The 57,671-nt window shown below is 47.4% G+C and carries 43 protein-coding genes and 2 riboswitches (2 of these 45 cut by a window edge); of the genes, 33 read left to right on the top strand and 10 right to left on the bottom strand.

The window, feature by feature from the left end:
- Positions 1 to 1,216 carry the 5' portion of a CPBP family intramembrane glutamic endopeptidase gene (locus NST25_RS25795; RefSeq protein WP_340392771.1) on the bottom strand. It extends 461 nt beyond the left edge of the window, so 1,216 of the gene's 1,677 nt are visible here — the first part of the coding sequence; it begins with the start codon at positions 1,214 to 1,216; its stop codon lies beyond the left edge, outside the window.
- Between the two features lie 320 nt (positions 1,217 to 1,536).
- Positions 1,537 to 1,712, top strand: a riboswitch (cyclic di-AMP (ydaO/yuaA leader).
- A gap of 64 nt (positions 1,713 to 1,776) precedes the next feature.
- Here NST25_RS25795 and NST25_RS25790 point away from each other — a divergent pair.
- Entirely contained in the window at positions 1,777 to 3,135 is a 1,359-nt protein-coding gene (locus NST25_RS25790; protein ID WP_249267754.1) for a TrkH family potassium uptake protein, read from the top strand.
- A 13-nt stretch (positions 3,136 to 3,148) separates the two neighbouring features.
- On the top strand, positions 3,149 to 3,820 hold the full coding sequence (locus tag NST25_RS25785; RefSeq protein ID WP_036679808.1) for a TrkA family potassium uptake protein: 672 nt from the start codon (positions 3,149 to 3,151) through the stop codon (positions 3,818 to 3,820).
- Positions 3,821 to 4,357: 537 nt separating this feature from the next.
- On the opposite strand, the gene NST25_RS25780 is transcribed toward NST25_RS25785, so the two are convergent.
- Positions 4,358 to 5,260 carry a LysR family transcriptional regulator gene (locus NST25_RS25780; RefSeq protein ID WP_036679806.1) on the bottom strand — a complete coding sequence of 301 codons (903 nt, stop codon included), beginning with the start codon at positions 5,258 to 5,260 and terminating at the stop codon, positions 4,358 to 4,360.
- 402 nt (positions 5,261 to 5,662) lie between these two features.
- On the opposite strand from NST25_RS25780, the gene NST25_RS25775 reads away from it, so the two are divergent.
- From NST25_RS25775 to NST25_RS25745, 7 genes are all read left to right on the top strand, one after another.
- Positions 5,663 to 6,328: a succinate dehydrogenase cytochrome b558 subunit gene (locus NST25_RS25775; RefSeq protein ID WP_036679804.1), complete on the top strand. Its 666-nt coding sequence runs from the start codon at positions 5,663 to 5,665 to the stop codon at positions 6,326 to 6,328.
- Positions 6,329 to 6,373: 45 nt separating this feature from the next.
- Entirely contained in the window at positions 6,374 to 8,116 is a 1,743-nt protein-coding gene (gene sdhA, locus NST25_RS25770; RefSeq protein ID WP_076127961.1) for a succinate dehydrogenase flavoprotein subunit, read from the top strand.
- A 75-nt stretch (positions 8,117 to 8,191) separates the two neighbouring features.
- Positions 8,192 to 8,956 (top strand): succinate dehydrogenase iron-sulfur subunit, encoded by a 765-nt coding sequence (sdhB, locus tag NST25_RS25765; RefSeq protein ID WP_036679800.1) that lies wholly within the window; start codon positions 8,192 to 8,194, stop codon positions 8,954 to 8,956.
- Positions 8,957 to 9,167: 211 nt separating this feature from the next.
- The gene (locus NST25_RS25760) at positions 9,168 to 9,959 is read left to right on the top strand and encodes a DUF3891 family protein (RefSeq protein ID WP_076218137.1); all 792 of its coding nucleotides are present in this window, start codon (positions 9,168 to 9,170) and stop codon (positions 9,957 to 9,959) included.
- A gap of 57 nt (positions 9,960 to 10,016) precedes the next feature.
- Positions 10,017 to 10,946, top strand: a complete 930-nt coding sequence (locus NST25_RS25755) for a metallophosphoesterase (protein ID WP_081386412.1) — start codon at positions 10,017 to 10,019, stop codon at positions 10,944 to 10,946.
- A gap of 38 nt (positions 10,947 to 10,984) precedes the next feature.
- Entirely contained in the window at positions 10,985 to 11,527 is a 543-nt protein-coding gene (locus NST25_RS25750; protein WP_076184756.1) for a GNAT family N-acetyltransferase, read from the top strand.
- A 210-nt stretch (positions 11,528 to 11,737) separates the two neighbouring features.
- The gene (locus NST25_RS25745) at positions 11,738 to 12,469 is read left to right on the top strand and encodes an NADPH-dependent oxidoreductase (protein ID WP_254847707.1); all 732 of its coding nucleotides are present in this window, start codon (positions 11,738 to 11,740) and stop codon (positions 12,467 to 12,469) included.
- A gap of 143 nt (positions 12,470 to 12,612) precedes the next feature.
- On the opposite strand, the gene NST25_RS25740 is transcribed toward NST25_RS25745, so the two are convergent.
- Complete coding sequence (locus NST25_RS25740; protein WP_076193295.1) at positions 12,613 to 13,422, bottom strand: histidinol-phosphatase; 810 nt, start codon at positions 13,420 to 13,422, stop codon at positions 12,613 to 12,615.
- A 71-nt stretch (positions 13,423 to 13,493) separates the two neighbouring features.
- Positions 13,494 to 14,396 (bottom strand): LysR family transcriptional regulator, encoded by a 903-nt coding sequence (locus NST25_RS25735; RefSeq protein WP_038573173.1) that lies wholly within the window; start codon positions 14,394 to 14,396, stop codon positions 13,494 to 13,496.
- 254 nt (positions 14,397 to 14,650) lie between these two features.
- On the opposite strand from NST25_RS25735, the gene NST25_RS25730 reads away from it, so the two are divergent.
- The 6 genes from NST25_RS25730 (at position 14,651) to NST25_RS25705 (ending at position 27,594) form a co-directional block, all read left to right on the top strand.
- The gene (locus tag NST25_RS25730; protein ID WP_036679793.1) at positions 14,651 to 15,106 is read left to right on the top strand and encodes a chemotaxis protein CheX; all 456 of its coding nucleotides are present in this window, start codon (positions 14,651 to 14,653) and stop codon (positions 15,104 to 15,106) included.
- A 28-nt stretch (positions 15,107 to 15,134) separates the two neighbouring features.
- On the top strand, positions 15,135 to 15,911 hold the full coding sequence (locus NST25_RS25725; protein ID WP_340392767.1) for an SDR family oxidoreductase: 777 nt from the start codon (positions 15,135 to 15,137) through the stop codon (positions 15,909 to 15,911).
- Between the two features lie 97 nt (positions 15,912 to 16,008).
- Positions 16,009 to 17,517, top strand: coding sequence for a DEAD/DEAH box helicase (locus NST25_RS25720; RefSeq protein ID WP_340392765.1), 1,509 nt, complete (start codon positions 16,009 to 16,011; stop codon positions 17,515 to 17,517).
- On the top strand, positions 17,514 to 18,260 hold the full coding sequence (locus NST25_RS25715) for an ABC transporter ATP-binding protein (RefSeq protein ID WP_036679788.1): 747 nt from the start codon (positions 17,514 to 17,516) through the stop codon (positions 18,258 to 18,260). Before NST25_RS25720 ends, NST25_RS25715 begins: the two co-directional genes overlap by 4 nt.
- Before the next feature lies 1 nt (position 18,261).
- A complete protein-coding gene (locus NST25_RS25710) occupies positions 18,262 to 19,482 on the top strand; it encodes an ABC transporter permease (protein WP_076304899.1) in 1,221 nt (406 codons plus the stop codon).
- Between the two features lie 261 nt (positions 19,483 to 19,743).
- Positions 19,744 to 27,594 carry a glycoside hydrolase family 3 N-terminal domain-containing protein gene (locus NST25_RS25705; protein WP_340392764.1) on the top strand — a complete coding sequence of 2,617 codons (7,851 nt, stop codon included), beginning with the start codon at positions 19,744 to 19,746 and terminating at the stop codon, positions 27,592 to 27,594.
- 528 nt (positions 27,595 to 28,122) lie between these two features.
- Here NST25_RS25705 and NST25_RS25700 read toward each other — a convergent pair.
- From NST25_RS25700 to NST25_RS25690, 3 genes are all read right to left on the bottom strand, one after another.
- On the bottom strand, positions 28,123 to 28,242 hold the full coding sequence (locus NST25_RS25700; protein ID WP_212592220.1) for a YjcZ family sporulation protein: 120 nt from the start codon (positions 28,240 to 28,242) through the stop codon (positions 28,123 to 28,125).
- 150 nt (positions 28,243 to 28,392) lie between these two features.
- Positions 28,393 to 29,694, bottom strand: a complete 1,302-nt coding sequence (locus tag NST25_RS25695) for an aminotransferase class I/II-fold pyridoxal phosphate-dependent enzyme (protein WP_036679816.1) — start codon at positions 29,692 to 29,694, stop codon at positions 28,393 to 28,395.
- Between the two features lie 111 nt (positions 29,695 to 29,805).
- Positions 29,806 to 30,423 carry a pyridoxamine 5'-phosphate oxidase family protein gene (locus tag NST25_RS25690; protein WP_076304898.1) on the bottom strand — a complete coding sequence of 206 codons (618 nt, stop codon included), beginning with the start codon at positions 30,421 to 30,423 and terminating at the stop codon, positions 29,806 to 29,808.
- Between the two features lie 144 nt (positions 30,424 to 30,567).
- On the opposite strand from NST25_RS25690, the gene NST25_RS25685 reads away from it, so the two are divergent.
- The 3 genes from NST25_RS25685 (at position 30,568) to gpmA (ending at position 34,699) form a co-directional block, all read left to right on the top strand.
- On the top strand, positions 30,568 to 32,073 hold the full coding sequence (locus NST25_RS25685) for a PLP-dependent aminotransferase family protein (protein ID WP_076184749.1): 1,506 nt from the start codon (positions 30,568 to 30,570) through the stop codon (positions 32,071 to 32,073).
- A gap of 316 nt (positions 32,074 to 32,389) precedes the next feature.
- Positions 32,390 to 33,175, top strand: coding sequence for an AraC family transcriptional regulator (locus NST25_RS25680; RefSeq protein ID WP_036679782.1), 786 nt, complete (start codon positions 32,390 to 32,392; stop codon positions 33,173 to 33,175).
- A 780-nt stretch (positions 33,176 to 33,955) separates the two neighbouring features.
- Complete coding sequence (gpmA, locus tag NST25_RS25675) at positions 33,956 to 34,699, top strand: 2,3-diphosphoglycerate-dependent phosphoglycerate mutase (protein ID WP_076141983.1); 744 nt, start codon at positions 33,956 to 33,958, stop codon at positions 34,697 to 34,699.
- 2,115 nt (positions 34,700 to 36,814) lie between these two features.
- Here gpmA and asd read toward each other — a convergent pair.
- Entirely contained in the window at positions 36,815 to 37,606 is a 792-nt protein-coding gene (asd, locus tag NST25_RS25670) for an archaetidylserine decarboxylase (protein ID WP_076130450.1), read from the bottom strand.
- 86 nt (positions 37,607 to 37,692) lie between these two features.
- A complete protein-coding gene (locus NST25_RS25665; protein WP_076187139.1) occupies positions 37,693 to 38,787 on the bottom strand; it encodes a YheC/YheD family protein in 1,095 nt (364 codons plus the stop codon).
- 217 nt (positions 38,788 to 39,004) lie between these two features.
- Here NST25_RS25665 and NST25_RS25660 point away from each other — a divergent pair, with 217 nt between their 5' ends.
- The 5 genes from NST25_RS25660 (at position 39,005) to NST25_RS25640 (ending at position 47,727) form a co-directional block, all read left to right on the top strand.
- Positions 39,005 to 43,693, top strand: a complete 4,689-nt coding sequence (locus tag NST25_RS25660; protein ID WP_340392760.1) for a WIAG-tail domain — start codon at positions 39,005 to 39,007, stop codon at positions 43,691 to 43,693.
- Between the two features lie 761 nt (positions 43,694 to 44,454).
- Entirely contained in the window at positions 44,455 to 45,297 is an 843-nt protein-coding gene (locus NST25_RS25655) for a glycosyltransferase (RefSeq protein WP_256717266.1), read from the top strand.
- Positions 45,294 to 46,214 (top strand): glycosyltransferase, encoded by a 921-nt coding sequence (locus NST25_RS25650; RefSeq protein ID WP_111505479.1) that lies wholly within the window; start codon positions 45,294 to 45,296, stop codon positions 46,212 to 46,214. The genes NST25_RS25655 and NST25_RS25650 overlap by 4 nt, the downstream gene beginning before the upstream one ends.
- On the top strand, positions 46,211 to 46,948 hold the full coding sequence (locus tag NST25_RS25645) for a glycosyltransferase family 2 protein (protein WP_076142551.1): 738 nt from the start codon (positions 46,211 to 46,213) through the stop codon (positions 46,946 to 46,948). Before NST25_RS25650 ends, NST25_RS25645 begins: the two co-directional genes overlap by 4 nt.
- Before the next feature lie 47 nt (positions 46,949 to 46,995).
- On the top strand, positions 46,996 to 47,727 hold the full coding sequence (locus NST25_RS25640; RefSeq protein WP_076130445.1) for a sugar phosphate nucleotidyltransferase: 732 nt from the start codon (positions 46,996 to 46,998) through the stop codon (positions 47,725 to 47,727).
- Positions 47,728 to 47,792: 65 nt separating this feature from the next.
- Here the strand turns inward: NST25_RS25640 and NST25_RS25635 are convergent, their stop codons facing one another.
- On the bottom strand, positions 47,793 to 48,308 hold the full coding sequence (locus NST25_RS25635; RefSeq protein ID WP_076278183.1) for a GNAT family N-acetyltransferase: 516 nt from the start codon (positions 48,306 to 48,308) through the stop codon (positions 47,793 to 47,795).
- Between the two features lie 195 nt (positions 48,309 to 48,503).
- On the opposite strand from NST25_RS25635, the gene NST25_RS25630 reads away from it, so the two are divergent.
- From NST25_RS25630 to NST25_RS25585, 10 genes are all read left to right on the top strand, one after another.
- Entirely contained in the window at positions 48,504 to 48,791 is a 288-nt protein-coding gene (locus NST25_RS25630) for a hypothetical protein (protein WP_036679726.1), read from the top strand.
- A gap of 24 nt (positions 48,792 to 48,815) precedes the next feature.
- The gene (locus NST25_RS25625; protein WP_036679724.1) at positions 48,816 to 49,160 is read left to right on the top strand and encodes a hypothetical protein; all 345 of its coding nucleotides are present in this window, start codon (positions 48,816 to 48,818) and stop codon (positions 49,158 to 49,160) included.
- Positions 49,157 to 49,459, top strand: coding sequence for a hypothetical protein (locus tag NST25_RS25620; protein ID WP_051491084.1), 303 nt, complete (start codon positions 49,157 to 49,159; stop codon positions 49,457 to 49,459). Before NST25_RS25625 ends, NST25_RS25620 begins: the two co-directional genes overlap by 4 nt.
- Positions 49,440 to 49,880, top strand: coding sequence for a hypothetical protein (locus NST25_RS25615; protein WP_139330222.1), 441 nt, complete (start codon positions 49,440 to 49,442; stop codon positions 49,878 to 49,880). Before NST25_RS25620 ends, NST25_RS25615 begins: the two co-directional genes overlap by 20 nt.
- Positions 49,881 to 50,022: 142 nt before the next feature.
- Positions 50,023 to 50,553 (top strand): GNAT family N-acetyltransferase, encoded by a 531-nt coding sequence (locus tag NST25_RS25610; RefSeq protein WP_076179672.1) that lies wholly within the window; start codon positions 50,023 to 50,025, stop codon positions 50,551 to 50,553.
- A gap of 1,501 nt (positions 50,554 to 52,054) precedes the next feature.
- A riboswitch (purine riboswitch) is annotated at positions 52,055 to 52,153 on the top strand.
- Between the two features lie 70 nt (positions 52,154 to 52,223).
- A complete protein-coding gene (locus NST25_RS25605) occupies positions 52,224 to 53,561 on the top strand; it encodes a 5'-deoxyadenosine deaminase (protein ID WP_340392754.1) in 1,338 nt (445 codons plus the stop codon).
- Between the two features lie 140 nt (positions 53,562 to 53,701).
- Positions 53,702 to 54,274: an RNA polymerase sigma factor gene (locus NST25_RS25600; RefSeq protein ID WP_076272754.1), complete on the top strand. Its 573-nt coding sequence runs from the start codon at positions 53,702 to 53,704 to the stop codon at positions 54,272 to 54,274.
- Positions 54,271 to 55,437, top strand: a complete 1,167-nt coding sequence (locus NST25_RS25595; RefSeq protein ID WP_340392751.1) for a hypothetical protein — start codon at positions 54,271 to 54,273, stop codon at positions 55,435 to 55,437. The genes NST25_RS25600 and NST25_RS25595 overlap by 4 nt, the downstream gene beginning before the upstream one ends.
- Before the next feature lie 206 nt (positions 55,438 to 55,643).
- Positions 55,644 to 57,542 carry an LTA synthase family protein gene (locus NST25_RS25590; protein ID WP_339188373.1) on the top strand — a complete coding sequence of 633 codons (1,899 nt, stop codon included), beginning with the start codon at positions 55,644 to 55,646 and terminating at the stop codon, positions 57,540 to 57,542.
- Positions 57,543 to 57,550: 8 nt separating this feature from the next.
- Positions 57,551 to 57,671, top strand: the beginning of a protein-coding gene (locus tag NST25_RS25585; RefSeq protein WP_076302431.1) for a hypothetical protein. It continues 1,295 nt past the right edge of the window; the window shows 121 of its 1,416 coding nt (coding positions 1–121); its start codon is at positions 57,551 to 57,553; the stop codon falls past the right edge of the window.

The following is a 57,671-nucleotide window of genomic DNA, read 5'->3' as shown; positions in this document are numbered from 1 at the left end:
CGTCTGTAGTAGACCAATTGTGCAAGGTAAACGATAATATGATGAACATAACCGTCTGCACCCCTAGCAGAACGAAAGCCCAGATGTAACCAGCCCGGATACTGTCCAACACATATTGTCCATAGCCGGGCTCTTTGGCGCGGGGCCAAGGGTTCATGCCTTCCTCTTTTCGCCATAAGCCATTGCCGCCCACTAAAGAGAAGTAGAGCAAGGAGGACATCAGCAGGCTGTACAAAGCATAAATGATAAACATAATGACAGAGGTAATCTGTGCTTCTAGCCCTTCACCCGTAGATTCAGGCAGCATATTATAGGTGCTGATCATCATGATTACAAAATAGGCTGAGCTTAGGAATACTCCACGTTTAAAGGAAGTATGCTCTCTTCTAAGAATACTGTAGACGAGTGCCAGAATTCCTAAAATCAGTGTGGGTATACCGTAACCGAATAATGTTAGCTTTTCCGCTAAAGAGGTCTGTCCTTGTACGTAGGAGGTATGCCAAGCTGGTGCAGTGAATCCGGCATTAAAGCTGGATACCTGCTCTCCACTGAAATCAAAATAATAGTGCAATAAGGATTCGCCGACCTGAACAGTACTATCCGTATATACTAGCCCATGGCTTCCTGTATTCGATTCAATTTGTAGTTTGGCAGGATTTACTTCCCATTCTTGAAGCCAAGGACGAGCAAGATTCTCCTTCTGCGCTAGAGTGAGGTCAGCTCCCTTGTCCTCTTTTGCACCAACGGAAGCAATGCCTGGCCCCTCATCGGAGACAACTTTTGCAGCCTTTGAGAAAGCGACAATCTTACCGGTATACATATTGAGGTCAACGATGATTTGCGGCTCTTGCTCCGCTGAAGGAGTAAGCGTTGCCCGAAAGACATCAAAAGGATAGTTTTGATCCAATTTTTTCTTGGTGTAGTCCTCCACAAGCTTCTCGCGAGACATATAACCATAAAAGGAAGAGTCCGTCTGGTAAAGTACATTCCATTGATCGTTTGGTGCTTCGGTGTAGTTGAGCTTTTGTTCTGCGAATAATATGGCTTGGTCACGGGCTTCTGCCTTGCTAATGACGGTGGTATCTTCACCTGTAGGGCTACTAAGCAGTGAAGGGGAAATCTGAAACATAATAAATAGAATAAGACCGATAATGCCCGAGATGATGAGCCTCTTGGAGAGGGCACGTTGCTGTAAGGGCTGGCCGACGGGATTCATGTAACGCCTCCTTGTTATGTACTGACAATGTTATGTTCCATTATAGTATTAGTGCCTGGTTGGTTACAAAAAACATTATATGTTCTTTTTATGGGTAATAGAGATAGTATAGAATAGTCATGTGAATTTATACCATGAATTTTATCGTGTTCATTTCTGCACGAATGATGAGAATCGGTGTAATTGCAGGGAAAACACGGAAAAGTGATGAGAAAAGGCACTCCTTTTGATGCAGTCTCTTTAAACCGCATTTTTTCATGTGAATGAGCATTAATTGTGTCTTTGTGAATTCACTAAATAACGTATATAATTTGTATGCAATTGTATAGTAGCCGAATTTCTGGTGAAAACGGGGGAACCATAAGAAGTGATGAAAAGTGGAGTGTACACGATAAATGGCACTTTCATCAGGGGTGAATTTCGTTCTGGGAACGAATAGGGCAGCCTGCACAGTCCGAATCCGACAGCTAACCTCGTAGGCTAATTTACTGCAGGAACCAAGTCAGCATTGGTTTTCCAGTGCTTTTTTTGTTGGAATTTTTGATAAGAAGGTGAGCAAAGTGGCTTCACAGTTTCGCAGGATTTCTGAATTTAAGTTTCTGAAGCTCTCGCCGCCGCAGATACTGGTGCTTGGTTTTGCATCGATCATTCTGATAGGGGCCTTGCTGCTTATGCTGCCCATCTCAAGCACAAGCGGGAATTCCGTGGAATTTATTGATGCATTATTTACTTCAACGTCGGCAACCTGTGTTACAGGGCTTGTTGTGCTGGATACCGGAACTTCGTTCACCATTTTTGGAAAAACCGTAATTATGATTCTGATCCAGATCGGCGGCTTAGGTTTTATGACCATGGCCACTCTATTTTCACTGGTGTTAAAGCGTAAAATATCTTTGCGGGACAGGCTAATCCTACAGGAAGCCATGAATCAAGGCTCTATGGAAGGAATTGTGCGACTGATCCGGAGAGTCCTCATATATTCTCTTGTCATAGAAGGCTGTGCCGCTGTGCTGCTGTCTATTCGCTGGGCTTTTGATATGCCGTTGGGAAAAGCGATTTATTATGGCATATTTCATGCGGTGTCTATGTTTAATAATGCGGGGTTCGATATTTTTGGGGATTTTCGCAGTTTAACTGATTATGTATATGATCCGCTTGTGAATATTATTGTGATGTTTCTGATTGTCTCCGGCGGGATTGGTTTTATTGTAATGTCAGATCTGGTGGAGTTTCGGGTAACCCGCAGGCTGTCTCTACATAGTAAAGTTGTCCTGTCCACCAGTACAGGGCTGATTCTGATCGGAGCTTTGGTTATTTTTATATTTGAGTTTACTAACACTCGTACCCTGGGTTCACTGAATTTCGGCGGTAAAATATTATCGGCCTTCTTTCAATCCGTGTCTCCCCGTACGGCTGGCGCGAACACAGTAGATATTGCTGGACTTCGGCAGGCTACACAATTTTTTATAGTGATTCTTATGTTTATTGGTGCTTCTCCGGGCTCAACGGGCGGGGGGATTAAGACAACAACCTTTACGATGATGATTGGTGCTGTAATTGCTATGCTGCGTGGACGGGAAGATGTTGTGTTGTTCCGTTATCGGCTGGCTCAAGAGCGCATCTACAAGGCATTAACGATCACGCTGCTGGCTTTGTTGTTAATCGCCTCTGTGTCGATGATACTCTCCACAACTGAAGACAGTAATTTCTTGGCAATCTTGTTTGAGACGACCTCCGCCTTTGCTACGGTAGGACTGACTATGGGGCTAACTCCGGAACTGTCAGCGATCGGTAAGATTCTACTCTGTCTGACGATGTTTGCAGGTCGGCTAGGTCCACTAACCTTAGCGTATGCACTCGGTCCCAAACAGGGTAAACCACTGTATAAGTATCCGGAAGGTAAAATAATTATTGGATAGGAGTTAATTAGAAATGAAAGCACAGCAATTTGTAGTAATCGGCTTAGGTCGCTTCGGTTCAAGCCTGGCGCTTGAGCTGATGGAAATGGGCTACGAGGTGCTCGGCATTGACCACCATGAAGAACGCGTGGAGGAAATGAGCGATCAGCTGACGCATACGGTAGTAGCAGATGCTACAGATGAGGGAATTATGCGCTCGCTTGGTGTACGGAACTTTGATTGTGGGATTGTTGCGATTGGTGACAATATGGAGAGAAGCATTCTGGCGGCCATTTTGTTGAAGGAGATTGGAGTCAAGCAAGTGGTGGCTAAGGCAATCTCTATCCTTCATGGCCGCGCACTGTCGCGGCTGGGGGTTGATCGGGTTATTTTTCCGGAGCGGGATATGGGGATTCGTGTGGCACATCAGCTGGTGACGCCCAATTTGCTGGATTATATTGAACTGTCCAAGGATTATAAAATTGTCGAGCTGACCGTACCGTCCTGCATGAACGGCAGAAGCTTGTCTGATTTAAATACAAGAGCTAAATATGGCTGCAGTATTGTTGCCCTAAATAGGGAAAGTGGAATAATCGTCGCTCCAACTGCCCATGATTATTTAAGTGAAGGCGATGTTATGGTACTCATTGGTCCTAATGAAAGTATTGACCGTTTTGAGAGTGAAGTTGTGAACCAAGAATCATAGGAAAAGAAGCTGACTCAAAAGTAGTGAATTCTACTTGGGGGCAGCTTCTTTTTTATGGAGTAAAGAGTAGGAAACGTATTGGATTTTAATATGCCATATGACTATGGACCATGCGTAGTGTTCTATAATGTTGGTTTGGTCGGTGCGCGACTTGCTAGGTATGGTTATCGTACGGCTTGCAATTAGATGATTTGTGGTATCTGTGACGGTGAAATATGTGTGGCGAAAAGCGATATGTGTTCTTTGTTTGTGCGATGTACAGAGTGGGTTTTAAACTAGTTGGGGAAAAACTCCCTGAAAATAGCCACTATTCGCTCTAAATGAACGACATTAGGGAATTCCTCCCTAATAAACAGAGGGATTCCTTTATTAGTTACTGAATCGGCCGAAAATTAGGGAAGTTTTCCCTAATTTTAAGTCTGCTGAACAGAAATCTCTGAACTTCAGGGAGAAATTCCCTAATTACGCTATAAGTACTTCACTTATTGCCTCATTTGGAGATCACTAGGTGCGCCCCTTGATTCATTTGGTCCGGCTTTACTGCTCACGTTCTGTCAGAAACATCTCTTCGGTAACTTGCACCAGACTGCGAGCCGCCGTGCTCATGCTTCCATCGTCACGGTAGATCAGGCAGGTGGTCCGTTGAGTTTGCTCCAGCTCCTTGATATGTAAGGACACCAGCCCGCCGCCGTTCAGCAGTTCTGGACGCAGATAAGACTTTGGCAGTAACGCAGCCGCTTTGACGGTCGGAAGCAGCCGTACGATGGCTTCGAAGGAGTCAATCTCCATGCGCACATCGGGATCAATCCCGCAGCGCTGGAATAGATCGTCCGTCAGACGCCGGTACCAGGTCCCCTTTGAGAAGAGAATCATAGGCAGCCGGGATAGATTATCCATGGTTAGCTTGGAAGATAAATTTAAAGGATGCTGCTCTGAGACGACTAGTCGCAGTTGATCCTCAAATAGAGAAATGCAGCGCAACCCGGGTTCTTGAATAGAGGAAGCGATCAGACCTACATCTGATTTTCCCTCACTAACTGAGGATACGATCTCATGCGTTCGGCCTGTGATCAGCTTCAGCTCTGCGGTCGGATATTTGTCCATATAAGCGTTTACCAGCGGCGGAAGCGTGGTCTGCAGGGAGGTAAGACTAGCCCCCAAGGTGACAAGCCTTGGCTCCCCCTCTTTGAATTTGGAAAGAGCCTCCAGAAACTTGGAACGCTGCTGCCGTTGTTCAAGCGCATAGGAATAAGTGAGACGCCCAACCTCGGTTAACTCCAGTCGTTTGCCATAACGATTAAACAGTGCGACCCCCAGACGTTCCTCGAGTTTAGAAATTTTGCGAGACAAGGCGGGCTGGGATAGATTGAGCTGGCGTGAGGCCCGGTTTAAGCTGGAATGTTCCACAACTGCTGCAAAAACATCTAAATCGTCAAACATAATTGAGTTCCTCTCCTAATGCGATGTACGATCAGTAGTGATGAAATTCATAGCCGTAAGAGTAACTGTTCTTATTACATAAGGAAAATCAGGTTATGTCGGAAAATGTTGTTTTGCTAAATGAGAATTATTATCATATAAAATCTATTCTTATGCGTTTATTGTATAACGTTTAATAATTAGATTGCAATTCCCTTATAAGCGAAAAAAGAGTAACATGAAAAGTGACACAAGATATTCACATTTTGTGAAAAATAAAACTAAGTCCGGTAAACTCTAGGATAACGGTAAATTAAGGAATTATGTCATTGGATTGTCAACGTTATCCTGTGTCAAATGTAGTTCCGGCGGTGAATACCCATTAATGAAAACGCTGTTTTAATCGGAAAGGGGTTACTTTGTATGAAAGGATTTTATTCCAGAAAGATTCATTCCTTGCTAGGCGTTATCCCACTTGGAGCCTTCTTCATTGAGCACATGATGACGAATTTTGCGGCTGTAGAGGGTGGCGCTTCCGGTTTCACTGACAGCGTGTTATGGCTGAACAGCCTGCCGCTCGTCTTCTTCCTGGAATTGTTCGGTATATGGCTTCCTCTGCTGTACCATGGGGTATACGGACTTTATATTGCGTATCAATCCAAGCCGAACTTGAACCGTTTCAACATTGAAAGAAACTGGCGTTATACCCTGCAACGGATTACAGGTATTGTTACCTTCATCTTTATCGTCTGGCACTTGTTCCAAACACGGGTTCAGGTGGCGGTGGGTAATGTGGAGCACGAAGAATTAGGCGGTCTGATGCATGATATCGTGACTCAGCCACTTCTGCTGACACTGTATATTATCGGTATCGTTGCTGCATGCTTCCACTTCTCGAACGGTCTCTGGTCTTTCTTGATCAGCTGGGGAATTACCGTAGGTCCACGTGCACAGCGGGTATCTTCTTACCTCTGTCTTGGCATATTTGTATTAGTAACTTTCATGTTCCTGATTTCGCTGGTTACTTTCCGTGACAGTGAATTTCAAACTGCAGCAACCATTGCCCAGTCCATAAAGACCTTCATTTAATTTAAGAATCCTTTCTGATATTTTCGATAAAAGGAGTGAACTATCATGGCAACATCCGATATCATTATCGTGGGCGGCGGCCTGGCCGGCCTGATGGCTACCATCAAGGCAGCGGAAGCCGGTGCGCATGTCCATTTATTCTCATTAGTTCCTGTAAAAAGATCACACTCCGTATGTGCGCAAGGCGGCATCAATGGCGCTGTAAATACCAAAGGTGAGGGCGACTCCCCTTGGGAGCATTTTGACGACACCGTCTATGGCGGTGACTTTTTGGCGAATCAGCCGCCGGTTAAGGCGATGTGTGAAGCTGCGCCAGGTATCATTCACCTTATGGACCGGATGGGCGTTATGTTCAACCGCACACCGGAAGGTCTGCTCGACTTCCGTCGTTTCGGCGGAACGAAGCGGCACCGTACAGCTTTTGCCGGCGCGACTACAGGCCAACAGCTGCTGTACGCGTTGGATGAGCAGGTGCGCCGCTGGGAAGCTGAAGGTCTCGTAACTAAACGCGAGAACTGGGAGTTCCTTTCAGCTATCATCGACGACGAAGGTGTATGCCGCGGCATCAGTGCCCAGAATCTTAAGACGATGGAGATTGAGACTTTTCCTGCGGATGCTGTTATTTTGGCAAGCGGCGGGCCGGGTATTATTTTTGGCAAAACAACGAACTCCGTAATTAATACAGGGACAGCCGCAAGTGCGGTATACCAACAGGGCGTACATTATGCCAACGGAGAATTTATCCAGATTCACCCAACGGCTATTCCGGGAGATGACAAGCTCCGCCTGATGTCGGAATCGGCACGTGGCGAGGGCGGCCGTATCTGGACTTATAAAGACGGGAAACCGTGGTATTTCCTCGAAGAAAAATATCCGTCCTACGGTAACTTGGTGCCGCGCGATATTGCTACACGTGAAATTTTTAATGTGTGTGTGGATCAAGGGCTGGGCATTAATGGTGAGAACATGGTGTATTTGGACCTCTCTCACAAGGATCCGAAAGAGCTGGACGTGAAGCTTGGCGGGATTATTGAAATTTACGAAAAATTCATGGGGGATGATCCCCGTAAAATACCAATGAAGATCTTCCCGGCTGTGCACTATTCTATGGGCGGCATGTGGGTTGATTACAATCAAATGACGAACGTTCCGGGTCTTTTTGCAGCCGGAGAATGTGAATATCAATATCACGGAGCGAACCGTCTAGGCGCCAACTCTCTGGTATCTGCTATTTACGGCGGTATGGTCGCAGGACCAAAGGCTGTTGAATACATTAAAGGCCTGAAGAAATCATCGCAGGATATCTCTTCTTCCGTATTCGATAGCTTCCACAAAAAGCAAACGGACAAATATGAGTCTCTATTGGCAATGTCAGGGACAGAGAATGCTTATGTGATCCACAAGGAACTGGGCGAATGGATGACCGCTAATATGACCGTGGTGCGGCACAATCCGAAGCTGGAAGCGACTATTGGTAAAATCAAAGAGCTTAAGGAGCGTTATCGCAAGATCAATATGAATGATGCATCGCGCTGGAATAACCAAGGTGTGGCCTTCACTCGCCAGCTCTGGAATATGCTGGAGCTGTCCGAAGCGATGACACTTGGAGCGCTTATGCGCAATGAGAGCCGTGGTGCACATTACAAACCGGAATTCCCGAATCGTAATGATGAGGAGTTCTTGAAGACCACAAAAGCAGCCTGGACTGCAGAGGGTCCACAAATCTCCTACGACGAAGTGGATGTCTCGCTGATTCCTCCACGGGTACGCGATTATTCGAAGGATTAATGCTTTCCAGAAACAGAATAGCTTGCGAGGCAAGCTTCATGAAATAAAATCAGGCAATTTTAGGAGGGAACCATTATGGCGGAAACAGCTGCAGCTCCCAAAAACGTAAAGTTTATCATCACCCGCCAGGACGATCCACAAAGTTCATCGTATGTCGAGGAATTTGAACTTCCTTATCGTCCAGGTATGAATGTGATCAGTGCTTTGATGGAAATTCAGCGTAACCCTGTGAATGCCAAAGGTGACAGCACAGTTCCCGTATGCTGGGATTCCAACTGTTTAGAAGAAGTGTGCGGAGCTTGCTCCATGGTGATTAATGGCAAACCCCGCCAAGCCTGCGCTGCACTTATAGACAATCTGGAGCAGCCTGTACGAATTGAGCCTATGAAGACATTTCCGGTGGTGCGTGACTTAGTCATTGACCGTACCCGGATGTTCAATGCACTAAAAAGGGTGAAAGCATGGATTCCGATTGACGGTACGTACGATCTTGGACCGGGACCGCGGATGCCGGAGAAAAAACGGCAGTGGGCCTATGAATTATCCAAATGTATGACCTGTGGCGTATGTTTGGAGGCTTGCCCGAATGTCAACGAAAAGACGGATTTCATCGGACCGGCAGCCATTTCTCAAGTACGTCTGTTCAATGCTCATCCTACAGGTGAAATGAACGCTGACGAAAGATTGGATGCTCTGATGGAGGATGGCGGGATCGATGGCTGTGGTAACTCACAGAACTGTGTACGCGCTTGTCCAAAGGGAATACCTCTTACGACATCCATTGCAGAAATTAACAAGCAAACAACGAAGCATATGTTCAAACGTTGGTTAGGTGTGTAATTAATAGTACCGCCAAATGTTTATCTATTGAGCTATCCTCAAAGTGGATTCCATTCGCTGGGGGGTAGCTTTTTTTATGTTGTTATGACTCTCTTATCTGCTTGTGGCGGGAAAGTCTTGCAGGGCTGGAGCAGGTTCAGAACATTGACCAATTTATGCTATAATATCCATTGTTAACGTAATGTTAGCTGTGGAACAAGGAGGAATAATCGTGATTTGTCGGGAGCAAGATGGAGCAATTGTAATGGTTAAGCAGCATGATCACGGGAAACTTGCCGGAGAGCTGGCCATTGGGTTCAAAGAGCAGCATGTGCCAACTGAAGGACGCCGGGAAGAGGTACTGTGGGCAGTAGCCCAGCATGATAGGGGTTGGATTGATCTCGATGAGACCCCTTTCTGGAATGATGCGGAGCAAGCACCCTACACCTTTATTGATTTTCCTGTAGTGCCTAAGTTGACCTTTTATAAGCGTGGATTAGATGAGATCGAGGAACACACACCGTACGGAGCGTTGCTGTGCAGCTTGCATTTTGAACGGCTTATTAAGATAGCGGGACTCGATTATCCAGAACTTACTTTATATCAAGAACATGAAGAGGAACGCAGAGCACGTATCCATCGGGAACTTGAAGCTTCTAAGCCTATTGGGGAAGATGAGCTGTATTATGATGCCCGCCTTTTAGAATTCTGCGATGATCTGTCCTTGTATTTGGCCTTAAATGAGCCGGGGTGTCCGAAATCAGAGGAGCATCCATGGTGGCGTGAAGGGTTCTCAGGTACTGAAGATTTCAGTTTTACGTCAGGTCGTGTCATCACAGCGGAGTGGCAGGATAAGTCAACGTTAATGCTTGAACCGTTTCCTTTTGAAAAAACGCTGGAAGTAGCATTTATGCTGAGACGAGTTCAAAAATCAGAAATCGCAAAAAAAGGGATTGCACGCGCTTACAGCGAAACTCCGGAAGAAGAATGCCGGATTGTTCTAACTGCCCGGAATAATATATAAGTTATTATTTGGACCATCTGTTTTTCGGGGAAAAGGTAAAGAAAGGAGAATCTCCCTATGAAGATACAATCGTCTGGGGCTTCTCCCAATAAGAATGGCGATAAGATCCACAAGGACACCTCTAAGGGGCGTTCTGGTGGCGAGTCAACAATTACCCGCCGGCAGTTCCTGACTCGGGGTGCGGCTGCTGTAATCGGCGCAGGATTGCTTACAAGCGGATATGCATGGCAGGGGGAGCCGAACTGGATTGAGGTCACTAAGCTGGACTTGCGCTTTAAGGAGCTTCCTTCCGCTTTTTCAGGGATGAAGCTTGTTCATTTCAGTGATACGCATCTCGGATTTAATAAGGATGCCAGGGATCTCGCCCGGCTCGCTAAACATATAAGTAAAGCTGAACCGGATCTTATTTGCTTCACGGGTGACATTGTGGACAGCAATCCTGAGGATCTTGTTGAAGCCGTACCGGTGCTGGCAGCGTTAAGTGCGCCATTGGGTAAATTTGCGATATTAGGCAATCATGATTACAAGAATACCCAGCTTGTTACCGAGCTGCTGGAGTCTGCGGGCTTCCGGGTGCTAAGGAATAAATCCTACCTTCTAAAAAGAGGCGGGGCAGTTATGGCGGTTACGGGTCTGGATGATCTGTTACACGGTAAACCCGACCCAGCGAAAGCAATTGCTGGTGTTCCTGAAGGAACCTTTAACGTTCTTTTGATGCATGAGCCGGATTATGCGGATACCGCACAGGCCTATTCATTTGATCTACAGCTTTCCGGGCACAGTCATGGCGGACAAATTCGTCTGCCCTTTATAGGTGCGCCATTTACACCTTATGGATCACTTAAATACATAAATGGATTGTATTATACAGAAGACAAAGCCATGCCTGTGTATGTGAATAGAGGGTTTGGAGAGACATACATGCCTTTTCGGTTATTGTGTAGGCCAGAATTAACGGTTCTGACGCTGCATCGGTCCATGAGCTGATTAGGCTGGAATTTTAGCTGCACGGAAGGGGAGAGAAGATGAGCACCTATGGAGCAGTGTTGTTAGAGACACAACATGGTTTAGCGGTAGATCTGAGGCTGATCATGCCTGAGGATGTTTTAGCTTTGCGGCAGCTGCTCTCCCATCCAGATGTGCAGCGCCATATTCTAGTACGCTCCGGCCCTGGATCAGTATCTGCCCAGGTGGAGAAGCTGGTAAACCGGATGTTATTTGCCTTCGATCCTTGTGCGCTGCATGCCGGGATCTATTTAAAGGGGCAGCAGCGGTTGATCGGTATAGTGGCTTTGCAGAATTGGAACCGCCGTGAGGGCACAGCTACCTTAGGATATATGCTGGACCCGGCATGGTGGGGATGCGGGCTGGCGACGGAGGCCGTGGGTTTGTTTTTGAACTATAGTGTTCATACCCTTGGGATAACAAGGATCGAAGGACGCTGCACAGGAGATAATATTAGATCGGAACGTGTGATGCTCAAGAACGGTATGAAGCTGGAGCGGGTGATGCCCAAAGTCGGCTCCTTGGACGATGTAATGAAAGTATTCACATTGTTACACAAATGAAATAATGCCGTTATCAAACTCTAACAGTGTGCGGTTAAACTAAGTACATGACCCCCTTTTAAAAATATACTGCTTTGGGACCCGATGATTCGGGTCCATTTTTTTTGTTTGAAAAGAGTAGCGTAAGTGATTGGCAGTACCGAATCCGATCGTTTATGATTAACATACTATGGATTGGAATGACCAAGGAGGCCTAACATTTTGAATGAAGTGGTACAAACATTAAAAAATCATCGTTCTTTCCGGCAATATTCAAACCAGCCTGTGGAGCCAGAGAAGCTACAAACAATGATTGAATCGGCTCAAGCCGCACCGTCATGGGTTCATGGACAGCAGGTATCGATAATCGCCATCAAAGATCCTGCGCGTAAGCAGCAGCTTTCAGTTTTGTGCGGAAATCAGAAACATGTAGCGGCAGCACCGGTTTTTTTGGTGTTTTGCATGGATTTTTATAGAGCTAAAGTAGCTAGTGAGCTGGAAGGCAAGTCTTTTGAAGCCGTAAAAGATGTGGATGCGCTTTTGGTTGGAGCTACAGATGTGGGAATCTCATTGTCTAACGCGATTGCAGCGGCGGAATCCATGGGACTGGGCATCATTCCTATTGGAGGTGTACGCCGCAACACAGCAGGTGTGATTGAACTGCTGAAGCTGCCGGAGTACGTATTCCCTGTCGTCGGTCTCTGCGTGGGATACCCAGCGGAGGAGGTTTCTCAGAAGCCGCGGCTGCCGCTGGAAGCTATATTTCATGAGGAGCAATACAATCCGGATGTACAAGGCCTCCTGGAGGCATATAATCAAACCCACCGTGAATACTTGCAGCAGCAGGGGATGACGGAGAGAGATTGGACCAGTACGATTGCTCATTTTTATGAGATCAACCCGGAATATGGAGATGCGAAACGTACGCTGAAACAACAAGGTTTTAGCTGTGATAATCTGTAAATAAACAAAAAAATGCACCAAGCTGAGATTGGTTTAACGGAGGGTGAACCCTGCCCCTAAACCAATAACGCTTGGTGCATTATTTAATTTCTCGCTTTAACGCTTACCGTCCTTATAGGGACGTTGAAGGCGTTTAGGCTTGATTACAGAGAAACTTTGACTTTTTGGCGCTGCTTGTAATAAACCCAGTGTGTAAAGCCTATTGCTTTGAGCTGTGCAGCTACCGCATCACGATCCTCAGCGACCCGGGACGGCTTATGTGCATCCGAACCGAAACTAACCTCTACGCCAAAATGTAGTGCCCGCTCCAGAATATCTTCAGAGGGATACCAGCCGCCGACCAGCTTAGTTCCGCCTGAGGTATTGATTTCGATGGCCACGTCACATTCACTAATTACACGCAGACAATCGTCAATCGGCTGAGGTGCAGGAATTTCGGAAAAAGCAGGATAATTCCCCTTCATCGCATCAATATGCCCGAGTATTTGGAACATACCACTGCGTGCGGAATCAGCAATCAACCGGTAATATTCAGACTTCACGCGGATCTTCTCATTTTTGCTAAGGTTTTTCCAGCGCCCTTTGTTAAAAATGCTGACTCCACCAACACTATGTACCGATCCAATCACATAATCAAAAGGGTAGGCGGATAATGTTTTGCGGTATATCTCAGCATGTTCGGGGAAGTAATCTGATTCGATGCCTAACAGGACGTCGATAACGCCTTCGTACTCTTTTTTGAGGGAGAGAACATCATCTACATAATTAGCAAATTCGGATTTAGCCATTGCGATTTTGGGAAAAGCCTGATCGGATGGATCTCCGAAATAGGGAGTATGATCGGAAATACCTATAACGCCCAATCCAGCGGCAATCCCAGCTTCGATATAATCTCTAATCGTTCCATCAGCATGGCCACAGCGGAAATGATGGGTGTGTAAATCAAATTTCATCAAGAACATCTCCTTTAAACAAGGTTATGCAATCAGCTCAGAAGTAATCGGTTCCACTTTGTGGGTGGGATTTATTCAGACCCGATAAATTGGGTTTCTGGCATGCCTTTAAGATCGCTTAGGAACTGCCTCATAGCAGAGTTTACGTATTTTCCTGATTTCGTGATCACACCAACAGGATGCGTGACCTCCAACTCAATAATTGGCACAATTTTGAGAGTGCCGGCTCGAACCTCAGCGGTAACTGACTGCTTGGAAATAATGGCGGCGCCCAAATCGAGCTCGACCATCCGTTTCACTTCCTCGCTGCTGGTCAGCTCCATAATGACCTGAGGTTGAATGCCATGTTTGTTCAGAACCTCATCCGCAAATTTACGGCCCACTGTGTCTGGTGAGAGCAGAATCAGCGGGGTTTTGCTTAAGGCTTCTATCCCAGCGGTCTTCACTTGAGCGAGAGGGTGTCTGGGAGAGACCACCAGTTCGAAGGTATCATAATACAAAATGGAAGTAGACATGCCCGGGCTACGTCCAATTAAATAACCGATGCCGACATCAACAATGCCGTTTTCGACATGCTGATAAATTTGTGATGAGGACATAGAGGAAATTGATGTTTTGATATGGGGGAACTGGTCTTTAAAATAAGATAGAATACGCGGTAAAATTTGAATAGCGATTGAGGTAGTTGTGCCTAAAACTATATGACCTTGGGGATTTTCATCAAGATCTGCAAGCCGTTCCTTAAGTTCCTCGACAATCCTCACTATTTGTTCCGCATGCTCCAGAAAGACAGTCCCTCTATCCGTTAATGTAACAGGCTGGTTTCGGTCAACCAGCTGAGTCTTGAACTCTTCTTCAAGGCTCTTAATCTGTGCTGAAACCGCTGGTTGGGTCAGATTAAGCAGTTCTCCGGCCTTGCGAAAGCTCATCGTTTTGGAAATTGTTATTAGTGTCTCCAGCTGGCTGATGTTCATGGAATACCTCCTTTGGACCATCGAATTGGATGTGTAATTGCGTTAATATCTTACGTTCCACGTTGGCATTTGTTTAAATTATAGGAGATAATACCCGGCAGAGCAATGTTGCTGCGTAAACTATCTTGGGTTTGAATTCGACATATGCATTAATTTTTGCTGAATTGTGCCGATATATAAAGTATAATATATCCATATTGCTTGGGACTTTTGGTATATGACCAAAGCACGATAAAGGGGGAGACTAGACATTCATGAAAGCAGAAGTAATTAATCCGTTTCTAGAGTCTGCACGGACTGTTATAGAACAAGTAATTCAGGTCTCGCCTTCTACGGGGAGTTTAGGCATTAAAGAAATTGAACTGATCGATAATCATATATGGATTCAAGTAGGGATGACAGGCCAACTGAGCGGAAATATTATATTTGGTATCGCGGAGCAGGTAGCCTTGCGAATGGTATCGATTATGATGGGTGGCTTTGTGATTACCGAGATGGATGAGATGGGTCAAAGTGCGATTTCAGAGCTGAGCAATATGATCAGTGGGAATGCCAGTACCATTCTATATAATCAAGGTGTTTCGGTGGATATAAGTCCTCCTCAGATTATGAAGATGGAAAGCATGTCTTTTATGCCTCGTAAAGCGCTTAGTATTCCGTTGTTGATGGATGGGGTTGGAGAGATGGATATTCAGGTGATGATCTCTTAGGCAAGAGTTAGGAGCTGAAATACTTTTCATGGTACTCAAAGATAAGGTTGTTGTGATTACAGGAGCGTCCAGGGGCATTGGTGCATTAACGGCACAGATGCTTAGTAAAAAGGGGGCAATCCCTGTCCTGGTAGCACGTTCCGAAGCGAAGCTGAAAGAAACAGCGGCCGGTATCCCGGGCGTTTTTGGACTGTATACCTGTGATGTAACAGATGCTGAGGGTGTTCAGAAGACGTTCGCACAAATTTTGGAGGCATATGGCAGAATTGATATTTTGCTAAATAACGCAGGGTACGGCAAATTTGCTGCTTTTACAGAGATGGAGCCTCATGAATTTGACGATATGATGGATGTTAACTACATGGGGATTGTCCGGTGCACGAAGGCTGTTATTCCACATATGCTGGAGCGGGGAAGCGGCCAGATTGTAAATGTGGCTTCTATGGCAGGGAAGATAGGCACAGCCAAGTCCGTAGCCTATACGGCTACCAAACATGCTGTACTCGGATTCACAAATGCGCTCCGTCAGGAGCTGCGGAAGAGTGGAATTATCGTCTCGGCTGTGAACCCGGGGCCGATTGCCACCGATTTTTTCAAAACGGCTGACCCGTCTGGCAATTATGAGAAGAGTGTAGCCCGGATGATGATGACCCCAGAGCATGTATCTTCCAAGATCGTTAAGGTTATGGAGACCGGCAAAGAAGAGCTCGATCTTCCGGGTCTGGCAGGGTTTGGCATACGGCTTTACGGGCTGTTTCCTCGCCTGGCGGACAAGCTTACTTATAATGCGATGAACAGAAAATAGACCCTGTTGCCAGCTTTATTGGCCTTCCATTTGGTGGAGAGGCCTTTTTGGCATATAATGAAGATATTATCTCAAGCGAAAAGGATGAATTACACTTATGAATAAAGCTTCTTTTGCGGCTATCGGCATTCAGGAAGACCTCATTGCCCGGTTGTCGGAATTCGGCATTAACGTTCCATCCCCGGTACAAGAGCAGACAATACCGCTTCTACTAGAGGGAAGAGATGTTATTGCAGCTTCCCAGACTGGAACGGGTAAGACGCTGGCCTATCTATTGCCGCTGCTTCAAACGATTAATCCGGAGCAGAAGGTGGTCCAAAAGCTGGTGCTCGCCCCTACACAGGAGCTGGCGATGCAAATCTTACGCGAGGCGGAACGTTATGGTGAACAGCGCGGAATCCGAGTTATGGGTCTTATTGGCGGGGCCGCAATCAAACGCCAGATTGACAAGCTGCGTGAGCATCCACAGCTAGTTGTGGGAACACCTGGGCGGATCCGCGAGCTGATTGGACTTCGTAAATTGAAGATGCATGAAGTCAGTACTATTGTTCTGGATGAGGCGGACCAAATGTTCCAGCTTAGCGGAGCTGGCGAAGTTACAAAGATTGTCAGCAGTGCGCTGCGTTCACGCCAGCTTGTTATGCTGTCGGCAACGATCGGACCAGAGACGAAAGCGCTGGCTAATCGTGAAATGAAGAATCCGGCAGAGGTTGGGATTGCTCCAGGTGTAATGACTGCTGAAAGCTTGGAGCATCATTATGTTGTTGCTGAAGAGCGTAACAAAATGGACATGCTACGCCGGGTGATTCGCCATTACAATCCCGATAAAGCGATTGTGTTCGTGAATGCTACAGATGATATTGCCGAGGTTGAGGCTAAGCTGAATCATCTTGGGCTTACTGCGGCAGCACTTTACGGAGATGCCGATAAGGTAACGCGCAGCAATGTATTAAAAGGTTTCCGGGAAGGCAAATTTCGTGTGCTTGTTGCCAGTGACGTAGCTGCCAGAGGACTGGATATTGAGAATCTTTCTTTGGTAGTTAGCTACGATCCGGCTTTTGATTCTGAACATTATGTACACCGTGCAGGCCGTACCGGACGGATGGGACGCCGCGGCTTATCTGTAACAATAGTTACAGAGCAACAGACCTTTATCATGCGGAAATTCGCCCGCGAATTGGATATTGCGCTTGAGGAGCGGGAGATGGTCGGTGGTAAGGTGCTTGCAGCAGATGAAGCACGCAGCGCTTTGCACAATGGACGGGGACGGAGTAATGAAGGCAGTGGGCAACGCCGTGATGGATCTGCTCCACGCAGCGGCAAGCCGCCTGTTAGCACATCTGGAGCCTCCAATGTTCAGTCGCCATCCGTTGGAGCAGGTACACCGCCTGCCAAAAGAATGGCTACGATTAACACAAGTGAAACAACAAGCGGAGAACAACAACGCGATTCACAGCGCAGCGCGAATCCTTCTGCGGGAGCACGCGGAGATGCGACTCCTGCACGGAGCAAACGCAGCAGCAATGCGGAACGTGAGAAGAACCGTAAAAATAAAGGAGCTCCAAAGTGGTTGAAAGACAAAACTCCGAGAGGTGACGGTCAATGAATAATGCTCCCGTATTGCAAATTACGGGTCTCAGTGGTGGGTACAGCCTGAATAAGCCAGTGCTGCATGATATTGCACTTCAGGTGCAGCCTGGCGAAATGGTTGGATTGATTGGTTTAAACGGAGCAGGAAAAAGTACGACGATGAAGCATATTCTAGGATTGATGTCGCCCCATAAGGGCGATATCACCGTACAGGGCAAGACGCGTGCTGAAGATCCCGTTGGATACAATAATGCGTTGTCTTTTGTACCGGAATCGCCGCTGCTGTATGACGAAATGACGGTTCGTGAGCATGTTGAATTTACTGCCAGAGCTTATGGGGTAGATCAAAAGGATTATGAATCCCGCACCTCGCATCTTGCCAAGCTGTTCCATATGGAGGATAAGATGGACACCCTGTCGACCCATCTATCCAAAGGGATGAAACAGAAGGTTATGATCATGTGCGCTTTCGTTGCACGACCTGCTTTATATGTCATCGACGAGCCCTTTTTAGGATTGGATCCGCTAGGGATCCGCTCCTTGCTTGATTTCATGATGGATCTGAAGAACTCTGGATCGTCGATTCTGTTAAGCTCTCATATTCTTTCCACAATAGAGAATTATTGCGACCGTTTTATTGTATTGCATAAAGGTAAGGTGATTGCACAGGGCACGCTGGCGGAAATAGCGGCAACTGCCGGGCATCAGGGGCTGACTTTGGAGCAGCTGTTCTACGAGCTGGTTCAGGGAGGGAAATAATATGGATTTGAAAGAGCTGCGGCGCACGCGGCGCGGTAGATTCATGGGAAGTATGCTTCCTTATGTGGGATATATCATTCAAAGCGGCGTAGCCATGGTCTTCCTGTTCGTGTTGATTGTCTTCTCTGCTTGGTATACATCGCTGCTACAAAATGTACCTGAAGGCATTCCCATTCGCTGGATTATGTTAGCATTACTGTTGCCTGCGACAGTGCATAGCGGCTTCCGAACCTATTTGCAGACCCCGGATACGATCTTTCTGCTGCCTCAGGGTCACCGCATGAAGGAATATTTTGCACCATCCTGGGTCAGTGGAAACGTGTGGAAGATCATTCGCTTGTTATTTGTACTGATCACCCTTTGGCCGTTGTACATACGTACAGATGATTCTCCCAAGCGACTTTTATTTACAGTGTTGATCCTGATTGCTGTGAAGCTGATCGCGAGTTATGGATTATGGAAAGAGATAGCTATGCTGTCACGTCCGATGGCAGGTGTGTATGCTTTCTTGCGCTGGGCAGTTGGAGGTTTGATTATTGCCGCTTGGTTGTGGCAGCCTGCCGGCCCGAGCCTGATATTTATGGTGTTATTGGCAGCAGCCTATCTTGCTGCACTGTCTGTGCCCGGACGTCACGCTGTGCCATGGGAAAGACTGATCGCCATGGAAAACAATCAAGGTGCACGTGCGCTGATGGTTCTGGGCTGGTTCGTGGATGTGCCGGGCCGTGAGCAACGGGTGTATTCCCGCCGTTATCTTTCCAAATGGGGCGCTAAGCTGCCTTGGCGCAAGGATACTGCTTATCGGTATCTGCTGACCAAAAGCTTTGCCCGGGGCGATATCTTTGGAATCATTATGCGGATATCGGTGCTGGCTCTGCTGCTGAATTGGTGGAACCGTGATAGTTACTTTGGCACCGGAATTTATTTGTTCTTCCTGTTTATCATTGGTGTTCAATTGTCGGCACTCCGCAAATTGCATAGCGAGTCTTTTTGGCTGACAGTGTATCCTTTTCCTGAAGGCAGTAAGGCGGACAACACAACACAATTTGTATTCCGTGCGCATCTGGTTGTGGCATTGGTTCTTGGATTACCTTTCTTAGCTTCCATAGGTGACCGTCTGATGCCAGTGATCTTTACCTTAGCGGCAGGTATTGTGGTAGTCTTTCTGTTTAGAGGATACTTGTCCCGCAAAGCGGCACGATTGGATGACGACGATCTGTAAGGCAATTTCATATTCACAATAAAAAGGCTGTCTCACAGTAGAGAAATTCTACGAATGAGAGAGCCTTTTTTTGCTGGAAGCATAATTTGAGCGGGCAAGTCCTTAAATTTGCAAAAACGGAACAGAGTATTTAAAAAATGCTGTATGTCTTTTACCAGATGGCTCCAGCATAATAAGCCTGTATCTTACATCATGTATACGCTTCCATTCATAGGCGTAGTCATCCGTACCAACAAAACAGTATTGGGGGAGGATTCAGGCGTGAAAAGAAGATTATCAATATTCATGGTGGCGCTTTTACTATCATCCTTATTCTTGAATGTGCTTGAGGCGGGTATACCGCGGGCCGCAGCGGATGCCGCAGGAGTTCCAGTGTACTATGATCCCACAAAAAGTGTGGAGGAGCGCACTGCGGATCTATTATCCCGAATGACGCTGGAAGAGAAGATTGGGCAGATGGTTCAAGCAGAAAGAGCTGCCGTCACACCTGAGGAGGTACAGAAATATGCTCTTGGCTCTGTACTCAGCGGGGGAGGCTCATTCCCTAACGGAAAAGAAAGTGACAGCACTCGCGATAACTGGAGAAGTTTGATTGATAGTTATCAGGATGGTGCATTGTCTACCAGATTAGGCATTCCGCTGCTCTATGGGGTGGATGCGGTGCATGGACATAACAATGTCAAAGGCGCGACGCTTTTTCCGCATAATATTGGTCTAGGGGCTGCTAATGATCCCGCATTGACTGAGCTTATTGGTGCAGCTGCTGCTAAGGAAGTAGCCGCAACAGGAGCGAACTGGACGTTTGCCCCAACGATAGCCTCCCCTCATAATGCAAGATGGGGTAGAACCTATGAAGGTTTTAGTGATAATCAGGATATTTCAGCAGAACTAGGTGCGGCTTATGTGTTTGGTCTGCAAGGACGGACTGCTGCTGCATTGGCAGGGACAGATACAATCACGGCAACTGCAAAACATTATCTAGGTGAAGGTTATACGGATAATGGTGTAAATCAAGGCAACATCACTAAATATACCGAGCAAGAGATCATGGATAAGGATTTGAAAATTTATAAAGCAGCTGTAGACGCAGGGGTGCAGACGGTTATGGCCTCCTATCACAGCATCCAAGGTCTTAAAATGCATGCCCATAAACATTTGCTGACCGATGTTTTGAAGGGTGACAAGAAAAATGGCGGACTTGGCTTTACCGGTTTCGTTATCTCAGATTATAACGCTGTGCAGCAAATCACAGTGGATAGCGAAGGAAAAGCAGTTAGCGGGTTGAAGAACCAGCTGAATGTGTCCGTAAACGCCGGAGTCGATATGTTCATGATGCCGACCGTTTGGAAGGATACGATTAAGTACATCACAGAACTTGTAGGCGAAGGTAAAATCTCTACTGAGCGCATAGATGATGCGGCAGAACGTATCCTGCAGGTCAAAATCGCTTCAGGATTGTTCGAGCATCCCAAAAGCGAACCGGAGCTGTTGAGTGCTTTTGGCTCAGCAGAAAGCCGCAAATTAGCCCGCCAAGCTGTGGCGGAGTCGCTTGTTCTTTTGAAGAACGATGAGGTAAATGGAAGTCCAATTCTATCGCAATTAAGCGGGATGGATAAAATATTCGTAGCGGGTAAAAACGCTAATAATATCGGTAACCAAGCCGGTGGTTGGTCGATCACTTGGCAAGGGAAGTCGGGCAATATAACTGAAGGCACGACGATCCTCGAAGGGATAAAGGAGGCTGTTCCTGCTTCTACAACGGTCACATATAACCTTAATGGGCGTGGGGCTGCGGGTTATGATGCGGCGATCGCTATTATCGGTGAGACACCTTACGCCGAGACCGATGGCGACCGGACCAGCTTGAATCTGGATGAGCAGGATCTGGCGACACTTGCGAATATACGTGCTGCCGATCCTAATATTCCGCTTATCGTTGTACTGGTGTCTGGACGTCCAATGACGATAGCCAGCCAATTGGAAGATTGGGATGGGCTTGTGGCAGCTTGGCTACCAGGCACAGAGGGTGCTGGAGTAGCTGATGTGTTATTTGGTACTAAGGATTTTGTAGGCAAAAATCCGATTCGTTGGCCATTCACTTTGAACAATTATCCGGCAGACAATAACAGTACAAATGTGTTATTCAAAACGGGATATGGCTTGACCAAAAATGAGAAAACACCAAAGCTTCCAACCGCTCCTGTCGATCCGGAAGCTCCAGAGATTCCTTCTCTGCCGATTCCCGGCAAAATTGAAGCAGAGGATTTTTTGAACAAAAGCGCAGGACTGCAAACTGAAAATACGCAGGATATAGGTGGCGGTCTCAATGTCGGCTATACCTCGGCTGGCCAGTGGCTCGAATATAACGTGAATGTGGCGCAAGCAGGTACGTATCAAGCCGATTTCCGCTATTCCGTTAATAGTGGCACTACAGGCGTCAACATCAAATCAGCAGAGGGAACTAAGCTAGGAACATTAAGCGTGACCTCAACAGGTGGCTGGCAGAATTGGCAGACGAAAGCTGTAGAAAATGTTGTGTTTAAGAAGGCAGGGTTGCAAAAGATCCGTCTGGAATTTACCGGTGGAGATATCAACCTGAACTGGGTAAGCTTCACTCGAACAGGTGATGTGCCTGTAGATCCATCGAATCCCGGAGATGGCGGGGAAAGCACTAAACATGTTATTAAGTCAGATGTAGTTAGCTCTTGGGTATCGAGTGAGCGAGATCCTTCCGATCGGAAGTGGTATTATGCTGACCGTTATCAAGAGGGTGATTTGAAGCTGGAAGAGCAGGCGAAGCTGGATATTGTGGTTCCCGACGTGAAGGCAGGTACAGAGCTCCATATTGATCCTGACCGGAAATATCAATCTATTCTAGGGATCGGTACCTCTATGGAGGAATCGACGGTTAATAATCTGGCGAAGATGTCTGCGGCGAAGCAGGAGGAATTGCTGCGGAAAATGATTGATCCTGTATCGGGGATCGGAATGAGTATGCTCAGGTTGACGATTGGGACGGCTGACTTTACAGATAAACAATTTTATACCTACGATGATATGCCTCCAGGACAAACCGACATTAATTTGGAGCATTTCTCCATCCAAAAGGATATTGACTACCATATCATCAGCACGGTTAAAAAAATTCAAAACATCAATCCGGATATTAAGTTTTTTGCCTCACCTTGGAGCCCGCCCGGTTGGATGAAGACTACAGACAGTATGATCAAAGGCCAAGTGAAGGATGAATATCTGCCTGTACTGGCCAAATATTATCTTAAGTTCGTACAGGAGTACGAGAAGCTGGGAATTACCTTTGAAGGTCTGACCTTGCAGAATGAACCTTTGCTGGAAATTGAATATCCAAGCACCAAAATGCCGTGGGAGCAAGAAGCCCAGCTGGCTAAACTGCTGCGGAAGGAATTAGATGAACATGGTTTCAAAGACGTGAAGCTGTGGACATTTGATCATAATCCTGGTGACACGATGGCCTATCCAGCACAAATCCTAGGCAATCCTGAATTAGGTGCCTACGATGCGGTGGACGGAACTGCTTTTCATGATTATGGCGGTGACCTTGGTCTGATGACCCAACTCCATAATCTCTATCCTGACAAAAATGTATATTTGACCGAACGCGCAGTCTGGGGTACCTCAGGCGCAGACCGCATTGCTCAATATTTCCGTAATTGGGCCCGCAGCTATAACTCCTGGGTAGCGATGCTGGACAGTGATATTGCCTCCCATCAGTGGACCGGAACGCCAGACCCAACCCCGATTGTGCAGGATTCGGGAGACCGTAACCATTACTGGCTGCTGCCAGAATATTATCTGATGGGCCAATATACAAAATTCGTTAAACCGGGGTACGTGCGGATTGATAGTGACTACGGCTCAAGCAGTACTGTAACGAACGTAGCTTTTGCTAGTCCAGATGGAAAAGAGATTGTGACGGTAGTAATCAACCAGACGTCGGATCCACAGCCGTTTAAATTGCTAGTGGACGGTGCGCAAATTAGTGCTGTGCTGCCGGCGAAATCAGTGGGCACTTATAGCTGGGAACGTCTGAATGGTATACAGGCGGTGCCGGGTGTAGTGAATGCTGTTGATTTTGAAGAAGCGCAAGGGGTTTACACTGTGAATGAGCAGGGTTATATTGGCGGGTTCTCGCCAGACGCATCGTCCACCTTCGACTATGTGATTGATGTTAAAGAGAGCGGTGAATATTCACTTCAATTTAAGCATGCCGCTCAATTCAGCGATGGCGCCGGAAAATCGGTGGAGATTAGTGAAGATGGTAAGGTCATTGCTACGCTTCCAATTGTGCAGCAGACGGAGAGTCTGACCGATTTTGTAGATTATCAATCCTTGATCTCTCTGAACAAGGGCATTCACAAGCTCACCTTGAAGACGAACGGGAACGGTTATAATATCCGTTCATTAGCTTTACGCCAAGCGCCTTCCGGATCACATGAGCTTCCTGCTGTGCTTCAAGGGCAAGACTACACGACAGCTTCAGGTGTATTAGTAACGGGTGGTGCAGTGGGTTATACTGACCCCGGCGATTGGGTGAAGTACAAGATTAATGTACCTGCCAGCGGTACCTACCCACTCCTGATCTCCTATGCTACTAATCAGGATGATGCAGAGCTGGAACTGCTGACGGGAGAGGATGGAGTAACGGTAACGGCAGCTACTTATGCTTTGACGAAGACGGGGGGATGGTCCAATTGGCAAATAGCTAATGGAACGGTAACCTTGCCTGCCGGGGAGCAGACGCTGACCATGAAAGTAAATGGAGCAGGATTTCATCTGCAGTCGCTTACGATCGGCCCCGCGCTTCAATCAGAGACTGCTCTGGTAGAAGGAAATGAGGAGGGTGCAGAAGTTATCGTCAAGCTAGTAAATGACAAATATGCACCTGAACTGGACACCGCTTATTGGTCTATTGAAGGTTACGAAGGTACAGTTGTCAATAGCGTATACCGGGTGGATGATTATACAGCGAAGGTCGTATTAGCGGGTACGCGAATTATTGATTTCGACACGGATCGTATTCTTACGGTTACCGCTGATGTGTATCAGACAGAATCAAATCAGTCTTTTGGCAGCGTACGTGTTCTGAAATTGCCTCTTATAGTTACAGCAATCAACGACGAAGAGAGCATCAGTCTTTCTCCGAGTACTCTGCCTTATCAAGTGAACGGGAATGAATTGGTAGTCAGCCTTTCAGGAGGGACATTTAATCCTGATGCCATTCAGAGCATTTCTGTCTCGGGCCCAGGTAAGGATCAGGGGCATGTAAGTATTGGGGCAGCTGCCTTACTTGACCCTACCCATGTGAAGCTGATGCTGGCATGGAATGATCATACCCCGTATTATAGTGATTTGCAGCTTACCGTAAATGTGCCAGCAAATGCTTATGCCGATTCAAGTGGTGGCGGCGTGCTGCGTGCGGAGGTTAAGCTCTTAGGAACAACTAGTGCTACAGCACCTATAGAAGTCACAAGCTTGAACGCACTGGATCAATTCTACCAGCTGCAAGGGATCACAGTCAGCGGTCAAGGCAGCGGAGCGAAGCTGACCGGCATTGATGCTGGAGACAGCATCGATTACTGGGTAAACGTGCCGCAGGATGGAAACTATGCTTTTACGCTTACCGTAACTTCCGCGAATGGTGCTCCTAAGGGCATTATTTATAAAACGGAGGATGGGAAGACATTAAGAACCGTTGATGTGCCGAATCTTTACTCGCAAACCGTTGGCATACGCACCGTTCTTCAATTGAAGGCGGGTGAACAGAAGCTGCGCCTGCAAGCTGGATCAGCAGGATACGAGCTAAGTGGTATTCAAATAGAACCTTATACTGAAGAAATCATGGATGGCGCTGGTTCTTTAAAGGTGGAAGCCGAGAATTATTACGATGCTACACCCAATGGAATTCAGAGTACCATGACTGGCGGTGTGCTGGACTTTAGAAATGTAGGGTTTACCGTTGCAGGGGGTTCCATGGATTATGTCCTTGATATTACTGAAGCCGGATTTTATAAAATCGTATATCGGTATGCTACAGCACAAGGCGGGGTAAGCACTACGTTATCTGTAAAGGGTACAAAACTCTCAACAGTGCCTATGCCTACTACAGGTGGATGGTCGAATTACACGCTGGCGAGTGGTGTCGTACAACTTGCGCAAGGAAAACAGGTAGTACGGATGAGCTTCAATAATGACGGTGCCAATCTAGATTGGTTTACGCTGGAACGGACGGAAGAAGGAGAGCAGCCGATTCATTCAAAGGTTTCCTTACCCGTTTCTTCTTTGAAACCGGGAGCTTACAGCGGATTACAAACGATCAGCCTTACTACAGCGACATCAGGAGCAGAGATTCATTACACAACCGATGGGTCATTGCCTACAGCAGACAGTCCACTTTATACCGGAACTATTGACGCAGCAGGAGTCACAGTTCTTCGTACGATAGCGGTAAAAGAGGGCATGGAGAACAGTTTTGTAGCTCCATTCACGTATGTGATCAGCGGAGTGGTTGATATGAAAACGGTGTCTGCACCGCAGGCTGATCCTGCCGGGGGAACTTATACAGGGCAGGTTGCCGTGAAGTTAACTACAGCTACAGCTGGAGCGTCTATTCACTACACGTTGGATGGCACTGTACCTACAGCAACCAGCGAACTGTATAGTGGAGTGATTTATGTAGGCAAGAGCAAGACGATTAAGGCGATTGCTGTAAAAGAGGGCTGGAAGCCAAGTGATATTTCCAGTTTTGAATATATTGTTTCTGCGGATAAACCTGATCCAACACCAACACCAACACCAACAGCAACGCCTGAACCAACCCCAAGTCCAACCATTGAACCGACTACTCGGCCAACGACAGCACCAACTTCCGGAAGCGGGGGTACCACAGGTGGTGGCAACAGCGGAACAACAGGGGGGAATTCAAGCGGAAATGCAGGCAGTGTAACCGGCAGCACCCTCCTTACAGCAACACCAGTGCTGAACAGTAATACCGGTGCGGCGAGAGCAAGTGTAGACCTGGAGAGCTTGAAAAAGGCTGCTACAGCAGGCTTAAGTGGAGCAACTTCAGCGGTTACTGTTGATATACCGGCAGTAGCTACAGCTAAGGGTTATGAGCTGCAATTGCCAAACGGTATAATCTTTGCAGATGATAAGACTTCATTGGTCGTTCATACTGAATTTGGTGTGCTGGAGCTGCCAGGTAGTCTGCTGAAACAAGCGGCAAAAGAGGCAGGAACCCCTTGGGTAATTACGATAACCAAGGTGGATTCAGATTCTCGTCCAGAATTTAAACTGAGCGTAACTATCAATGGCAAGGAAGCCGTATGGAACAGTCCTGACATGCGGGTTAAGGTGTCCCTACCGTATATTCCACGATCAGAAGAACGTGGTAAAGAAGGACATATAACGATTCATAGTCTGAATCCGTTGGGGATTCTAACGGTTGTTCCAAGTGGCAGATATATCGCTGCTACAGGGATGGTTTCCTTTACAGGAATTCTCTCTGGTACGTACAGTATCACCTTTACGGAGAAGACATTCCGGGATATCGGTAAATTTGAGTGGGCCCGCAATGCGATTGAGGTGCTTGGCTCCAAAGGCATCATCAACGGAATGACAGAGGATCAATTTGTGCCTCAAGCGGAAGTGAAGCGGGGAGATTTTGTGCTCCTGCTTATAAAAGCGCTTGGCTTGGAAGGCGTTAGTGCAGAAAGCTTCACAGATGTGCAGCCTGGCGATTACAGATATGAAGCGTTGGCTATAGCGAAGCAGTTGGGGATCGCCACTGGTCGTCCAGATGGAAGCTTTGATCTTAACGCTTCTGTTACGCGGCAGGAAATGATGACATTGGCTGCAAAAGCGATTGCAGCAGCCGACAGACAGCTTCCAGCCGGCAACGGAGCTTCAATGACCCGTTTCACGGATAGCCAGCAAGTATCAGCGTTTGCACGTGACAGTGTGGCAGCACTAATACGTGCTGGTCTGATCAAGGGAGACGGCTTGCGGATTCATCCACAAGGTGTTACCACCCGTGCAGAGGCAGCGGTTTTGATCTACAACTTGTACAATCTGTAATACATCAGCTGTAAAGATACTTTAAGCTTTTGGGCTGTCGCAGCCGTAGATTTTCTACGTTTGCGACAGCCTTTTTTAGGTGTGGTTGTTGGATCTACATTAAGCCCGCACCTCCGCCGCCGATCATAATTATCCCCTGAGGCTTACGGACCCAGTTGACGTTATTTGCAAATATATAACCTTTATCGGGGAAGTTCAGACCCCAGTGGCGTTATTTCTGATGAAGAGGTTCATATTTGGGGTTTGGCATGCCAATAACGGCTTTGGGGTCCGTAAGGAAACCAAATATGGGATTATACTGCCTTTAGGGTTTGCGGTGTCCGATAGCTGCTTTTGTGCGGCAAATGTGATCTGAGGTAACGTAGGTTGGTGCGGTTGGTGCTTAGACCAAGGTGGAATTTTAAAAAAAGACGCGGACGTCACAGCAGCCATTATCATGACCTACTGGACACCCACGTCTATTGTGAAAAAAAAGGGATTGAAAATAGGAAAGAGCTTAAAGCTCTCTCCCGAGACTGTCATTAATGGTTAGACAAAAAGTGAACGGCTGATGATAACCAGCAAGATAAAGAGAACCAGGATGGCGCCAGTGCTAGTGAATGGGCCACCTCCACAACATCCATATCCGCCTCTAACTTCTTCGCTCATGTTCATTCCCCTTTCGGTGTGTGTGTTGTACTTGAGTACATCGTATTGTATGTGCGGAGAGAGGGGCGTGTATAGGCCAATGTCGGATTCGTGTACAAAAAAAATCAGCTCCATGAAAACGGAGCTGATTGTAAGCTATATAAAGTTCAGTTAGGCTTTTTCTAAATCGCGAACACCTGCGTATACAAGATCGAAAAGATCTTCGAGCTGTTCCTCTTCGATACATGAGAAAGCAATACGTAGGTCAGTTTCACCCAAAGCAATAGTGCCTAGTCCGTAATTATGAATCAGGTGAAGCCGGAGATCTTCAGCCGCAACTGTGTGCAGCTTCAGACACATAAAGTAACCGGAGTTAAAAGGATAATACGTCCACACATCCTCGCCGTATTTGCCGCTATCCAGCAGTGCTTTTACTTTATTCGCACGGCCTTTCATGATCTGGAACTTCTCTTCCTTCTGTGCTTCGAATTCCGGAGATTTCAAGGCGTCTAGTACGAAGGTCTGCGAAGGATGCGCACCGCTGGAAATGGTGGCACGGATGATGCCTAGTGTTTTTTGCTCCAATGCTGCCAGCAGGTCTTTGTCCTCCGAGGCATAAGTGATGAAACCCACACGGAAGCCCCAGACAAATTCTTCTTTGGTCGCACCGTCAATCTTGATTGGAAGCACACGAGGATGCAGATGAGCCAGTTTGCCGAACAGCGATTCTTTCAGTGAATCCTCAAAGAATAGCCCGAAGTATGCATCATCACTTACAACAACAACGTTGATGCCTTCCTCAGCCGCACGGAGGATAGCTGCAACGATCTCATCACCTTCCTTAATCCCTGGAGTATATCCGGTAGGATTGTTAGGGAAGTTCAGCAGCACAATTGCTTTACCGCGTTCTTTTTGAGCAAGCAGCGCGTCTTCCAGACCTGCACTGTTAAAAGTCATTTCTTCTGTGAACAGCGGATAGTTAACGGTCTCCCCATGGCGGCGGATTCCGAAGGTTAATTCGTAGTTCTCCCAGTTCTTGTCCGGGTAGATAATCGCGTCACCTGGCTCTGCGAAGAGGTCAGCGACAATGCTAAGCCCGTGAGTCAGGGCATTGGTTACAACGGGATTGCTGATGGTTTTACCTTCTAGCGATGGATTTTCGCGCAGCATCTTTTCACGCCATACAGTACGCAGCTCTGGTTTACCTGCCGGAGGGGCGTAACTATAAAGATCCTTAGGACTGTAAGCGGAGAGTTTATCCTGAATGACGCCGAGGTGCATAGGTACGCCACCTTCAGTAGCAATACCGATGGTTGCGTTGTATTTCTTGGCGTGAGCTCCTGCTTCAGCGGATTGGCTCAGGATGCCCTCTTTTGGGAAGTAAATCTCTTTGCCAAGCGTAGAGAGCATATCATACACATGTTCATTTCCTGCTTTGATACTTTCGTTTAATTGTCCAGCTAGTGGATTCATCAGTTTCATCCTTCCAGGGTTCTTTGGGGATAACATACTGTTAACATTGCCTAACATTATATCACCGCCAATTGCAACCGTCACTTGGAAAGATACGATTTTTAAAAAATATCATTCGGCGTGGAAAGGGCAGTATTTTTTCATCATTTCTATCGTTTCTTCATCACGCGGATTATTTCTTTCAGACAGGCCGGAAATGATGCCGGAGCGCTCTTCTTCTTTTAGGTTTTGCCCAAACTTAAACTTCGCAGTGATCTCATCGGGGGTAATGCGCACAACGGCAACACCCTTTAGACGGGGACGATATTTAGGGTCCTCTGCATCGATGGAATCATAACCCCCCTCGGGCTGGAGCTTTTTCATAAATAAGGAGAGTACACTGGCTTTTTCACTAATGTCTTCAACAGGTTCGGCTGTGCCGTAGGCGGTCACACTTTTAAAATAGGCGGTTGCTGGGCAGGCCAGCTCGGGATCGCTAAAATAAGACGGGATAAGGGCATACTCATCCGCTACCGTAAAGCAGACCTTCTGCTGATTGCGGATCGACTTCATTTTGCCACCAGCATGACTGCCATGGAAATAGAAACAACCATCTGTATATACAAAATTCAGCGGTGTCACCCGCGGTTGCCCCTGTTCATCGCTTGTACCGAGAAAACCAAAACTCATTCCGTTAAGAAAAGAGACCAATTCTTCCTCCCGATCTACTTTGAATTCTTTTCTGCGCATAGGGATCACGTCCTCTTTCTTTTTTAGTCTAGAGCGTCTGCTCCAATGTAAATGTTCTTTAAAGAATAGTAGAGTGGTTGACAATTAAAAAGGACCAATTAAGATAGTTTTTAATGGACCACTTGCTGGTCAAGGAGGATAACGATGAATATCACGCTGGCATACGATCAATATCTGGCGATACACCGTTACAAATATTTAGCGTTATATCACGCGCTCCGTGCAGGAATACTGGAAGGAACACTTCCGGGAGGCACTCCGCTGCCGTCTACACGAAGTCTTGCTAAGCACTATGAGCTGTCGCGCGGATCGGTCTCGCAGGTGTATGAAATGTTGCTCGCTGATGGTTATGTAAGGACTGAAACGGGGCGGGGGACATTCGTATCGGAAGATAGCTTTGCTTCAGCTACCAGTGGCAGTGACGGTGAGAACCGGGCTTTGGGTGAAGCCGCAGATGCTGCTGGAGGAGATTGTGCAAGCGAGACTACGATTCCGATCTCGGCGTGGGGAAAGCGGCTGCTTGCGCGCCCGATACCCTTTTATGAAAAGAGTAACAAGAAAGTAGTGAGCTTCCAGAGTAGTGGTATGCGGATGGAACATTTTCCTTACTCCGAATGGCGCAGTGCGCTCTCTTATGCTGGAGGGAAGGAAGGTGGGTTGCTGCAAAGCACTTGTCCACCTCAAGGCGATGAAGGGCTTCGGAAAGCTATCGCTGCACATCTGCGGATTACCCGCGGGATTCGCGCGGATGCAGAGCATATCGTATTGTTCAGCGGCTCGATGCAAGGCATCGTTATTTTGACGCAGCTGCTGCTGGATGCAGGAGGCTCAGCGGTCGTTGAGAACCCGGGCTTTCACGGGATTCGCCGAGCCGTAGAGATCACCGGAGGCCGATTGCTGGCAGGGGAGCTGGATGGCAACGGTCTTATTCCGGAGGATTGGGATGCCCGGCTGTTGTTTGTTACGCCGAGCCGTCAATTTCCTACGGGTGTGGTACTGCCTTTGGAACGACGCCGAACCTTGTTGGAATGGGCGCAGCGGCATCATGCAGTAATCATTGAAGATGATTATGACAGTGAGTTCCGTTGGGCTGGGCGTCCTATCGAGCCCTTAAAAGCACTGGATCGTGAAGAGCGGGTCGTATATGTGGGCTCCTTTTCAAACACGATGTTTTCAGGCCTGCGGCTCGGCTTTGCAGTGCTTCCGCCCTCTTTAGTAAAGCCGACTATCGCCGCCAAGGCGCTATATGAGCCCTTGCCGGTAGGGCTGCTGGAGCAGCGAGCCTTGGCGAGGTTCATGAATACAGGCGGCTATGGCCGTCATCTGCGCCGGATGACACGCATCTATGGTGAACGCGGACGCATCCTCAGGACGCTGCTGTCGGAACGGCTTAAGGAGCTCTTCGAGCTGCTGCCTGGTGATGCAGGCTTGCATGTATATGCCCGCTGGCTGCGCAGCAGCGAAGAGTTTGTAGCTTTCCGAGCGGCAGCGCTTAGGCGCGGCACGGATTTTAGAGATGCCGCGTTATATCAGCTATCACCGGGAGCGCCGGCCGCTTGTTTTTCTTTTGCCCATCTGAATGCCGCGGAGCTGGAGGAAGGGATAACAAGCCTGCATCTGGCGTGGGAAGATGTACAAAATGCAACATGACAAGGTATGATAAAGAAGATGAAATGCAAAACAAAGCGAATGCTTACGAATTTTGACGAAGAAACTCGGAGTAGATTAAGCTAAACAAAACTATATAGACACTGCGAAGTCAGAAAGAGCAGATTTGCTAACAAAACAAAGCGGATGCTTACGAGGTGGGTTTTGCTAACAAAACAAAGCGAATGCTTACGAAGCAAGTTTTGCGAAGAGGTTTAAAGTAGGTTTGCTCACAAAACAAAGTGAAATGCTTACGAAGCAAGTTTTGCGAAGAAGTTTAAAGTAGGTTATGCTAACAAAACTTTTAGGAGGGAACGTTATGCTGCATGCATCGCCGTCCTCTTTTGTTATTTTGCCGGCTCTGGCTAAGATTGTATGCGAGCCGGGCTGGAAATGGCAAAAAAGAGAGAAGTCGCTGCAAAATTATGATTTATTTTATGTATGGAGCGGGGAAGGGACGGTTGTGCGTAACGATGAACCCTTTCAAGTAGGCAAGGGAAGCTGCTTCCTTTTTCGTCCGGGTGACCATACAAGTGCTACACATAATCCGCAAAAGCCACTTGTACTTACATATATTCATTTTGATGTCTCCGAAGAGGTGACGGATATTCCGCTGCCCTATCGTGAGCTTACAGAAACCGTTGAATTTGAACATCTGCTTGCTCGGTACGTTCGACTATTTCTGGTGGATACTTACGCCGCTGAGGAAGAAGGGCAGCTTGTACTGAAGCAGCTGATGATTCATCTGCTGAGGGAGGACCGTGTGAAGCCAGTAGAACGTTATGTTAGCAACCATTTGACAGAAATCATTCACGAAATAGCGAACTATGTGAGCCAGCATCCGGGGATTGCACATCGTGTAGAGGATCTTGCTGCTCGTGCGGGGCTTTCACCGCGGTATTTTTCAATTAAGTTCAAGGAGCTTACGGGTTCTTCTGTGCAGTCTTATGTCATCCGAGCCCGGATTGAGCGTGCTCAGCATTTACTGCTGTACGCGGGAATGAATGTTACTGAGGTAGCAGATGCGCTTGGGTATCGTGACATTTTCTTTTTCAGCCGCCAGTTCAAGCAATATACCGGAAAAAGTCCATCTGAGATCCGCTGATTCACTTTTTTTGTTTCAGTTTGTTCAACCAAGGGTAAATACTTTGCAGTTTAGTTTACAGAGAATTTACATAACTTCTTGGAAGGAGACTCTTGGCATGATCATCAGACGCAGAATTTGCAACACGGATTGTAAGAGTGGAGGCGGAGGTATTTTTAGAAACCGCTTAAAACGGTTAAAGCAGGCGAATGCTTTTGTCGTGGATAGCTGGTTCTAATTGAACAAGCAAGCATAGAATCGCATGATATGACTAAAAATATAAATAGCCGGGGCCGTGAGGCATCCGGTTTTTTTGTGTTGTTAGAAAATGATATATATAATGAACTTAAGTCGAAGATTAGAGTAACTGATGGGCATTTCATCGTGCCTCACGTTGTATTTTGTACAATAGATTGACTCTAATAGCAGTCGAATTTGAATTCTGAAGCACATCTTACATTCAAATTCAGGAGAAACAGCCTTTCTAGAGATTATCACGATAATCTATTGCACGAAGTACAATGTAATGTAATCTTCAAGTGAAAGTTAAGATTTTCTGTTGCACATTCTGCAATGAAGCGTACGCTCATTTACCGCAATATCCACACACCGTTCACGCTCCATGCACGCCTCATTCACGTACCTTTAAGGATGTTTAATTGGCCTAACTATGAGGTAGCGGTAGATATTTATTTCTACGATTGGGTTATTACTAAGGTGAGAGCTTTCTGCGATACGTTTCGCATAATGTTGTTCGTCGGTTGAATATATAAGGTCCATAGTTGGAAGGAGAGAGAGAAAATGTACGAAATCGTACTTATACGTCATGGTGAGAGCCAGTACAATGTACAGAATTTGTTCACAGGCTGGAGTGACCCGGATTTAACTGAGAAGGGTATCCAAGAGGCAAAGACTGCTGGTAAGCTGTTGAAGGACGCTGGGTATACATTTGATCTGGCTTTTGCTTCGGTACTCAGACGCTCGATTAAAACTCTTAACTATGTACTGGATGAGATGGATTTGCTGTGGATTCCCGTGCAAAAGTCTTGGAAATTGAATGAACGCCATTACGGGGCATTGCAGGGATTAAGTAAAAGCGAGACAGCACTAAAATATGGAGATGAGCAGCTGCATATTTGGCGGCGGAGTTTATCGGTAAGACCCCCGTTGCTGGAGCTTGATGATCCTAGGTATGCCAGAAACGATATTCGCTACAGCAGTGTTCGTCCGGGAGATATCCCGCGTGGAGAGAGCCTGGAGGACACTGTACATCGTGTAGGCGATTTCTGGGGAAACCGGATCGTACCTCTTTTGCGTAAAAAAGAACGGGTGCTTATCTCAGCCCACGGCAATACGCTGCGTGCATTGATTAAATTTATGGAGGATATTGATGAAGCGGCATTACTGGAGCTCAATATCCCTACCGGAGTACCGCTCGTGTACAAACTGGATGAGGACATGAATCCTATCAGTCGCTTTTATCTAGGCGATCCGGAACAGGTAGCGGCCAAGGCGCTTGATGTTGCTAAGCAGGGACATGTGTAATTGGCGTGTAATAAGCGTATAGGCGTAGCAGGTGCTGAGCATAACGGGTGTACAGTAATAAGCAAAACGGGGCGTATAGGTTAAATAAGCGCAACAGGTGTAATAGGTTATATAAGCGTAACAGGTGTAGTAGGTTAAATAGGCGCAACAGGTGTAATAGGTGGGTTACATGAAAAGATAAAAGGACAGCCTTGGGGCTGTCCTTTTTGTTATTAGTGTGTTTGTGACCAATCAAATGTGCGAAAATGGCGCGTTTAAGGTCAGCTGGGTCCGATAGCGTTGAATGCTAACGTTCCACCAACTCTCCGTAGATCCTGACCAATGCTCCACCAGCCTTCCACTAACGCTCGGCCAGCCCTTAACTAACGCTCGGCCAGCCCTTAACTAACGCTCGACTAGCCCTCCACTAACGCTCGACTAACGCTCGACTAGCCCTCGACTAACGCTCGACTAACGCTCGACTAACGCTCGACTAACGCTCGACTAACGCTCGACTAACGCTCGACTAACGCTCGACTAACGCTCGACTAACGCTCGACTAACGCTCGACTAACGCTCGACTAACGCTCGACTAACGCTCGACTAACGCTCGACTAACGCTCGACTAACGCTCGACTAACGCTCGACTAACGCTCGACTAACGCTCGACTAACGCTCGACTAACGCTCGACTAACGCTCGACTAACGCTCGACTAACGCTCGACTAACGCTCGACTAACGCTCGACTAACGCTCGACTAACGCTCGACTAACGCTCGACTAACGCTCGACTAGCCCTTAACTAACTTTCGACCAACCTCCACCAACGCTCTGCAAATGCTTACGGACTCAGCAGCCGCTATTTGCCCATTTATCGCCATTTGAGCGGATTTTCGGACTCCAGCGCCGCTATTGCCTAAGATCTAGCGCAAATAGGGTGTTTTTCATACCAATAGCTGCGGTGGAGTCCGATAGAATCGCAAATGTGTCAAAAATCCGCGTATAAGGTCAGCTGGGTCCGATAGCGGCGAGCGCACACCTTCCACCAGCTCTCGACCAGCCCTCAACCAGCCCTCAACTAACACTCGACTAGTCTACACTAACGCTCGACCAGCCTCGACCAAAGCTCTGCAAATGCTTACGGACTCAGCAGCCGCTATCTGCCCATTTATCGCCATTTGGGCGGAGTTTCGGACTCCAGCGCCGCTATTGCCTAAGATCTAGCGCAAATAGGGTGTTTTTCATGCCAATAGCTGCGGTGGAGTCCGATAGAATCGCAAATGTGTCAAAAAACCGCGTATAAGGTCAGCTGGGTCCGATAGCGGCGAGCACACACCTTCCACCAGCTCTCGACCAGCCCTCAACCAGCCCTCAACCAGCCCTCAACTAACACTCGACTAGTCTACACTAACGCTCGACCAGCCTCGACCAAAGCTCTGCAAATGCTTACGGACTCAGCCGCCGCTATCTGCCCATTTATCGCCATTTGGGCGGAGTTTCGGACTCCAGCGTCGCTATTGCCCGAGAATCGACTCTAATATGGCGTTTTTCATGCCAATAGCTGCGGTGGAGTCCGATAGAATCGCAAATGTGTGAAAAAGCCGCGTATAAGGTCAGCTGGGTCCGATAGCGGCGAGCGCACACCTTCCACCAGCTCTCAACCAGCCCTCAACCAGCCCTCAACCAGCCCTCAACTAACACTCGACTAGCCCTCAACTAACGCTCGAGCAACCTCCCCCAACGCTCTGCAAATGCTTACGGACTCAGCCGCCGCTATTTGCCCATTTATCGCCATTTGAGCGGATTTTCGGACTCCAGCGCCGCTATTGCCTAAGATCTAGCGCAAATAGGGTGTCTTTCATGCCAATAGCTGCGGTGGAGTCCGATAGAATCGCAAATGTGCGAAAAAGCCGCGTATAAGGTCAGCTGGGTCCGATAGCTAGCGATAGGTGTACGATGGCTAGACGATATGTATACGTTGGCTAGCGATAGGTAGGTGATAGTTGGACGATAGCTAGAGCGTTCGCCTCCGCAACTGTGCTCCACACGAAGTCCCCAAAATTAGAGGGCACCCCAGCAGCCATTTCATGGCTTTTGAGGCACCCTCTAATTTTTTTTGAAATTCGCCTAAATCTCCCTACAAAGGTCGATGCAACGTTCCCAGTAGTTCGCCCATTTTTACCTTTGAGTTGACCTCAAGCTTGGGTCTCGGGGTAAAGGTACCGCTTTCCGTGAGCAGCACTACGGTGGAGCCAAACTCAAAATAAGCCAGATCATCGCCTATTTGCCACTCGGCAGCGGTATCATCCGTATAACGAATACTGCTGACGTTCATTGCGCCTACCTTTACTACCGCGGTTTCTCCGTGACTCCCGGCAATATACGTAATGAGACGTTCGTTGCGGTTCAGGACACCCTTCATATGTCGCATTCCGAAATCGTTGACAGGATAGGCCCGTCCGCGAATATAATCGCTCTCCACCTTTTGTCCAGTAAGGGGAGAGTGAATCCGGTGATAATCGGTAGGACTCAAATAAAGAACGAAGAAAAAACCCTTCTTGTACAGCTCCAGATGCGGGGAGTGATTAAGGAGATCCTCGATCTTATAATCCTGCCCTTTTACATTCATAATCGTACCGGCGTTAATGTCACCCATAGCAGTAATCGTTGCGTCTACGGGACTAACCAAAGCGTCAGCGTCGGTTGCAATAGGCCGCATGCCCGGCTTCAGCCGGCGGCTGAAAAACTCATTAAGAGTGAGATATTCTCCAGGATTTTTCTCCGCTTGAGCGGAGGGGATTTGATAAGTCTTAATAAATGCCGGGATAAGAAAACGGCTGATTCTACTATGAGAAAAAGATCCCATTAACCGTGAAAGCCACCGGTGTGAGGATAGCTCGGTCATCAGCCGTAGCAATTGTTTTACCATGCCCATCTCCCTTCCATAATGCAGCAGTACGGTTGTATACGGGTCGTCTCTGCTCTGCATTATATTGACATAGAATAGGAGACAAATCAATAACTGTTATATACCGTACTGTTCGTTTCTATTAAAAAACGCGCATATCCCATAGGTCTGCGATAGCTGTCTTTCCAAATTTCCGTAAGGCCGGCTTTATGAAATCCGTAGCGTTGGTCGCGACCGTTACATTCTATGAAGAAGAGTCGTCCGTCCTTAGTAATGCCTATATCCAGTCCGATATCGGCCAGTCCGGGAAGGTGTTGCTCCAGACACCGCGCGATTGCAAGGCTAAGTATTTCGACAGACATACGGATGTGGGCCGCTGTGGATCTTGAAAAGGCTTTTTCGAGCGCCAGGGAGGAGCTTAACGCTTCTCCTCCGCGGGCTATATTGGAGACAAAGCCCCCTGGGGCAGCCAGTTTGGCGAAGAGCCCAGTGACCTGCCAATCTCCTCCCCAGCCGCGCTGAACGGTGACGCGTAGATCAAAGGGACGTCCTCCAATCTCAGCAAGGGGAATACGTTCTTGTACAAGATAAGGCACGGAGGTTAGGCGTGCGCGGAGCGCTTGTGGCAACGCCGCCGGATTAACGGGAATACTTCTCCAACGCTGCATCGAAGGGGAGAGGTAGCTCAAGGTCCAACGCTGAGCTCCCTTGCGGACCAGCCGCATGACCCCATTCCCTATACTTCCACGGCAAGGTTTAAGAATGAGATCGGGATAAAGATTCATCATTTCTTTTAGGCCTGAGACTCTCGTTGTTACGGGTAAATATTCGCGAAGCTCCGTATTTTTTTCAAGCAGCTGATGGATCTCATCTTTGCCGTATCGATTACATGTATTGAAAATCAGGGGATAGTGCTTCAGCAGACGCTGCATCCCAGGGCTGTTTTTGCTGTATATTGCCCGGTTATGGATAACAGCAGGCGTAGGAACAACTACGCTTTTATATCCATTAGCTCCCTTTATATAGGCGGCACTAAAGCCTGTGTCCGTATCGATGTCCGCGAGCTTCAGGAAGCAAGGGACTAAACCGTATGCCGCCGCGGCCTCTTCATAGTTGGATAGAGACTCCTGTCCTGTTTTTAGCCGGGGAACGCCCCGGTGCATATCGGCATTTAGTAATATTCCAACGAGCTTATGCCCCATGTTTGTTCCTCCTGTTTCATCGGTTACATGATCCCTGCTTTTTCTACTCTTGTCATAGTATGTTTGTACCCGCGTGTCAGGGTGGACGAATGCGCGAAGGCAGATGCCTTTTTTTATACATAATCTTATGAAGGCCTCATCGCAAAAGGGTGTCATAAGCCCATACCGCTGCATATGATGCCTAGGAGAAACATTAGATGGAAGGAGGAGACTGCTTGTGAGGGGTTCCAAAAAAAAGCAGCCGCGCAGTCCACAGAAACGACTCTATTTTGTAGATAATCCCAATAAAGAGGAACTGAGTATGCTGGATACCAAAAGCAGCTCTAGAAGCTCGGGGAATAACAGTGACGGAGTCAGTGAAGCAGAGATCGCGGAAGTTCAGGTAAGTGGGGGAGCAATAGCTGAAGTCGTTCTAGAGGAGCCAATTTCTGCTCCAGTTCTACAATTGGAGCCGGAGCTTATAGAGGAAGCACAGCTTCAGAAACAGGCGGATAATCTTCCTGAAACCGTATGGTTCGCTCCTCCAGAGAAAGAACGTTTTCAGCCCGTTTATACAGATGATCTTTCGGATGCAGCGGTGACCGGAGCCAAAATCGCTCCACGTACCATTGACGGTTCTAAGCTAAAGTTCGGCATTATTGGTACACCTTGGCTGCAAGATTACGCTGTACAGAGTATCAATATCGCGGACAAGGCAGTCACTTCTGCAAAAATCGCACCAGAATCGATAGTGGGCGAGCATTTAGCAGAAGGAAGCGTTAGTGGCGGTAAGCTGCTGGATCATTCGATCAGTGGTGAGAAGCTGAAAAATGGCAGTATTAGTCCAGAGAAGCTGGCTGATCGGATTATAGGCGGCGGTCAAATTGCAGATAAAGCTATTGAGAGCCGCCATTTAAGCGATTTGATTATTACTGCGGATTTACTGGAAGATGGAGCCGTTACTAGTGACAAAATAGGAAGCAGCAGCATCACAAGCCGCCACCTAGCAAACGGCAGTGTTGACCGTTCCAAGCTGGCCGATGCAGCGGTATCTGGCGATAAAATAGCTGATGGTGAAATCAGCAGCTCAAAGCTAGCGGATGCTGTCATTGAAGGCCGCCATCTTAGCGACGCTTTGATAACCGCCAGACATCTGGCCCCGGGAGCGATTGGTTCTGATCAGCTTGCCAGCAAATTGATCGGTAAGGAACAGCTGCAGACGGGTATTATCGAAGGCGGACATTTAGCTGATGGAGCCATAGGCTCCAAGCAACTTGGTGCAGATGTCGTGAGAAGCATCCATTTAAGCCCAGAAAGTGTGAATGGTAATCATATCGGTGATGGCGAAATATCGAGTCGGCATTTGGCTGACCGCAGCATCTCTTTTTTAAAGCTGGCTGAGGGTGCAGTAGGGACTGCGCAGTTAGTGGAGCAAGCGGTAACCTCGTCCAAAATTGCTGACCAAAGCATTCTCCCACATAAGCTGGCAGACGAAGCAGTGACCACAAGACATATTGCTAAATCCGCCATCCGCGGACCGCAAATTGCTATGCAAGCCATAACTTCTATTCATCTGGAACGCGAAGCAGTGAATCATTCGCATATAGCTGCGGAAGCGGTCGGCTCGGAGCAGCTCAAGGAAGAAGCTATTCAGACTCAACATTTATCTTCCGGTGCTGTGACTGGAGAACAGCTGGCTTCAGAATCTGTGGGTGGGGAGCATCTTCGTGCACAGAGCGTTACTTCAGCCAAGTTGGCAGATGGAAGTGTAAATGCAGCTAAGCTGGCAGCAGGTGCAGTGATTGGCAGCACGATTGCGCGTGAAGTAGTCAGTGGCGAACATATCGCTTTTTGTACAGTGGAGGAAAAACATCTGGCGGATGCCAGTGTGAGCGGCCGTGTATTGCAGGATGCTGTGGTAAATAAGGATCATTTGGCCACGGGAGCCGTGGAACGAAGACATCTTGGTGAAAATAGTGTGACTTCCGCTGCGATTCAATCGGGCTCAGTTTCAGGAGATAAGCTGGCTTCCGCTGCGGTGAGAGAAATTCACCTGGCAGCAGGAGCCGTGCAGCCTCATCATCTGGCCGATCATGCAGTAACCTCGTTGAAGCTTTCACCGGAAAGTGTCTCAACGGATAAAATCAGTGATTTAGCAGTCACTTCGGCTAAGCTTGCAGACGGCAGCATAGAATCCAGTAAACTGGCGGCGTCAGCAGTTCAAGCTGAGCATTTGTCGGTAAATGCTGTAAGTTCGAAAACCATAAGCGAAAGTGCTGTTCAAAGTAGACATTTGAATCCTGGCAGTGTCAGTGGGGCGCATATCCGGCCGTTGTCTATCGGGAATGGTCATATCCTTCCGAATTCTATTTCTGCAGTTCAAATCCAAGAGGGCAGTATTAATAGCTCTAAGCTGGTAAAAGGTGCCGTGGATTCTCAGCATCTTTCACCTGGTAGTGTAGACGGCAGCCATCTGTGTAACGATACGATTGAAGGCCGTCATATCCTACCGGGTGAGATCACGCTGGCTCATCTGGCGGAAGAGGTACGTAGCTCTGAATTGCTGCCAGACGGCTGCATAACTGGGGAGAAGCTGGCAGAAGGATCGGTAGATTCCAACCATCTCCTGCCTGGAAGTGTGAACGGAAGCCATTTGAACTCGGGTTCTGTAGAAGGTCGACATATCCTACCGGGTGAGGTCACGCTTGCTCATCTGGCTGCAGATGCATATACCTCCGACTTGCTGCCTGAAGGCAGTATTACCGGGAAGAAGCTGGCGGGAGCATCCGTAGATTCTATTCATTTAGTGTTTGGAAGTGTGGAAGGCGGACATCTAAGTTCAGGTTCCGTCGAAGGACGTCATATTGGAAAAGGTGAGATTACCTTAGCTCATCTTGCCGATGAAACCCGAAGCGCTGATCTGCTGCCAGACGGTAGCATTACTAGAGAGAAGCTGGCGGAAGAATCCGTAAGTTCTATACATCTAGTGCCTGGCAGTGTGGATGGCAGCCATTTAGGCCCAGACACAGTTGAAGGACGTCATATCCGATACGGTGAGATCACGCTGGCTCATTTGGCAAAAGAAACACGTAGCTCTAAATTGCTGCCAGACGGTAGTATTTCTGGAGTAAAGCTGGCACATGCTTCCGTAAATTCAAATCATCTAGTACCTGGCAGTGTGGAAGGCGTTCATCTAAGCTCAGGTTCTGTCGAAGGACGCCATATTGGAAAAGGTGAGATTACGTTAGCTCATCTGGCCGAAGAAACACGTAGCGCTGACTTGCTGCCAGACGGTAGCATCACTCGGGAGAAGTTGGCGGAAGAATCCGTAAATTCTAATCATCTGGTGCCTGGAAGCGTAGATGGCAGTCATTTGAGTCCGGACACAATAGAAGGACGTCATATCCGATATGGTGAGATCACGCTGGCTCATTTGGCCGAAGAAACACGCAGCTCCAATTTGCTGCCAGACGGTAGCATTACTGGGGAGAAACTGGCGGAAGCATCCATAAATTCAAATCACCTTGTACCTGAAAGCGTGGAGGGAACTCATCTGAGTCCGTCTGCAATAGAAGGACGCCATATTGGAAAAGGTGAGATCAAGCTAGCGCATCTGGCGGATGAGGTACGCAGCTCCGAACTGCTGCCAGACGGAAGCATTACTGGGGAGAAGCTGGCGGAAGCCTCCGTAGAAGCAATTCATCTAGTGCCTGGAAGTGTGGATAGAACTCATTTGAGTCCGTCTGCAGTAGAAGGTCTCCATATTGGAAAAGGTGAGATCAAGCTAGCACATCTAGCGGATGAGGTACGCAGCTCCGAGTTACTGCCGGATGGCAGCATTACCGGTAAAAAGTTGGAGGGTGGATCTATTACTGCCTACCATTTGGCTCCTGGCAGTGTCTATGGGGGACACTTAGGGGGGAATGCGGTAGATAGCCGCCATATCCGTGCTGGAAGCATTACTCTGAATCATTTGGCAGAAGAAGTGCGCAGCGCTGATTTATTGCCGGAAGGCAGTATTACAGGCGAGAAGATTGAAGTTGCGACGATTCAGTCTTTCCATTTAGCCCAAGGCAGCGTCTCTGGAGGTCATTTGGCCGGGGATGCGGTGGATGGCCGCCATATTCGATCGGACAGCATCACCCTGAAGCATTTGGCAGAAGAGGTACGCAGTGCGGATTTGTTGCCGGATGGCAGCATTACGGAAGAAAAACTCGCTGAAGGCTCCGTGAGTTCTTCACATTTACAACCATGGAGTGTTTACGGAGAGCATCTTGCTGACAAGATCGTGGCAGATCGGCATTTGCAGCCTGGCATCATCAAATTAGAGCATCTTGCGGATGAAACACGCAGCTCAGCCCTGCTCCCGGATGGCAGTATCAACGGAGCTAAGCTGAAGGAAGGCAGCATCGAGTCCGCTCATCTGACAGAAGGTGCAGTAGGGACAACAGAGCTTCAGGATGAAGCAGTAGTAGCATCCAAAATCTCTTCGTTTGCGATTCAAGCCCGCCATCTGGAAGAAGAAAGTGTTCAGGAATATCATATTTCCCCAGGTGCAGTAAACGGGACTCATCTGGCACCGAACTCTGTAAATACAGATCATCTGTCCTTCAGTCCGATTCAGACAGCTGGGAAGCGAGAAGCACTACAGCAGTTTGGAATGACAGCATTTATGTTCAATGGGGATGCAGAGAGTGTAGAGGTGACCGTATCGTTTGATGAGAGCTTTGGGCATACGGGTTATGTGCTTGTTGCCATGACCAATCAGCCTTACTTCTATGCTTCCTTAAAGAGCAGAGCCAATGGAGAAGCAGTGATTCAAGTGGTGCGGTTGCGCGAAACTCCGCATTTCTATGGGGTTATCTCTTGGATTGCTATAGGTGCTCCCTTAGCTAAACCGGCAGCAGATGATCGTGTATTTGATTGAACCTTAAGCAATTCCTCTTAAAAACAGCAGAGCAGCGAATCTCCTTATTGGAGATCGCTGCTCTGTTTTTTTGGTGGGGAACGGTACTTGTCAGCATCGCCGGGTTTAATCAATCGCTGTGGCTGCGGTTCTGTCCGATAGCCTGGTACTCTAAACATCTGCTACTACTTACGGACCCAAATGGCGTTATTTGCAGGTTTGTTGTCTTTTGAGGCTGGTTTCGGACTCTAGTGACGCTATTGTATAGAAATAGAGCCTTATTGGGTTCTTTTGATGCCAATAGCTGCTATGGAGTCCGTTAATAATCTAAAAGTGTGATAATGCGGCGAATAGGAGCAACTGTGTCCGATAGCGCCAAAGTATAATCATCCGCTGCAGATTCGGTTGTGTCCGATAGTGCAAAAGTATAATCATCCGTTATGGATTCGGTTGTGTCCGATAGCGCAAAAGTATAATCATCCGTTGTGGATTCGGTTGTGTCCGATAGCGCTAAAGTACAATTACCTGATGCGGATTCGGCTGTGTCCGATAGCGTCCTAACCTAATCCCCCTGCTGCGTTACTGCGTTCGTTACCGCCGCAGGTTGTGTCCGCGGCAGCTGGCTATGCGCAATGTATCTAAGCCGAAGTTTGGTGGGGAGTACATTTGTCCTGTTTTCAGAACGACAGGAGACAATTGCCGTTACCCTGTGCGTTGTAGTACATAAACTGTGATGTAACCCTCAGCCTGAAGAATTGGCTCTGTAAGGAAGGTGGATGAGCATGAAGCCCAAACGAACTTCTGCCCGCCGCACAGGGCGGCGGGTCTCTCGGATGAAGCGGCGGACTTCACGCCCAGTGCGGCAAGTCGCTGTAGTCCCTATAGTTAACCATCCTAATCCCTATGTTTCGGTTATTATTCCAGCCATGAATGAAGCTCAGACCATTGCGGGAGTGATATCTGGAGCCAGAGGGGTCCATCCGCGCTGCGAGGTAATTGTGGTCGTGAATGGATCCACTGATCAAACGGCAGGGATTGCACAATCGCTAGGTGCGCGTGTTATTTCCTATGAGTTGCCGCTTGGACACGACGCTGGCCGTAGTGTGGGAGCTGAGGCAGCCAAGGGAGAAATCCTATTGTTTACAGATGGAGATTTGGTGATACCTGCTTCGGGGCTGCGTCCTTACGTCACTGCTGTTAGTGGTGGAGTGGACATAGCGCTTAATGATTATTCCGGTCCGGTCCGGAAGCTGTCCCCCCATCCGGTGGTGCTGTCTAAACATGCACTGAATATTCTGCTTGGCCGTCCAGATCTGAAGGGATGTTCGATGACGGCAGTTCCGCACGCAATCAGCCGCAGAGCACTTGATATTCTAGGGTGCGATTCATTATCACGTCCTCCACTGGCGCATGCCCAGGCAATTCTTAGTGGACTGCAAGTGGTAGCCGCTCACAAAGTACCTGTAGGGAAGTTAAATGCGGTGAGACGCAAGGAAGACGGCATAGATCCATTGCAGCAGTTAATTACAGCGGATCATATGGAGGCTGTATCCCTCTTGCTGGAACATCGGGGGAACAGAGCGGGCTTTGGCGACGGAGCCCGGCGCAGAGAGATGGTGAGATGATGGTTGCAACTTTACGAGGCACAGCAGCTCGAACGGCAAAGAAACGCCCAATCCGTCACAGGTCAGCCAATCGCTCTGTAAAAGCCAACGCTGCTGCTCGCCCGCTTCTGTCTCGGCAATCGAAGGCAGGCAAGGAGACTCTGAAATTACCGAAGTTACGCGGGACTTTGTCAGTCATTATCTCCGCGCGTAATGAGGAGCAGACCTTGTCACGTCTGCTGCATCAGGTTGCACGGCTTGAACCTGCAGAAATTATCGTCGTACTTAATGGCTGCAGTGATAACTCTTTTCCTATTTCTAGACAACATCGTCAAGCCATTGTAGTACACTGCCCAGAGTCTGTCGGACATGATGTGGGCCGGGCTATCGGTGCAAAGCTGAGTCGCGGGGATATATTGCTTTTTCTGGATGGAGATATGGTCATTCCGGCCTCTCAGCTCGTTTCATTCACGGCGGCTGTAGATCGCGGAATTGATGTAGCTCTTAATGATTTAGACTCACTGATGCCTTCCTTTGGATTATGTGATGATGTCACCCGCAGCAAACTGTTTCTGAATTATGCTCTGGATAGGTACGATCTCGGGGTTAGCTCTATGACAGCTGTTCCTCATGCGCTTTCGCGGCATGCGCTTGAGACCATAGGCTACCGTGAATTAATGGTTCCACCTAAAGCCCAAGCTCGCTCTGTATTAGAAAAGTTACGGGTGGAGAAGGTAGGAACGGTAAATGTTATTAAACATAATCGGCTGCGCAAGGCAAATACAGGGGTTGGAAATGCTGTGGAAAAACTGATCATAGGAGATCATGCTGAGGCTCTACATGAGGTTCTTTCCCGGCGAAAAGCTGGCGGTCTGCTAAGTAGTGAAACACAGCGTGAGTACCGCAGACAGGTAGCCGCTTGGAGGAATCGGATATGACGCTGACGAGTATTATTATTCCAACCTACAATGCGCTGCCCTTGCTGCGGGCCTGTGTGGAATCTATTCGTGCCTACACTCCGCCGCCTTATGAGATTATCGTAGTGGACAATGCTTCAACGGACGGAACAGACACCTATTGCCGTGCGAATCATATAACGTTTATTTCATTGCCAGACAATCGCGGCTTTCCAACTGCATGCAATTTGGGGCTACAGCTAGCGTCAGGTGATGAAGTCCTGCTGCTGAATAACGATGTAGTGGTGTCTCAAGGATGGTTAACTAATCTGAAGAGGGCTCTATATAGTGCTCCTGATGTAGGTATTGTTGGACCAGTCACAAACTATGCCAGTGGACGTCAACAGGTGAAGACCGATTATGAAGGTCTGATAGGTTTTCATCAGGCTGCTGAGAGGGCGAACCTTCCAAATCCCCAGAAATGGCTGGAGACGAGACGGCTGGTAGGATTATGTTTTTTATTCAAAAGAGAGCTGCTAACTTCCGTAGGTCTACTGGATGAGAGATTCTCACCTGGACATTACGAAGATGATGATTATTGTTATCGCGCCAGGATAAAGGGATATCGGCTGCTTATCGCCGGGGATTGCTTGGTGCACCATGAAGGAAGTGCAAGTTTCAAGCAAGTTTACAATACCGGACTGCAAGAACTGGTGGAACGAAATCGCAAGATCTTTATAGATAAATGGAATGTAGATCCTATTAATTTTATATGAAGTGCAGATCCGAAGGCAAAGGACGTAGATAAAGAGGAGGAAAGTAAGTGAAAGGAGTCATACTGGCGGGCGGAACAGGATCTAGACTTCAACCGCTGACCCGGCTTATGAACAAACATTTGCTTCCGGTCGGCAAATATCCTATGGTCTGTTACGGCATAGACCGGCTTCGCCGGGGAGGAATTACCGACATTCTTCTGGTCATAAGCAAGCAGTCTGCTGGATTATACACGGATTTTTTAGGCAGCGGTGCTGCATTTGGTGTATCTCTGACCTATAAAATTCAGGAAGCTGCCGGAGGCATTGCCGAGGCGCTTGATTTAGCAGAAGGGTTCATTTTCCCAGGGGAACGATTTGTTGTATTGCTCGGGGATAATCTTTTTATGGATGATCTGAAGCCTTATGTGGAGAGTTATCTTCGTCAGCCGGCGGGCACTGCAAAGGTGTTGCTGAAGCCGGTGGAGGACGCGCGCAGATACGGTGTACCTGTGTTTGATAGTCAAGATGCGGCATGGATTGCTTATATCGAAGAAAAGCCTGAGCATCCGAAGACCAATTATTGTGTAACTGGTATTTATATGTACGATGAAGCTGTATTTGATATCATCCGGCGGGTATCGCCTTCCAAGAGGGGGGAGCTGGAGATTACCGATGTAAATAATATATACGCCGCTGATCGCAGACTTAGTTATGATGTGCTTAAGGATTGGTGGAGTGATGCGGGGACGTTCCAGTCTTTACACGAGGCGGGGGAAAAGTTAAAGGATGCACTGCCATAAGGCAGTGCTTTTTTTGTTGTAATCCTGCTATAGATAGCCGCAAGGGCTTTGGAATCACGCGTTACTCAGAGAGCTCGGGGGTTAGAAATCCTCCACCAGATTAAATCCTCAGTTTCTTTGTATCTCTCAGAGCCTAGACGCTCCAATACTTTGTGGGAGGCTGTATTATCTTTTTCAGTGTCAGCGATTACATAGACAGCTTGGGGATGGGAGAAGATCCATGCATTAATTGTGTGTAGTGCCTCTGTTGCATACCCTTTTCTTCTATATTTCTCATCAATCCCATACCCTAGAATAACCTCGCCTTTCTCATTCGGGTAACCTTTAAGGATAATGAATCCTATAATACATTGATCTTCCCGATGGATGATGGCCCAGTTCGTTAACCATAGGTAATGGTCGGGGTCCTGCTGCACCTTTTTTAGCCTGATCTGCATAGCATATTGCATTTCATCATCAAGCGCCGCACTGATGGCAGCTAAGCCTAATTGCTGCTGTAGCTCCGAATAGTTATCTATTGCTAGCGTGAGCTCTGGGGCAGTTAAAGGTATTAGATCGATACGCTTGCTTTCAAGCTTCATATATTCCCCACCAACCTTTGGTAAACTCAGGATTGTGCATTTCACATTTTAATCCTTTTAAATGTACTTAGCAATAACGTAATTTTTATGTCATTCCAGTCACGAATAGAGCCTTAACTTGTCGAGGATCCCGGCACCGTCCCGGCTCCTGCCGCATATGCTGTAGCAGGGCGTTTGAGCAAAGGAGACATGAAGGTGCAGAGTAAAATAACTAAAGTCCTGCAGCACATGGCCCATACGCACGAACAGATGGCGCGGATTCTAGACGCTGAGCGCCATGTGGCTGTCCGTATGTCGCAAATTGTCCACGATCTGCCAGATGCGGAGCCTGATTTTGATGGGATCAGCGGGATGATCGAAAGCTCAACTCAGGTAAACAAGAACATTATTGCTTACTTGAATGCACTTGCAGATCTGGAAGAAGCGATGGCTGATGGGGTAGGCAGAGTGATTAAGGAATTGAACGGTCAAGAAGAAGAGTAACGCTATAGGAGCAGGAGGCGGAAGATGAGCAGAGAAAAGGCTTATCTGCAAATGCTGGAGTCCACCGCCGCCATCCAGTGGAACGTTGCGTTGATTCTGGAAGCTAAGGCGGTTGAAGCTGAAAAGGTAAAGCAGTGGGCACAGCATCATATCCACGCTAGAGCCTTTGATTCCCACAGTGAGCAACTGAAGGAGTCCCTCTCTATACACGAGGTCATCGTGGAGATGGTCGAAGGGCTGACCAAACTGGAGAACGGACTCTACAGCAATTTAAAAGCAGTGCTGGGCAGTGGTGAAGACGATGGTGGCGGGGAAGGTTTTGGAGACATGTCAGGTGATGGCTTTAGTTTTGGAGAAGACAGCAAATGAGCGGGGACCGTCTCTCTGAACATGCCGTCAAGCTGGAGATGATTCGCTCCATTTCGCGCAGTCAGGCTGCTTTGGCGGCCATCTTGGAGAGCATCGCCGAATTGACGGAGCAATCTGAGTTGACGGCCCGCAAATTGAGCGACAATATCAGGATTTTAAGTGGGTATCAGAGTGCGATGTGCCGGATGATGTCCGGGATTTCACTACATCGTCCTAAACGGGGAATTCCTGCTGCGCCATGGCTGAGCAAGGCATACGCCGTAGGAACCTCCAGAGAACATGGAGCACAGGAGGAGTAGAAGCATGAAGAAAAAAAGCCGCAGAACGCTACGTTCAGGCAGAACCCGTAGACGCACATTGCTGCTCTCGCGGAAAGCAAAAGTTCGTAAAGGGCTAGCCCGTAAATCCCGCAGAGTTCTTGCCCGGAAAACTGCTCGTTATGGGAAGTCAAAGAAAGGCCTATTGCTACGCAAGAAAAGAAGACTTCGTCGCAAGCTTGTTCGTAAAGTAAGGGTTGCGCAGCCACCGGTGATTGTGGTACCCGTGAGCGAGGCTCCGCCTGCTCCACAGGTAATTCCGCTCCCCCCGGAGCTGGGCGTTTCGCCGGAAACGCCTCCGGCAGACGCCTTTCAACAGGGCTACACCGAAGCATACAACGTGGGGTTCGACGCCGGTTTCGCCAAGGGCTTCGAGGACGGGCATAAGCTGGAATTCAGCTAGGAGACACAGATGACAAGATCCGCTCCGTCCGTGAGCGGGTCTTGGGGTTTTCGTGCGGACTGGTTTGCTGCGCTGCCGATGTGATAAACTTCATAATGAAAGTGAAAATAATATGAGGTTAAGATGAAGGCAGGGATGATTCATGGGTACTGAGATTCGCAGAGCACGCAAAGATGAGATTGATGAAATTATGGAGCTGATTGCCAAATGCGTACAGGTGATGCAAGCAGGTGGCAGCGATCAGTGGGACGAGCATTATCCGAACCGGGAGATCATCTCCCTTGATATTGAACGTGGCAATCTATGGGTATGTGAGGAGAACAATGCGGTGGCCGGCATTCTAGTGTTGGACGAGCACCAATCCGAGCAGTATGGGAAGATTGACTGGACAGAAACGCAAGGGCCTCATTTAATTATGCATAGATTGGCTGTGCATCCCGAAGTGCAAGGGAAGGGAATTGCGCGCCGTCTTAGCACTTATGCAGAAGAATATGCTCGCCAGAATGGTTATTCCAGTATCCGTCTGGATACATATGCTAAGAACACTGGGGCACTCGCCCTATATCCCAAGTTAGGTTATGATCGCAGGGGTGAAGTAACTTTTCCGGGGCGCACCGCTAATTTTCCGGTGTTCGAGAAGGTTCTAGAAAAGCACGGAAATTCGGAAGCTTAACATAGCAAGAGAACCAGAGGATATCTCAGAGCCATCAAATGGCTGCTGGGATATCCTCTTTTTTCGTGAAAATAACACCTTTCTCTAAACAAAAACTTTGTTTGATTAGGTAGCATTTGCGCTTACGGAAACCCTGCTCAAAAGGCGATGAATTTGCAAAAAAGCGTCATTGGAGTCCGAAACCCTGCTCAAAAGGCGATGAATTTGCAAAAAAGCGTCATTGGAGTCCGAAACCCTGCTCAAAAGGCGATAAGTGTGCAAATAGCGTCATTGGAGTCCGAAATACTGATCAATAAGCGAAAATGTGTAAATAGCGTCAGCTGGGTCCGAAAGCATCAGTGGCAGAGTATGACTCGACACTATCGGACCCAGATGACCTTAAACGTGGAATTTTCCCACATTTGGGATGCTATCGGACTCCAGCGAAGCTATTGCTATAAAACACACTGCATATGGGCCTGTAACGAGGGAATAGCGTCACTGGAGTCCGAAACCCTGCTCCAAAGGCGATAAATGTGCAAATAGTGTCATCTGGGTCCGAAAGCATGGAGGATTATGACTCACCAGTGGTGTGGACGTAGCGAGAGCAGTAGAAGCAGAAGCAGAAGTAGATGTAGATGTAGATGTAGACGTAGCAGTGCAGAAATAAGAGTAGTGTAGGGACAGTAGTAGTAGCAGAAGCAGTAGATGTAGCAGTGTAATAGTCGCAAGGGGAACATAGATGTGCAGAAGTAGAAGTAGTGTAGGGACAGTAGTAGCAGAAGCAGTAGAAGTAGCAGTGGAGTAGGCGCAGGGAGAAAGTAAAGGTGCAGAAGTAGGAGTATAGTAGGAGCTGTAGTTGTAGTTGTTGTAGCAGTAGACGTAGCAGAAGCAGTAGACGTAGCAGTGTAATAGGCGCAAGGGGAACGTAGAAGTGCAGAAATAAGAGTAGTGTAGGGGCAGTAGTAGAAGCAGTATCAGTAGACGTAGCAGTGGAGTGGGCGCAAGGAGAATGTAGGAGTGCAGAAGCAGTGGAGTAGGCGTAGGGGAGAAATACAAGAAGCCGAAGCAGTGCAGAAGTAGCAGTTGAGTAGCAGTAGGGTCGGCATAGGTCAGTTAGATGAATAGAGCTAGACGTACACTTTCGGGCTCTGACCAGTCCACCATACCGCGCTATATGCAGGCAGCGGTTTAGCACAACGCGTTAGAGTAAGCAGAGATACTGTCCGAAATGGTCGACCTAATCGAACGAAACGGCTGTCTCTTAAGCCATGAAATAGCTCTTGGATAGCTTATTTTTTATGTTTTTCTGACAGTAAATCTGACGCAAAGTACAGGGTATCGTGATCGAAATTTTCTTCAAACAGAATAATCGTGATCATAAATCGAATTATGTTATTTAACATAACATAAAATACTAAATCACTTTTATGAAACAGTATTAATAAAACGAAATCAATTTTATATGTCATGTATATTGACATATAACCTGTCTTTAGATTATTATTGGACTATTCAAATTACAACTGAATAGTCTTTTTTTCGTATATCCTTAATAATTGGTTTAAGGGTCTCTACCGGGAACCGTAAATTTCTGGCTACGAAAATATGCTCAGGCATATTTTTGTGGCCTTTTTGTGTTACAAGCGTGAAGTTGTGCTGGAATTAACTCAATGAGGGGGAGAAGGGCTATGGGGAATATTTTGATCAAAAATGCCGAAATCATTACGATGAACAAGCAAGAGGGAATTATACACGGGGATGTCCGGATTAAGGATGATCTCATTGTTGAAATCGGCACTGGCCTTATCCCGCAGGGCGACGAGCAGATCATTGATGCTACGAACCGTACATTGATTCCGGGTTTTATCCAGACTCATATTCATTTATGCCAGACGTTATTCCGAGGTAAAGGGGACGATCTGGAGCTGATGGATTGGCTGCGCAAACGAATCTGGCCATTAGAGGCCGCGCATGATGAAGAATCCCTTTATTATTCGGCTATGCTTGGCATCGGCGAACTGATCACCAGCGGCACGACGACGATTGTGGATATGGAGACTGTCCATCATACGGATTTTGCGTTTCAGGCTATAGCTAAAAGTGGAATCCGGGCCTTGTCCGGCAAGGTGATGATGGATCAAAAAGGGGGAGATGTGCCTGAGGCGCTGCAGGAGGATACCGCATCTTCTTTGCAGGAAAGTGTCGATCTACTGGAAAAATGGAATGGTTATGGAAACGGCCGGATTCAGTATGCATTTTCTCCACGTTTTGTGATTTCCTGTACAGAGCCTTTATTAACCGAGGTGCGGGATCTGTCCGCAAGATACCATGTGAAGGTGCATACTCATGCGTCTGAGAATTTAGGGGAAATTGAGATTGTGCAGGCCATGACTGGCATGCGTAACATCGTCTATCTGGACCATCTAGGATTAGCCAATGAACGGCTTATATTGGCGCATTGCGTGTGGCTGGATGCTGAGGAGCGGCGGATTTTGCGGGATCGAGGGGTGCATGTAAGTCATTGCCCGGGTTCCAATCTGAAATTGGCCTCCGGAATTGCCGACACACCAGGGATGCTTCATGAGCATGTTTCTCTTAGTCTGGGAGCGGATGGCGCTCCATGCAATAACAATCTGGATATGTTTAATGAGATGCGATTGGCGGCGATTATTCAAAAGCCTCATCACGGACCCACAACCATGGATGCCCGCAGTGTATTCCGTATGGCTACTATTGGTGGGGCGAAGGCCGTAGGGATGGAGGATAAGATCGGGAGTATCGAGGTAGGCAAAAAAGCAGATCTAGTGCTCCTGAATCTCTACAATTTTCATACCTTCCCCTCTTACGACGTAGATCCCATCTCTAGAATTGTATATTCCGCTACGCGGGCAGATGTGGAGACAACGATAATCGACGGGGAGATCGTGATGGAAAGAGGTTTGCTAAAGACTGTGGATAAAGAAATTGTACTAAATGAAGCTAACCGTTCTATTAAAAGATTACTCACGCATACCTCGATCGTTTGAGGGGAAAGGTCGATTCGGATTCGGATATCTTATCATTCGCAGGGGATCATCACTGGACCCCCTGTTTTTTTATGAGAAAATATGAACATAAGGGAACTAAAGTGCCTTTTATGAGGTCGTATTAAGTGAGGTGAAGCTAATTGGAACTGGAAGGTCTTCAGCATAGCGAGACGATGAATGAACAGCAACTAAGAGAAATCATGAGCCGTTACGGAGAGGATATATGGAATTATATCTATTATCTTACCAAAAATTCTGAACAAGCCGATGATCTGGCTCAAGAAGTATTCATTAAATGTTATTACCGGATTGGAACGTACCGGGGGAATTCTTCATTTAAAGCATGGTTGCTTACGATTGCCAGGAATACTGTTTTTTCGCACCGGAAATCGCGCTTTTTTCGTTCGGGCTTATGGGGTGGTGTACAGCCATTGTCCACGGTTGATGTGAAGCAGCGGGAAAAAACTATCGAACCTCTTGGCGTAGCCCGATCTGCGGAGATGGAGTATTTGGGTAATCAGTCCATTGGTGAGATATGGGATCTAATTATGGCATTGTCTCCAAAGCTGCGCGAAATATTGGTCCTGGATTTGAAATATGAGCTCTCTATAAAAGAAATAGCTGAACTGATGAACTTGAGTCACGGAACGGTAAAATCAAGATTGCACCGAGCGCGGCAAAAAATTCAGAACAAATTAAAGGGGGTAGAATGATGGAGGATCATAAACCGGAATGGTATGCTCAGGCCCGAAAAGGACCTTTTGGAAATGAAAAGTTTACTATGAGGCATGCAGACAACGTCATTCGCCGAATTCAAGAAGATCAACAGGGAGCGAAATCTTACTCAGGAAAAAGACTGCCTGTGCAATTGTTGGCTGTGGCGGGTTTTATTGTATTGTTGGGCTTAGGTGTATTCTTTCTGAACGGAAGGTTCCTCGGTAATGATTCAAGCAACCCTGCGCAAACTGAGGTTTCGTCGCATTTCACGGAGGCTGAGCTACAGCGGAACGCAGATCAGGTGATGCAGAGTTTACTTGGAAAGACTTATCCGCTAGATCACCGGGAATGGCTTAAGGAGCAACAGCAGATATTTTACTCTTACCAGAAAGGTGAGGACTCCGCATATATCTGGATCAATTATGAGACAGGAGAACTGGTGCAAACGAAGATGAGTAGGATTCTGACAGCTGCGGAGATCGACGCTGAAATGAATACCCGTGCGGAAGAGATCAAGGGCAAACTGGGTTATGCGAATGATTCAGCTTATGAAGTGCTCAGATACGCTGAATATGATGTTACACAACATTCTGGCGTGAAAATTGAGAATAACTTTAGGGCGGAGAAATGGCGTATCGGATTTGTAAATGGTGAATTCGATTACGCATCAGCCACGCTTGAGGCCTCGGCGGTATCAGAAGAGATGCGTCAAGCTGGGGAACAGGCCTTGAAGGTGTTGAGAGGTAACGGAGGTGAAGAGCTTAGTTTAGTATTTCGGGCTATGGACAAGGATCAGGATACGCTTACGCTGCAATACGGATCAAAGGTTTCGGTTACGTTCGATACTGTTACTAGAAGGATTGAGCAGATTAGTGATACAAATCCTCGTGCTAGTGATAAAACAGATCCCAAACAACTAACGGTATTAGACCGGGAGCTGTCTCTAATTGATGGGGATCGCCTACGTGAGAAGGCAGCACCTCTGCTGACTAAGATATTTAGCGTTGCTGATGTGAGCGAATATAGCTTGCTTAAAAGAGATCAGGAGCCCGGGAATCTCACCTTTCATAAGCTTGGCAGTCCTGAGATCACTGTATATTATGATAGTGATTTAACGATCTGGAAGGTAAAAGAGGATTTGCCAGCAAGCCAGTCTTAGATTGAAAGGCATAACATAATAGGCTTAAATAGGGAGGTTCCACAGCCGAAAAGGCGTGGGATTTCCCTATTTGTAGTGGGAGCGAAAGGTGCACATTTTTGATAAAAAAAGTAAGTATTGTTATACTAGAACAATCTGATATTTTACAGAAAAGATGAATAGAGTTCATAATCAGAACAAATGAAAAGGTAAGAGGGGATTAAAACGTGAAAAAGCACGGGCCGAATCGAGCTCAGTTCTATATTGTTGTCCTGCTGCTATGGTTGAAGCTGCTCCTGCTGAGAGTGCTGTTCTTTGATAGAATTGCTTGGGAGTGGATTGCAGCAGATGTTGCTCCAGTCCTCTTCATCATGGGGATACTGACAGTCATTACTCCTTCGCGGGTGAGAACAGCTGTCTATTGGACATTTAACGGGATATTATCGCTGCTGCTGTTCGCAGCCAGTGTATATTTCAATCACTTTGGTTCTGTTCCTACGTATCTGGCTTTATATGAACTGAATCAGGTGTTTCAAGTGAAGGCAAGCGTAGAATCAACGATACAGACTATTGATTATTTATTTTTCGCTGATTTTGTGATCATGGCAATCTATGTCTTGATCCGCAGATGGAAGCATGGAAAAGCCTATCCGCGTGAGCGTGAGCGATTCAGCTCCCGGAACACACGATTGGCACATATGATGGTGATTCTGGTGGCTATTCTTGGAGGTTTTGCCTTATCGGCCAATTCTGTCAATTCTGCGCGGGGAATTACAAATGAGCTTGTGCAGGCAGAAAGTGCCGGATTCCTGAATTATGAGGTCGTTGCCGCAATTAAGGTCAAGGAAGATAACAATCTCATTGGAACCGGAGATATTAAGGATACCATCGCGAAGATTGATGAACTGCAAGCTTCCTATCCTTATAGTAGTAAGGCCGCGGGCACAGCACCTGATTATTTTGGCTCGCAAAAGGGCGAAAATGTAATTGTCATCCAAATGGAAGCTTTCCAAAACTTCCCGCTGCATCAATCCCTGAAGGGTCAAGAGCTGACTCCAGTGTTGAACAAGTTGGCAGATGAGGGATTTTACTTCCCCCATGTCTACCAGCAGATTGGTCCGGGCAATACTTCTGACGCTGAATTTATGAGCAACACGTCGATTTATCCAATCGGGACCTTGGCAATGTCCACTGGATTCGGGGACAGAGAACTGCCGAGCCTACCACGTCTGCTGAGAGATAAAGGATATGAGGCGTACACCTTTCACGTGAATCAAGTGGGCTTTTGGAATCGGAATGAGCTATATCCTGCACTTGGATTTAACGGCTATTATGATAAAGATTATTTTACCAATGATCATTTTAATGCGTTTGGTGCTTCCGATGAACAGCTTTATATTACGGGTGTCGAGAAATTGGCAGAGCTGCAGAAGAAAGGAACTCCTTTCTACGCACAAATGGTGACGGCGTCCAGCCATCATCCCTTCCAAATTCCGGACTCTTTTAAGAAGATATCAGTGCCTGATGAGTTAAAAAACACGATGCTTGGCGATTATTTGACTGCTATTAACTATACTGATTATGCCATTGGAACTTTAATAGAGGGTTTGAAGAAAAATGGAATGTGGGATAACACTGTGCTGGTGATGTATGGCGATCATTTTGGCTTGCAGCCGCAGGATGTGCCACCGGAGCAAGTGGAAAGTGCACTGGGGATTCCATACGATTCCCGAATCAGTCGCTTTAATATTCCATTGATTGTACATGTACCAGGAATGGAGCAAGGGAAGGTAGTAGAGAGAACCGGTGGACAGTTGGATATTCTTCCAACAATAGCTAACCTATTGGGGGTTTCTTTAAAAGAAGAAGGTTATACAGCATTTGGTCATGATCTCTTGAACATTGATCGTAATGTGTTAGGAATGCGGTATTATTTGCCTTCTGGTTCTTTCTTTAATGATGATATTCTCTATGTGCCTGGTAAAGATTTTGCTGATGGTAAAGCTGTGTCGTTGGATACGCTTAAGCCAGTATCGGATTTCACAAAATATCAGACTGATTATGAGTATATTTTGAAGCTAATGAATTTGTCCGACGAATATGTGAAGCTGTTACCACAGAGATAGGGGGAATCATGAAAAAGTTCTGGAAACCGGAGTATCTCGTAGGCCTTGCCGGCTGCGGTATCATTATTTATTTGCTATTCGTAGGGCCATTTATTGGTGTTGCCGATAACGGAGATTTTCTGCGTATGA

This window comes from Paenibacillus sp. FSL E2-0190 (assembly GCF_037992965.1).
Lineage (GTDB): Bacteria > Bacillota > Bacilli > Paenibacillales > Paenibacillaceae > Paenibacillus_AQ > Paenibacillus_AQ odorifer.
Note: the sequence above shows the minus strand (reverse complement) of the source record. Positions and strands in the feature narration are given on the sequence as shown.

Excerpts from the sequence above, each read along its gene's own strand:
- NST25_RS25690 (WP_076304898.1), bottom strand. The coding sequence starts at position 30,423 with ATGCGCAGAAAAGAATTCAAAGTAGATCGGGAGGAAGAATTGGTCTCT.
- gpmA (WP_076141983.1), top strand. The coding sequence starts at position 33,956 with ATGTACGAAATCGTACTTATACGTCATGGTGAGAGCCAGTACAATGTA.
- NST25_RS25720 (WP_340392765.1), top strand. The coding sequence starts at position 16,009 with ATGAATAAAGCTTCTTTTGCGGCTATCGGCATTCAGGAAGACCTCATT.
- NST25_RS25680 (WP_036679782.1), top strand. The coding sequence starts at position 32,390 with ATGCTGCATGCATCGCCGTCCTCTTTTGTTATTTTGCCGGCTCTGGCT.
- NST25_RS25715 (WP_036679788.1), top strand. The coding sequence starts at position 17,514 with ATGAATAATGCTCCCGTATTGCAAATTACGGGTCTCAGTGGTGGGTAC.
- NST25_RS25700 (WP_212592220.1), bottom strand. The coding sequence starts at position 28,242 with ATGAGCGAAGAAGTTAGAGGCGGATATGGATGTTGTGGAGGTGGCCCA.
- NST25_RS25695 (WP_036679816.1), bottom strand. The coding sequence starts at position 29,694 with ATGAATCCACTAGCTGGACAATTAAACGAAAGTATCAAAGCAGGAAAT.
- NST25_RS25665 (WP_076187139.1), bottom strand. The coding sequence starts at position 38,787 with ATGGGGCATAAGCTCGTTGGAATATTACTAAATGCCGATATGCACCGG.
- NST25_RS25735 (WP_038573173.1), bottom strand. The coding sequence starts at position 14,396 with ATGAACATCAGCCAGCTGGAGACACTAATAACAATTTCCAAAACGATG.
- NST25_RS25635 (WP_076278183.1), bottom strand. The coding sequence starts at position 48,308 with ATGAAGCTTGAAAGCAAGCGTATCGATCTAATACCTTTAACTGCCCCA.
- NST25_RS25650 (WP_111505479.1), top strand. The coding sequence starts at position 45,294 with ATGATGGTTGCAACTTTACGAGGCACAGCAGCTCGAACGGCAAAGAAA.
- NST25_RS25615 (WP_139330222.1), top strand. The coding sequence starts at position 49,440 with ATGGAGCACAGGAGGAGTAGAAGCATGAAGAAAAAAAGCCGCAGAACG.
- NST25_RS25710 (WP_076304899.1), top strand. The coding sequence starts at position 18,262 with ATGGATTTGAAAGAGCTGCGGCGCACGCGGCGCGGTAGATTCATGGGA.
- asd (WP_076130450.1), bottom strand. The coding sequence starts at position 37,606 with ATGGTAAAACAATTGCTACGGCTGATGACCGAGCTATCCTCACACCGG.
- NST25_RS25750 (WP_076184756.1), top strand. The coding sequence starts at position 10,985 with ATGAGCACCTATGGAGCAGTGTTGTTAGAGACACAACATGGTTTAGCG.
- NST25_RS25755 (WP_081386412.1), top strand. The coding sequence starts at position 10,017 with ATGAAGATACAATCGTCTGGGGCTTCTCCCAATAAGAATGGCGATAAG.
- NST25_RS25620 (WP_051491084.1), top strand. The coding sequence starts at position 49,157 with ATGAGCGGGGACCGTCTCTCTGAACATGCCGTCAAGCTGGAGATGATT.
- NST25_RS25685 (WP_076184749.1), top strand. The coding sequence starts at position 30,568 with ATGAATATCACGCTGGCATACGATCAATATCTGGCGATACACCGTTAC.
- NST25_RS25645 (WP_076142551.1), top strand. The coding sequence starts at position 46,211 with ATGACGCTGACGAGTATTATTATTCCAACCTACAATGCGCTGCCCTTG.
- NST25_RS25785 (WP_036679808.1), top strand. The coding sequence starts at position 3,149 with ATGAAAGCACAGCAATTTGTAGTAATCGGCTTAGGTCGCTTCGGTTCA.
- NST25_RS25740 (WP_076193295.1), bottom strand. The coding sequence starts at position 13,422 with ATGAAATTTGATTTACACACCCATCATTTCCGCTGTGGCCATGCTGAT.
- NST25_RS25605 (WP_340392754.1), top strand. The coding sequence starts at position 52,224 with ATGGGGAATATTTTGATCAAAAATGCCGAAATCATTACGATGAACAAG.
- NST25_RS25730 (WP_036679793.1), top strand. The coding sequence starts at position 14,651 with ATGAAAGCAGAAGTAATTAATCCGTTTCTAGAGTCTGCACGGACTGTT.
- sdhB (WP_036679800.1), top strand. The coding sequence starts at position 8,192 with ATGGCGGAAACAGCTGCAGCTCCCAAAAACGTAAAGTTTATCATCACC.
- NST25_RS25775 (WP_036679804.1), top strand. The coding sequence starts at position 5,663 with ATGAAAGGATTTTATTCCAGAAAGATTCATTCCTTGCTAGGCGTTATC.
- NST25_RS25610 (WP_076179672.1), top strand. The coding sequence starts at position 50,023 with ATGGGTACTGAGATTCGCAGAGCACGCAAAGATGAGATTGATGAAATT.
- NST25_RS25655 (WP_256717266.1), top strand. The coding sequence starts at position 44,455 with ATGAAGCCCAAACGAACTTCTGCCCGCCGCACAGGGCGGCGGGTCTCT.
- NST25_RS25595 (WP_340392751.1), top strand. The coding sequence starts at position 54,271 with ATGATGGAGGATCATAAACCGGAATGGTATGCTCAGGCCCGAAAAGGA.
- NST25_RS25780 (WP_036679806.1), bottom strand. The coding sequence starts at position 5,260 with ATGTTTGACGATTTAGATGTTTTTGCAGCAGTTGTGGAACATTCCAGC.
- sdhA (WP_076127961.1), top strand. The coding sequence starts at position 6,374 with ATGGCAACATCCGATATCATTATCGTGGGCGGCGGCCTGGCCGGCCTG.
- NST25_RS25725 (WP_340392767.1), top strand. The coding sequence starts at position 15,135 with ATGGTACTCAAAGATAAGGTTGTTGTGATTACAGGAGCGTCCAGGGGC.
- NST25_RS25625 (WP_036679724.1), top strand. The coding sequence starts at position 48,816 with ATGAGCAGAGAAAAGGCTTATCTGCAAATGCTGGAGTCCACCGCCGCC.